General features: G+C 70.9%; 12 protein-coding genes (2 of these 12 running past the window's edge). 4 read left to right on the top strand and 8 right to left on the bottom strand.

Annotation, left to right across the window (positions count from 1 at the left end):
* The 3 genes in view from AC1UE4_RS19330 to ftsE are tightly spaced (at most 36 nt apart) and all read right to left on the bottom strand, a layout consistent with a single transcriptional unit that may run on beyond the window.
* Window positions 1–887: the 5' portion of a S41 family peptidase gene (locus AC1UE4_RS19330; RefSeq protein ID WP_482918943.1), read on the bottom strand. It extends 277 nt beyond the left edge of the window; the window shows 887 of its 1,164 coding nt (coding positions 1–887); its start codon is at window positions 885–887; its stop codon lies off the left edge, out of view.
* A gap of 36 nt (window positions 888–923) precedes the next feature.
* Window positions 924–1,820, bottom strand: coding sequence for a permease-like cell division protein FtsX (gene ftsX / locus AC1UE4_RS19325; protein WP_482918942.1), 897 nt, complete (start codon window positions 1,818–1,820; stop codon window positions 924–926).
* Window positions 1,820–2,608 (bottom strand): cell division ATP-binding protein FtsE, encoded by a 789-nt coding sequence (gene ftsE / locus AC1UE4_RS19320; RefSeq protein WP_482918941.1) that lies wholly within the window; start codon window positions 2,606–2,608, stop codon window positions 1,820–1,822. The genes ftsX and ftsE overlap by 1 nt, the downstream gene beginning before the upstream one ends.
* An 81-nt stretch (window positions 2,609–2,689) precedes the next feature.
* On the opposite strand from ftsE, the gene AC1UE4_RS19315 reads away from it, so the two are divergent.
* Genes AC1UE4_RS19315 through AC1UE4_RS19305 form a run of 3 tightly spaced genes read left to right on the top strand, consistent with a single transcriptional unit; the run spans window position 2,690 to window position 4,622 of the window.
* Window positions 2,690–3,943, top strand: a complete 1,254-nt coding sequence (locus tag AC1UE4_RS19315; RefSeq protein ID WP_482918940.1) for a M16 family metallopeptidase — start codon at window positions 2,690–2,692, stop codon at window positions 3,941–3,943.
* A gap of 28 nt (window positions 3,944–3,971) precedes the next feature.
* Window positions 3,972–4,325, top strand: coding sequence for a hypothetical protein (locus tag AC1UE4_RS19310; RefSeq protein WP_482918939.1), 354 nt, complete (start codon window positions 3,972–3,974; stop codon window positions 4,323–4,325).
* A 48-nt stretch (window positions 4,326–4,373) separates the two neighbouring features.
* Window positions 4,374–4,622, top strand: a complete 249-nt coding sequence (locus AC1UE4_RS19305; protein ID WP_482918938.1) for a hypothetical protein — start codon at window positions 4,374–4,376, stop codon at window positions 4,620–4,622.
* Here the strand turns inward: AC1UE4_RS19305 and nadA are convergent.
* The gene (gene nadA, locus AC1UE4_RS19300; protein WP_482918937.1) at window positions 4,619–5,593 is read right to left on the bottom strand and encodes a quinolinate synthase NadA; all 975 of its coding nucleotides are present in this window, start codon (window positions 5,591–5,593) and stop codon (window positions 4,619–4,621) included. The two genes, AC1UE4_RS19305 and nadA, sit on opposite strands and share 4 nt — an antisense overlap.
* Before the next feature lie 30 nt (window positions 5,594–5,623).
* On the opposite strand from nadA, the gene AC1UE4_RS19295 reads away from it, so the two are divergent.
* Window positions 5,624–6,361: an NUDIX hydrolase gene (locus AC1UE4_RS19295; protein ID WP_482918936.1), complete on the top strand. Its 738-nt coding sequence runs from the start codon at window positions 5,624–5,626 to the stop codon at window positions 6,359–6,361.
* A gap of 745 nt (window positions 6,362–7,106) precedes the next feature.
* Here AC1UE4_RS19295 and nadC read toward each other — a convergent pair.
* The 4 genes in view from nadC to AC1UE4_RS19275 are tightly spaced (at most 56 nt apart) and all read right to left on the bottom strand, a layout consistent with a single transcriptional unit that may run on beyond the window.
* Entirely contained in the window at window positions 7,107–7,940 is an 834-nt protein-coding gene (gene nadC / locus AC1UE4_RS19290) for a carboxylating nicotinate-nucleotide diphosphorylase (RefSeq protein ID WP_482918935.1), read from the bottom strand.
* A 10-nt stretch (window positions 7,941–7,950) separates the two neighbouring features.
* Window positions 7,951–8,748, bottom strand: coding sequence for a hypothetical protein (locus tag AC1UE4_RS19285; RefSeq protein WP_482918934.1), 798 nt, complete (start codon window positions 8,746–8,748; stop codon window positions 7,951–7,953).
* A gap of 2 nt (window positions 8,749–8,750) precedes the next feature.
* Window positions 8,751–10,133 (bottom strand): hypothetical protein, encoded by a 1,383-nt coding sequence (locus AC1UE4_RS19280; protein WP_482918933.1) that lies wholly within the window; start codon window positions 10,131–10,133, stop codon window positions 8,751–8,753.
* Between the two features lie 56 nt (window positions 10,134–10,189).
* Window positions 10,190–57,671, bottom strand: partial view of an FG-GAP-like repeat-containing protein gene (locus tag AC1UE4_RS19275; protein ID WP_482918932.1) — the 3' portion only. It continues 2,708 nt past the right edge of the window; only the last 47,482 of its 50,190 coding nucleotides appear in the window; the start codon falls outside the window, past its right edge; it ends in the stop codon at window positions 10,190–10,192.

The following is a 57,671-nucleotide window of genomic DNA, read 5'->3' as shown; positions in this document are numbered from 1 at the left end:
GACGCCGACGCCGTCCCGTTGTCGACGAGCACCACCAGCGGCACCTTCGCCGCGATCGGGTTGCCGGTCGCCATGTACACGCGCTCGGGCACCGCGCGCCCGCGCGTGGTGACGATCTTGCCCTCGGGCAGGAAGGCGCTCGCCACCAGGCGCGCCTCCTCGACCAGGCCGCCGCCGTTGCCGCGGAGGTCGAGCACGAGCCCCTTCGCGCCCTCCTTCAGCTCCTTGCGCACCGCGGCGTAGACCTCGCCGTGCGCGCCCGACGAGAACGTGTCGAGCCGGACCACGCCGTACTTCGTCCCGTCGCGCGTGACCATCTTGTCCTGCACGACGTCTACGCGGATCTCGCGCCGCGTCAACGTGCGGTCGAACGTCTCCTTGCCGCGCGTGACGGTCAGCCGCACCTTCGTCCCCGACGGCCCCTTGATGAGCCCCGTCGCGGTCTCGTCGGGCTTGCCGGCGATCTTCGTCCCGTTGACCGCGACGATCACGTCGTCCTTGCGCAGCCCCGCCTCCTGCGCCGGCGAGTCGGCGTAGACCTGCACGATCCGCAGCCCCTCGTCGACCTGCAGGACCGAGGTGCCCACGCCGCTGAAGCGAGCGTCCGTCTGCTCGCGGAACTGGCCGTACTGCTTGGGGTCGAAGTAGTTCGAGAAGCGGTCGTCGAGCCCCTTGACGAGTCCCGAGATCGCCTGGTCGCCGAGCGTCGACTTCGGCACGTCCCGGTAGTAGTCGTCGTGGACGCGCTCGATCGCGTTGCTGACCACCGCGAGGTCGTCGTCCTGCGCGAAGTCGCGGATCGGACCGGGCAGGCCGGAGCTGTGGCCGCCGATCCAGATCCCGGCCACGAGCGCGATCGGAGCGAGCAGGATGCCTAGGGTGCGCACGTCACCCGAGGGTACGTGGGGGACCTACAACGGGGCCTAAACCCGCAGGAAGCGGCGCAGCGACAGCCCCGAGCCCGCGGCGGCGACGCCGACGCTGGCCAGCAGCAGCACGATCGTCAGCACGCGGAAGTCGATCGTGTCCGGCGCGGCGATGAGCGCGAAGTCTTCCGCCAGCGGATCGATCAGCGCGATCTTGCCCACGAGCAAGAGAAGCACCGCGAGCACGCCGCCGCACGCCCCGAGGATCACGCCCTCGATGACGAACGGCCAGCGGATGAACCAGTTCGTCGCGCCGACGAGCTTCATGACCTCCACCTCGCGCCGGCGCGAGAAGAGCGACAGCCGGATCGTGTTCGCCACGAGCAGGATCGACGCGATGATCAGCAGCACGGTCAGCACGGCGGTCGTCAGCTTCACCGCCCGCGTCGCCGAGAGGATCTTGTCCGTGTCCTCCCGCCGGTTCTTGACCTCGTCGATCGCCGGGTCCGATGGCGCGCGCCCTCCCGCAGCGGCCTGCGGCGCCAGCGCGTCGCGCAGCGCCTCGACGTGCTCCGGCTTGTCCGGCGTCACGCGGAAGGTGTCAGGCAGCGGATTGGAGCCGAGCAGCTCGTAGGCCTCGGGGTTGCGCCGCTTCTCCGACTCGTAGGCCTCCTCCTTGGAGACGTACTGGACCTTGCCGACGTAGGGCGTGTCCTCGGTCAGCGTGCGGCGGACGCGCTCGACGTCGTCGTCCTGCGCGGCGGGCTTGAGGTAGACGTCGACCATGACGCGGCCGCGCACCTCGTTGGCGGCGCCGGTCGTGGCCTGGACGATCGGGATGAAGACGCCGAGCACGAGCACGGTCACGAGCACCGAGGCGAGCGCGGCGAAGCTCGGGACGGCGTTGCGCGAGACCGAGCGCAGCGCCTCGCGGAGGAAGAACCCGACCTTCATCAGAAGTCGAGCTCCTCGCCGCGCAGCAGCGCGCCGAACTCCTGCGTCGACTGCGAGCTGTACATGCCCTGCGGCACGTCGCGGATGATGCGCCCGTTCTGCAGCTCGATCACGCGGCGCTTCATGCGGTCGACCAGGTGGTGGTCGTGCGTCGCGACGACGACGGTCGTGCCGGTCTTGTTGATCCGGTAGAGCAGCTGCATGATCCCGACCGAGGTCTCGGGATCGAGGTTGCCGGTCGGCTCGTCGGCGATCAGCAGCGGCGGGTGGTTGACGAACGCGCGCGCCACCGAGACGCGCTGCTGCTCGCCGCCGGAGAGCTGGTCGGGCCGGTTGTGCAGCTTCGTCGACAGGCCGGTGAGGCGCAGGATGTCCGGCACCTTCGCGCGGACGTCCTTGCGCGAGCCGCCGGTGACCTGCAGCGCGTACGCGACGTTGTCGTACACGGTGCGGCTCGGCAGCAGCTTGAAGTCCTGGAAGACGGCTCCGATGTTGCGGCGGTAGTACGGGACCTTCTTGTCGGTGATGTCGCGCAGGTCGCGGCCGGCGACGCGGATCGTCCCACTCGTCGGCTCGGTCTCCTTGAGCAGGAGCTTCATGATCGTCGACTTGCCGGACCCGGAGTGGCCGACGAGGAAGACGAACTCGCCGCGGCGGACGGAGAACGTCGCGCCGTCGAGGCCGACGTCGCCGCCCTCGTACTTCTTGGACACGTCACGCAGCTCGATGACGTGCGGCTGGAGCGCACCCGGCGTGGACGTGCGCGGACGTTCGACCGTGAGGGCCATGGGCGCCGCAATCTAGGACACGGAGAGCGCGAATCCGCCGCATGCAAGGGGATTTGCAAGCGTGCCGGTAGGCTCGTCGCCGTGCCCGACATCGCCACCACCACGCTGAAGAACGGTCTCCCCCTGCACCGCATCTCGCTGCCCGGCACGCGGGCGGTCACGGTGCTCGTCGCCTTCGACGCCGGCGCCCGCGCGGAGCACGCCGAGGAGAACGGGATGGCCCACTTCCTCGAGCATCTCGTCTTCAAGGGCGGCGAGAAGTACGACGACTACCGCAAGGTCAACGAGACGGCCGAGCGGATGGGCGGCATGCTCAACGCCTACACGTCGCACGACCTCGTCGCGTTCCACATCACCGTGCGCGCCGAGGCGGCGCTGGAGGCGATCGACCTGCTCACCGACTTCGTCGGGCGGCCGCGCATCGACGCCGAGGAGCTCGACCGCGAGCGCGGGGTCGTCATCCAGGAGATCCAGCGCTACAAGGACCAGCCGTCGGCGGTGGCGGAGGAGCTGATCGACCGCGCGGCGTTCGGCGAGCACCCGCTCGGGCGCGCGGTCCTCGGCCCCGAGGAGCACCTGCGGACGTTCACGCGCGACGCGATCGTCGCGTTCCGCAGCCGCCGCTGGGCGGGCAAGCGCGGCGGCGCGTTCATCGTCGGCAACCTCGAGCACGTCCCCGCCAACGGCGCGGTCGACGGGCTCTTCGAGCGCTTCCCCTCCCTCCCCGTCCCGGATCCGTACGAGGCGGCGCCGTCGGACATCGACCCGCGCGTGCTCGTCGAGGAGCGCGACACGAACCAGTCGCACCTGCGGATGCTCTACCGCCCCGGCATCGACCCGCGCAGCCCCGAGCAGCGCGCGGCGCTGACGATCTACGCGACGCTGCTGGGCGGCTCGATGGGGTCGCGGCTGTTCGACGAGATCCGCGAGCAGCGCGGGCTCTGCTACTCGGTCTGGGCGTCGGACCACACGTTCTCCGATCTCCCCGTCTTGTCGCTCGGAGCGGGGCTCGACTCGGGCAAGTGCGTCGAGGCCTACACGCGGATGCGCGAGATCGTGGGCGAGCTGCGCGACGAGGGACCGACCGCCGAGGAGGTCGAGCGTGCCCGCGCGTACGCCGCGGGCCGCCGCGTGCTGGCCTTCGAGAACACGAACGCGGTCGCCCGCTACGCCGCGGCGACGACGATCGTCTACGACGAGCCGATCGACCCCGACGCGTCGATCGCGCGCCTGGACGCCGTCACGTACGAGGAGGTCCGCGCGGTGGCCGCGGACGTCGCGGACCGGCTAGCGGTGGCCGTCGTCGGCCCGCACGAGCCGGGCGAGTTCGACTGAGCGCGGCCGCGGTGGCATCATCGCCACCGTGGATGACTTCCACGAGGCGGAGCTCCAGCGCTACGTCCGGCGCGTCGGTGACCGCTGGCCGATCGAGCGCGCCCTGCTCGGGGGCGCCCAGCTCGAGGACGCGCGGGGCGCGTTCCCGCAGCGCGAGCGCGGCCCGGAGTACGTCGTGATCCTCGTGTCGAGCGCGTTCGACGGCGTGCCGTGGCTCGAGCGCGTCTACGTGGCCGGGTCGCTGTGGGACGCCTCGGAGATGGGCTTCGCGGCCGACGTGCACTGCTACACGCCGGCGGAGTTCGAGCGCAAGGTCGACACGCTGCGCCTCGTCCGCGACACGGCGCGCGACGGGATCGACCTCCTGGCGACGCCCGCCTGAGACCGGTCTGACACTGACTTGGCGCGCACCCCGCGCGAAGGTGCGCCCATGATCGAAGTCATCGGACCAGCCACCGTCGTCACGTTCGACGACCACGTGCTGGAGCTCTTCACGCCCGACGGCTCACGCCGTGTCCACGTCTCCCAGCTCGCGCGGGCCCGGCTGGGCTCGATGGGCGCCCTCCTCCCCGGCCCGACGCTCGAGGTCCACACCGTCGAGGGCGACCACTACACGGTCCCCTTCGACCCCGAGCAGGCGCCGGCGCTGCAGCGCCTGCTCGCGCGGCTCGGCCGCTAGGAGCCGATGGCCACCATGCGCTCGATCGGGATGCGGGCGCGCTCGGCGATGGCCTCGGGCACCTTCACCTCGTAGCGGTTCTCCCGCAGGCTGTCGCGCAGCCCCTCGAGCGTGATCATCTTCATGTAGCGGCAGCTCGCGCGCTCGTTCGCCGCGATGAAGTCGACGTCCGGCGCGGCCAGCTGGAGCGGGTGAAGCATCCCGACCTCGGTGGCCATGATGACCGTCGAGCCCGGCTCGGCCGACTTCGCGAAGTCGAGCATCCCGCCGGTGGAGAGCATGTGCACGCCCTGCGCGTCGACGTCGCCAGCGGCGACGTACTCCATGACCGAGGTCGAGCAGCCGCACTCGGGGTGGATGAGGAAGTCGGCGCCGGGGTGCGCGGCGCGGGTGTCGGCGATGTCCGACGGGCGGATGCCGGCGTGGACGTGGCACTCGCCGTCCCACACGTGCATCTTGATCCCGAGCTCCTTCTCGACGTACGCGCCGAGGAACATGTCCGGCCCGAAGAGGATCTCGGTGTCCGGTCCGTGCGTCTCGAGGATGTGCCTGACGACCGCGACGGCGTTCGCGCTGGTGACGCAGTAGTCGGTGAGCGCCTTGATCTCCGCCGTCGTGTTGACGTACATGACGGTGATCGCGCCGGGGTGCTTGGCCTGCCAGGCGCTGAGCTGCGCCGGCGTGATCGAGTCGGCCAGCGAGCAGCCGGCGTCGAGGTCGGGGATCAGGACCGTCTTCTCCGGCGACAGTATCGACGCGGTCTCGGCCATGAAGTGGACGCCGCAGAAGACGATCGTGCTGCCCTCGGCGGCCGCCGCCTGGCGGCTGAGGCCGAGCGAGTCGCCGACGTAGTGGGCGACGTCCTGCACCTCGGGCACTTGGTAGTTGTGCGCGAGGATCACGGCGTCGCGCTCCTCTGCGAGGGCGCGGACCTCCGCCTGGAGCGCGGGGATGTCGAGGAGCTCGAGCATGGTGCGCATAGGCTAGCATCGTTCTCGACTGTGGATCGAAAACTCGCCGCACCAGTCGTCAACGCCGTCGTCCTGCGCGTCGCCGGCCCCGGCGACGCCCCTTCCCCCCGCGCCTCCTCGTCGCGTGCACGCACGGTGCCTGACCCCGGTGTTGCGCTGGAGACGCTGCTGTGGCGGCGGTCGCGGGAGCCGGCGGCCAACTGCTGGTCGTTGCCGGGCGGGTTCGTCCGCGAGGGCGAGTCGCTGGAGCGGGCGATGCGGCGGCATCTGCTGGAGAAGGTGGGCGTGTCCGACGTCGCGCACCTCGAGCAGCTCGACAGCCGCTCGTCCGCGGATACGCATCCGGAGCTGTGGCTGCTCGACGTCGGGTACCTCGCGCTGATCCAGCGCGGCAGCGAGCCGCACCTGCCTCCCGACACCGAGTGGCATCCCGTCGACGCCCTCCCCCGCATCGCCTTCGGCCACGCCGGCGCGGTCGAGCGCGCCCACGACCGCCTGCGCGGGAAGCTCTCCTACTCGAACGCCGCGTTCGCGCTCGCGCCGCCGCGGTTCACGCTGCGCGAGCTCGCGGACGTCTACGAGGCCGTGCTCGGGTATCCGGTCGACGCGACGAACCTCCGCCGCGTGCTCGAGCGCGACAGCCTCATCGCGTCCGCGGGCCAGCGCCGCGGCGGCGTCGGCCGCCCTGCCGCGGAGTTCCGCTTCACGAACGATGAGCTCGTTGTGTCGCGGCCGCTCGCCGCGTTTCGGCCTCCGGCGAAGACGTAGCTAGGGCTCCTCCCCCGCCGCGGCGGTTTGTTGGTCGGCTCCTTCTTCCGCCTGCTCGCGGGGGCCGGCGAGGATGGGGGTTCTGCGGTTCGTGGTCGGTCGGTCCGTTGTCCGCGCGCCGGTGGGGTTAGCAACGTGCTTCACCGCCCACCCGCGTCCGCGCCTCGTTGTTTCGTGACGCGCCCGGTGCTTTCCGTTGCCCGGGCCGTCCCGGGCCCGGGCGTGTGCTCCCGGGGATGGTTTCGCGGCGCGGGACGGAGAAGGACCGAAGGGAACGTGCACCTGCCGGCGTCCGGCGCGACCGCGGTGCACGAAACCTTCGCTATGCGAACGGAACGTGCACCCCACCTCATCCGGGAGGCAGGTCGTGCACGAAACCTTCGCGCGTAAGGAATGTGCACCGCCGACGCCGCGGGCGATGGCGGTGCACGTTCCTTTCGCTATGCGAAAGGAACGTGCACGGCGCCTGCCGGAACGGACGGTGGTGCACGAAGCTTTCGGCGAAACCGGTGCCCAGCGGCCCACGCCCGGGCCCGGGACGGCCGGGGCGACGGAGCGTAAGAGGCGCGACGCCAGACAACGAGGCGCGGACGCGGGTGGGCGGTGTAGCACGTTGCTAACCCCACTGGCGCGCGGACGACGGACCGACCGACCACGAACCGCAGAACCTCCATCCTCGCCGGCCCCCCGCGAGCACGCGGAAGAAGGTCAAACGGCGAGCCGGCGCGCCGGGACCCGACCCGACCTACGCCTCGATCAACAACGACAAGTCGAGCGCGGGCGCGGAATGCGTCAAAGCACCGAGGGACACGAAGTCCACGCCGCTCTCGGCGACCGCGCGCAAGTTGTCGAGCGTGACGTTGCCGCTCGCCTCGAGCTCGGCACGCCCGGCAACGCGGCCGACGACCGCGCGCATGCGGTCGGGCGTCATGTTGTCGAGCAGAAGTCGCGGCGCGCCGGCGGCGAGTGCCTCGTCGACCTCCGCCTCGTCGCGCACCTCGACCTCGAGCAGCAGGTCGGGCCGCGCATCACGGGCCCGCTCGACCGCAGCGGTGATCCCGCCGGCCGCGGCGATGTGGTTCTCCTTGATGAGGAACGCGTCGAAGAGGCCGACGCGGTGGTTCGTGCCGCCGCCGGCCGCGACCGCGGCCTTCTCGAGCAGCCGCAGCCCCGGCGTGGTCTTGCGCGTGTCGAGGATCCGGCAGCGGGTGCCCTCGACGAGCCGGACGGCGCGCGCCGTCGCGGTCGCGATGCCGGACAACCGCCCGAGGACGTTCAGGGCGGTCCGTTCGGCGGTGAGGATCCCTGCGGCGGTGCCCTCGATCGCCAGCACCTCGCCGCGCTCGCGCCACTCGCCCTCCCCCGCGAGCCGCTCCAGCCGCACGTCCGGATCGAGCGACCGGAACGCCAGCTCGGCGCCCTCCAGGCCGAAGATCACGCCCGGCGCCTTCTGCACGATGCGCGCGCGGGCGCGCGTGCCGGGCGCGACGGTGGCCTGCGTGGTGACGTCCCCGTCGCCGACGTCCTCCGCGAGCGCGCGGGCGACGACGTCGGCGAAGACGGCGGTCAGATCGGGCACGCCGCGCAGCCTAGGCGAACCGCTGCTGAAGCCGGATCTGCTCCTGCTGCATCGCGGTGACCGCGGCGGTGATGTCGCGGTAGCGCTCGTCGTACGCGCGCACCGCGTCGCGGTTCAGCCGGGTGGGCCGCGCGCGAGAGTTGACCTCGCGGAACCGCAGCAGCAGCGCGGCGACCCGCTTGCTGTTGCGGGCCAGCGTCGCCGTGCGGATCCGCCACGCGAGCTTGCTCGAGTCGAACAGCCGCTGCAGCTGGTTGCGGTGGCTGGCGAGCAGCACGGGCGGCGGGTCGAGCTCGCGCATCTGGTTGAGCTGCCCGTAGGCGCCGCGGGCGTAGCGGTCGAGCGCGTCGGCCTGCTGCGCCGGCGTCTTCGCGGCGCGCAGCCGCGCGCGCAGCTTGTCGCCGATCGCCTGCAGCGGGCGCAGCGCGCGCCGCGCCGCCGGCAGGTACCGCGCGAGCTTCGTGCTCTCGTCGGCGAAGTCCGCGTTGAGGTCGTAGACCTCGAGCAGCCGCCGGTGCAGCGCCAAGGCGGCCGCCGGCGGATGCAGCCCCGCGAGCTTCGCTCGCGTCGCCCGGATGGACGCCTCGGCGGAGGTGAGGTCGAGGTCGGCCTGGATCGCCGTCAGCTCGCTCTTGGAGAACTGCGCGTACGTCTGGTTGGCCTCCGCGACGCTCGGCGCCGCCGCCTTCTGGATCGCGTTGGCGTCCTTGATGTACTGCTCGACACCGTCGCGCTCGTCGTTGCCGCCGCCGCAGCCGGCCGCCGCCAGCGCGCCGGCCACGAGGAGGACGAGCAGCGCGCGCGCCATCGCTACTTGAGCCGCTCGACCGTCGAGACGCTGCCGTCGCGGTGGCGGAAGACGAGCTTCACGAGGCCCTTGCCGCTCGCGAACCACATCGTGCGGGTGCCGCTGCCGAACCGGAACGCGTTCTGCGTCAGCGTCGACTGGACGACCGTCGCGTTCACACGGCCGAGCCTCGTCCGAATGGGCTCCACGCCGAGCACCTGGGACGTGCCGAGCACGCCGAACGTGCGGTGGTCGCTCGACCCCGCGATGCCCTTCCAGACCTGGCCCTTCTCCGCGTACGCCGGGAGCACCGGGTTGAAGCCGAAGGCCATGAGGTCGAACGGCGTGAAGAAGTGGCGCCGCTTGTCCTTGGGCTGCGACAGCGGCCCGAGCGCCGGCCACTTCGCCCGCGAGACCGCGCGCGTGAAGCCGGAGATGTTCGTGACGCCGCTCAGCCGGGAGGCGAAGACGTAGGCGCCGCGGACGCGGATCGGGCCCTTGACCTCCTTGACGTCGACGCGCGCGGTGTTGTTGACGACCTGGCTGACCGTGAAGTCCTGCGTCGACCAGCGCTTCATGTGCTTCGAGTTGCGCCAGCGGAAGCGCATCTTGTCGCCCTTGTTGAGCGGCATGAGGTCGGCGTCCGAGGGGAGCGGCTTGGGCGTCAGGTTCGTCGTGACGAGCTCCGACTCGGTGAGCTCCCCGCCGCGATGGCGGAACTGGATCTTCACCGGGCCGACGCCGCGGACCCACCAGACCTTGCGCGTGCCGCTGCCGTACGGGTCGCCGAGCGCGCCGGCCTGCGTCAGCTCGGACTCCACGACGGCGGCCTGCACGGGCGCCGGGAACGCGCGGACCTTCACGGCCTCATGGCCGAGGTACCGGTTCGCGCTGGAGACGTCGCTGTTCGCGCCGCCGACGGTGTTCCAGCGCGCGTCGCGAACCAGCGGCTCGAGCAGGACGGGCGACCGGTTGCCCCAGATGAGCTGGTAGTGCGTGCTCGACAGGCTGTTCGAGCAGTTCGCGCTGGCGGCGCAGAGGATCGGGAACTCGGCGGGCGGCGGCGTGCTCGCCCAGTTGAGGTTGATGAGCCCCGCGTCGGTGCGGCGGTAGTCGATCTCGCCTTCGCTCTCGACCGCGTCCTCGGGGTTGTTCTGGCCCGCGGTCGTCCACGCGAGGCGGAACGCGGTCTGCTCGTTCTGCTTGACGGTGTAGACCTCGCGCGTGTGGCGCGGCGCGTACCCCGTGTCGAACCACTCGTACGTCCAGGTGGCGTCGGGCGTGCTCGGCAGCCATTGGTTGACGGGGTCGGTCAGCGATCCGACGGTCGTGGTCTGGGCGCTTGCGGCAGCGGGCAGCGCCAGGGTGAGCGCCGCGGCAACGGCGACGAGGGAGCTCCGGGGCATCACGCCGACCGTAACCCACCGGCTTGACGGTTGGAGCGCCCGACTAGACGGATGTCCTAACGCTTCGTCTCGTGACGGTGCGCACGAGCGCGCTTGCCGTGAGCGTGGCGCTTCGTCTTCGCGTGGCGGCGGGCGCTGATCTTCTTGCGCGCCTTGACGCCGATGGAGATCGGCAGCAGCCGGACGCCGGGCGCGAGCTCCGCCTCCATGACGCCCTCGTCGCTGTGCTCGAGGCCGAGCACGTGGCCCAGCTCGTGGACGAGCACCGTGAGGAGGTCCACGTCGCCGGACTTCGGCGCCGACTTGCCCGTCCACCAGCCCCACCCGGCGGCGTTCGCGTCGAGGACGATCGTCGTCCCGGTCGTCTCGGCGAGCGCGCGGCCCCCGAGCTCGCCGATCTCGAGCCGCACGCCTGAGAACTGGCCGGGCGCGGCGCCGGCGGCGACCCACAGCGCGACGGCGCGGCGCAGCAGCGTCTTCGCGGCGTCGAGCGACAGCGTCGACGTCGTGCCGGGGCCCTCGCTCGTGGCGGTGAGGCTCTTGGCGTTGCCCGGCTTGTCGTCGTTGACGATCGTCACGGTCCCGGTCTTGCGGGCGATCGTCGCGCCCGTCGCGCCGGTGATCGAGACGGTGAAGGTCTCGTTCGACTCGTTCGTCGTGTCGCCGGTGATCGCGATGGTCAGGGTCGCGCTCGTCGCCCCCGCGGCGATGGTCACCGTCGCCGTCTTGGCCTGGTAGTCGCTGCCGGCCAGCGCGGTGCCGTTCGCCGTGGCGATCGTCACCGTCACCGGCGACGTCGAGGCGGCCGACAGGGTGATCGTCAGCGTGACGTTCGTGGTGCCGCTGTTGCCCTCGGTGATCGTGGCGTCGGCGATCGACACGGACGGCGTCGTGGGCGGAGGCGTCGTCGTCGCGTCGGCGATCGACACCGTCGCCGACGACGGCGACCCGGTGGTGTAGGCGCTGCTCGCACCGATCGCGAGGGTCACCGTCTCGGTGCCCTCCGTGGCCGTGTCGGCGACCGGCGTGATCGTGATGACCGCGCTGGCGGCGCCGTCGGCGAGCGTCAGCGTCAGGCGGTCGGCCGACAGCGTGCCGCCGGTGACCGAGACCGTGTAGTCGCCGCTCGTCGCCGTGCCGCCCCACTGCAGCGCGATCGCGACGGCGCCGGCCGAGGACGAGCGGCTCACGGTGAACTTGCCGGCCACCGGACCCGACTCGCTCGCGGACGGCGTCGTCGCCGCCACCGAGACGGACGGGACGGCCGCCGCGTCGTCGTTCTGGACCGTGACGAGCGCCGTGGTCGCGCCGAGCGTCAGCCCCGTGACGTCGGAGAGCACGATCGCGAACGTCTCGTCGTTCTCCCACGTGGCGTCGCCGTTGACCGTCACGAAGACCGTCGCGCTCGTGGCCCCGGCGGCGAAGGTCACCGTGCCGGAGCCGGCGATGAAGTCGCTCCCGGCCGTCGCAGTGCCGTTCGCCGTCGCCCAGCGAACCGTCTCGCCGCCCAGAGCCGGCTGCGAGAGCGTCAGCAGGATCGCGACCTGCTTCGTGCCGCTGTTGCCCTCGATCACGCCGGTGCTGTTGGCGGAGACCGCGGGCAGCGTCGTCGGCGACGACGGCGGGAACGACGGGTCGTTCGTCCGGATGCGGAAGCTGTCGAAGGACGTCGTGCCCGAGAGGCCGAGCGTGCCGAACGCGCCGTCGGCGAGCGCCGCGTTGAAGCCGAAGCTCACCGCGAAGATGCCGTTCACGCTGACCGAGACGCTCGCGCCCTTGAGCGTCAGCGCGAGGGTCACGTCCGCGCCGGCGGTCAGAGCCCGCGAGACGAGGGCGTCGATGACGAGGCCGCGGCTCGACATGTGGCCGATGACGACGCGCTGGCCGACGACGTCGATGGCCGCGAACTTCCACTCGCCGCGCTTCGGGTACGCGTCGAAGAAGATCCCGCCGGTGCCGGTCGTCCGGATCGTCGCCGAGAGCTCGACGTAGGCCGAGTAGTCCAGCGCGCGCCCGACGTTGCCCGCGCTCATCGACGGGGTCGTGCCGGCCGTCGTCGTGTACCGGCCGCCGGACGTCGTCCACGAGCCGGACGACGGCGCCGGGAAGAGCGGCGGCGGCGAGCTGTCGAAGTTCTCCGTGCGATCGAGCGTGATCTGCGGCGGCAGGACCTGGACCGCGATGTTGTCGAACTGGCCGCGCGCGTTGTTGGAGCCGACGCCGATCATGCCCTTGTTGAGCGCGGACACGACGCCGTTGACGATCTGCGTCGGGAACGTGTACGTGAAGGCCGTCGCCCCGTCGACCACCACGCTGACCGTGGTGCCGTTCACCGCGACGAGGACGTCGTACCAGGTGTCCGGCTTGACCTGGAGGGGCGACTGAGCGAGCACCTTCCACCCGGTCGCGTCGCGCTGGCCCATCACGAACTTGTTCAGCGACACGTCGATGCCGGCGAACTTGAAGTTGGTCGGGCTGAGGTAGTCGAAGATGACGTACGCGTTCGCGTTCCAGCCCGCGAGCGGCTTCTGCGTGCTGATCGACGCGCGGACCTCGTAGTAGATCGGGAGGTAGTCGTCGACGTAGAAGACGCTGACCGCGTCGCCGCCGAGGGCCGTCGCCGAGACGCTCAGCCGGCCGCCCGTCGGGGTGAACGTGCCGCTGTCGACGAAGAAGCCCTGCATCGTGGCGTCGTCGAAGCTCGCCGAGCGCAGCACGTCGCGGCGCCCGCCGGGGACGTTGCCGGGCTGCGGATCGCGCGGGCCCCCGGTCTGCTCCTGCCAGAGCGACGAGTCCTGCTGGGTGATGAGGCCGATCTCGCCGTTCGGCTCGCCGTTGCGGGCCGGGTCGCCGCCGGTGTCGCTCGCGCGGGTGCGATCGGCGCCCTGCGCCTTCGCCAGCACGTAGAGGAAGTCGTAGAGGCCCGGCGGCACCTGGCGGCTCACGGTCGCGATGCCGAACGGCGAGAACGGGACGATGTACGAGTTGAACTCGCCGACCCAGTCGATGAGCCGGTCGCCGCCCGTGTTGCCGATCAGGACGTCGAGGCCGGCGCCGCCGACGGCGCGGTCCTCGTAGTCCGGATGCGTGTCGGGCGTCTGGTTGGCCGGCGACGAGGTCAGGTCGTCGTCCGCCTGCAGGAGGTCGTTGCCCCAGCCGCCCCACAGCGTGTCGCGGCCGGTGCCGCCGACGAGCCAGTCGTTGCCGAGGTCGCCGAAGACGACGTCGTTGCCGTCGGAGTACACGGTCTTCGGCGTGCCGTCGACCGTCGCGGTCTGGGCCGGGCCCTCGTCGATCGCGTTCGTCAGGAAGAACCGGAGCGACCCGCCCGGGCCCTGCAGCCGGATCTCGGCCCGCGGGTCGAACTCGTCGTAGAGCGCGAACTCGCCGTTGGCGAACGCCAGCGCGTTGCCCGGGTTGTACGGGGACAGGAAGTCGCTGCGCCTCGCCGCGCTGCCCGCCATCAGCCAGCCCTGCGTGGCGGTCGAGTCCGCGCGCAGCGCCTCGGCGCCCGAGACCGCGTCGTCGCCGGCGCCGCCGTGCAGGAAGTCGTCGCCGAGGCCGCCGAAGATGATGTCGTCGGCGTAGGCCGGACGCCACAGCGGGTCCTGGATGGTGTTGAGCGGGTTGTAGAGCTGGACGTTGAACGGCGTCAGGTCGACCGTCTTGTTCAGCCGGCCCGCGAGGTTGATGTAGGCGACCTGGATCTCGCCCGGCGTCGTGATGCGCTCGTTCAGGACGTTGCCGTTGGCCGTGCGCGTGTCCGCGTCGCTCGTGAGCAGGCCGGCGATGCCGAACAGCGACTCGGCGGTCGTGCCGTTGCGGCTCGTCAGGATGCGGCCGTCGTCGCCGAGGACGCCGTCCTCGCCGGCGCCGCCGGAGATCCAGTCGTTGCCCCAGCCGCCGATCAGGTCGTCGTCCTCGCTGTCGCCGAAGAGGACGTCGTCGCCCTTGGCGCCGTAGATCGAGTCGACGCCGCTCTCGCCGTGGATCTCGTCGTTGCCGCCGCGGTCGGAGGTCAGGACGCCCGCGCCCTGCCGGTCCGGGCCGCCCGGCGTGTAGTCGAGCAGCTCGATCCCGCGCACGACGATGGCCCGCGCGGCGTACTGGTCGATCGTGAGCGCAACGAGGATCCCGTTGATCGTCGCGTTGATCGTCTGGTCGCCGTCCCAGTTGAAGCGCAGCGTCAGGCCGCCGAGGTCGCCGCCGTTGATGCCGACGATCCGGAAGATGTTCGCGTTGTCGCCGGCGATCGCGTCGGCGTCGCGCGTCGCGCGGTCGGCGTAGATCGTGTCGCCGGAGGCGACGAGGTAGTTCTGGCTGATCCGCGTGCCCGCGCCGCCGAAGATGCGATCGCCCGCGTCGGGCCGCTCGGTCGCCTGATCGAGGCTGTAGAGCCTCGACGAGCCGCCGATCAGGTCGTCCTGGCCGAGGCCGCCGAAGATCGTGTCGGAGCCGCCGCCGCCCTCGATGTAGTCGTCGCCGTCGAGCGCGTTCTCGACCGAGCCGACGACGGTCAGGACGGTGCCGCCGGCGCCGTCGTCGACGCGGACCGCCTTGACGGGCGCGCCCGCGAGCTTGCCGGCGATCGAGCCGTCGCCCTGGATGACGTCGTCGCCGAGCTGGCCGAAGATCGAGTCGTGGCCGGTGCCGCCGGCGAGGTAGTCGTCGCCGAAGCTGTCCGGGCCGGCGGTCGCGTCGGTGCCCGCCTGGATCTGGTCGGTGTGCCACAGCTCCACGATCCGGTACGAGACCCACAGCGGGATCGCGAGGCCGTTGCCGTCCGGATCGCGGTAGGCGCGCCACGTCGACTCCAGCAGCGTGTCGGCCGGGAGGTTCAGGCGGCCGCTCAGGTCGGTGCCGTCGAAGATGTACATCAGGCCGGTCAGCAGCGACTGGAACCGCGGATCGGTCAGGACGCGGTTGCCGTTCGCGTCGAAGCGGACCACGAGGCGCACCGCGTCGCCGAGGACGAGGTCGTCGTCGGCGCCGGCGTCGATCGTGTCGTCGAAGGCGCCGCCGATCGCGACGTCCTCGCCGGTGCCGGTGTTGATGACGTCGTCGCCGCCGGTGTTCAGCGCGGTGCTCTCGAGCACGGCGAAGGTCATCGGGACGTTCGTCGTCGGCGCGGTGTTGAACTGCGACGCGGAGATCCGCGCGTTGTCGCCGAAGACCGTGTCGCGGCCGGCGCCGGTCGTGATCGTGTCGCCCGTGGTGCCGGTCGTGACGGTGGTCGGCGCCTGCGCCGAGTGCGTCGTGATCTGGGCGTCCTCGATCGTCTCGCCGTCCTCGCCGCCGATGACGACGTCGTCGCCGCTGCCGGTGGTGATCGCGTCGCTGCCGCCGTCGTCGGTCGCGGTCGACCAGATGCGGTCGATGTCGGCCGGGTCGAGGTCGTCGCCCTCCAGCTTGCCGCCGGCGATGGTCGGGAACCGCTCCTGCGCCGTCCAGTCGACGTAGCCGTTGTCGCCGAGGACCACGTTCGTGCCGTCGCCGGCGTTGATCGTGTCGCCGTCGATGCCGCCGAGGACGACGTCGTCGCCGCCGTCGGTGGTGATGGCGTCGCCGCCGCCGATCTGCGGGTCGGTCGTCTCGACGATGCCCAGCGTGATCGGCAGCGAGCCGAAGCGCGACGTGTCCGCGACCGCCGAGGTGACCTTGCCGTTGTCGCCGAGGACGACGTTGCGCCCGCCGCCGGCGTTGACCTTGTCGCCCTTGAGCGTCGTGGCGACGACGGTCTGGACGACGTCGTTGCCCGTCCGGGTCTCGACGATCTTCTCGCCGTCCTCGCCCGCGATGACGATGTCGGTGCCGGCGCCGGTGGTGATGTCGTCGCTGCCACCCGTGTTCGGGTCGGTGCTCCAGATGCGGTCGATGTCGGCCGCGTTCTTGTCGACGACGGCCATGTCGACGAAGCCGTTGTCGCCGATGACGACGTTGTTGCCCTCGCCCACGTTGATCGTGTCGGCGTCGGCGCCGCCGACCGCGCGGTCGTCGCCGAGGCCGGTGTTGATCTTGTCGTCGCCGCCGATGAGCGTGTCGACGCTGATCATCAGCCCCATCGGGAGCGGTGTGCCGTAGGAGGTCTTGTCCCCCGGGCCGCCGTGGCCGACGACCGTCTTGGCGGCCGCCTCGAGCGTCGCCAGCGCGGCGCCGTCGATGCCCGGGCCGGCGATGACGGGGACGGTGGCCACGCCGTTGACGGTCTCGAAGAAGAGCACCCGGCCGCGGTCGCCGAAGATGAGGTCGCCGCCCTGGCCGCCCTCGAGGTCGTCGTCGTCCTGGCCGCCGAAGACGATCAGCGGAAGCGTCGAGCTGCCGCCGCGCACCTTGTCCTTGTCGGACGCCGTGACCTGCGGGCCGGTGAAGGTCGCGGTGCCGTCGCGCGTGATGAGGACCCGGACGAGCGCCTTGCCGATCGCGTTGATGGTGATGTCCTGGCCGGCCGGGACGACGGGCTGCGGCGTGAGCACGCCGTTGACCCAGACGGTGAGCACGTCGCCGGCCTGCAGCGCCGTGGTGAGGGTCAGCGTGATCGCGCCGTTGGCGCCGGCCGGCGTCTCGAGGACCTCGGCGAGGTAGCGGCGCGTCGAGATGCCCGTGGTCTGCCACGTCCCGCCGGTCAGGCGCGGGCTCTGCGTCAGGCCGACCTCGTCCAGCGTGGCGTTGCCGAAGAACTGGCCGGCGGTGAGCGCGGCGCCGCCGATGGTGACGCCGAGGACCTGGTCGGCCGGCAGCAGGTCGTCGCCGCCGAAGAGCGAGACGCCCGGCAGGACCTGCTCGTACGCGCCCTGCGTGTTGAGCACGAAGGTGTCGTCGAGCGTCGAGCTCAGCGCGACCTGGACCTCGTCGTCACCGAGGCCGGTGTTGAGGCTCGTGATCGTCTGGACGCCGGCGCGCTTGTGCGTTGCGTCGACGAGCAGCTTGTCGTTGCCGAAGCCGGTCCAGATCGTGACGCCGTCGGCCAGCGTGCCCGCGGCGTCGGTGCGGTACGTGATCGGCCGCGGCGCGAGGCCGACGATGTAGATGTCGGCGTTGGCCATCTCGCCGCCGGCGGTCGGGCGGCCGTCCTTGGCGATCGCCGTCGGCCGCGTGCGCGTGATGACCGCGTCGTCGCCGGCCGTCGACGCCTCGTCGCTGATGAGCAGCTGGTGGCGGCCGGTGCCGAAGTCGAGGTTCAGCGTGCCGAAGATGAAGTCGAGCGTGCCGGGCAGGTAGTCCGGCTTCTCGAGCAGGCCGACGTTCGCGAGCGACGACACGTACGCCCGCTCGTTGCCCTCGCCGAAGGCGATGTTCGTGTTGTAGGTCGCGCCGGTGCCCTGGATGTTGAGGACGTCGTCGCCGGGGCCCAGGCCGAGGTCGAGGACCTCGAGGCCGTAGTACGTGAGGCCGTTGACCCGCAGCTCGGTCGTCGCGTTGTAGGCCGGGTTGCGGTCGAAGGCGAAGACCGGCGGCGAGAGCTCGCCCTGCTGCTCGCCGCGGAGGCCGACGAGGAAGTCGTTGCCGACCTGCCAGACGAAGACGCTCTGCGAGCAGCGGCTCTGCTTCGGAGCGTTCAGGCCGCAGGAGAAGGCCGTCGTGCCCTGGACGGTGCCCGGGTAGATGAGCTGCTGCAGGACGCCGGCGAGGTAGGCGGCCGGGTCGGTCGCGCTGATCAGCGTCGCCACCGGGATGTCGATGAAGCCGATGCCGGCGATCGTGATCGTCAGCGTCTGCGCGTTCTGCATCCGCAGCGCGTAGAGGCGGTCCAGGCCGGCGCGGGAGACCATGTCGAGCCCGGTCAGCGTGGTCGGCGTCAGCGTCCCGAGGTTGCCCTCGAGGTCGAACGTGTCGTCGGCGACGACGCGGTCGAAGCCGGTGCCGCCGTCGACGGCGAGCGCGGCCCGGATCTGGTCGAGCGTGCCGGTGAAGGTCGTCGGGTCGGCCGGCGTGACCGGGACCTGCGTGCCGATGCGGACGAGGTCGTCGCCCTGCTCGCCGAACACCGCGGTGTGGCCGGCGATCGACCGCAGGCCGAGGACGTCGTTGCCGCGGCCGGCCCAGATGGCGGTCGTGCCGAGGTGCGTGCCGGGGACGCCGAAGAAGTCGTTGCCGTAGCCGAGGTGGATGTTCAGCGCCTCGATGCAGTCCTGCGACGAGGTCGTCGCGCAGCTGCCGTCGCGGGCGCCGTAGGTGATGCCGCCCTTCAGCGACCGGCCGCCGATGATCGTGTCCGGGCCCATCCCGAGGCCGCTGAGCCGCGACGGCGTCAGCAGGCCGACGTCGTTCGCCGGGCTGTCGGTGTTGAAGACGTTCAGCGTGTCGACCTGCTTGGTCTCGTCGACGTTGAACGTGCTCGTCGCCGGGATCAGCGGGTTGCCCGAGGACTCGCCGGGCAGCATGACCGGCAGGTAGTTCGTGAGATCGAGGTTGTAGGTGGCGTTCTGGTTCGTGCCGCCGCCGACATAGAGCGGGCCCTGGACGAGGTTCACGCGGTTCGCCCGGTCCGGGAACGCCTGGTAGTCGCCGCCGTCGACGAACGAGTCGTCCTTCGCCCGGACGTAGACCGTCTTCGTGGAGAGGTCGGTGAAGCTGAGCTCGAGATCGGCGGCCCACCCGTCGACGCCGTTGAGGCTGATCTCGAGCTGCACCTCGTTCTTCAGGCTCGTCTCGCCGACGGCCGCGTTGAACGTCTGCGTCGGCAGCGCCTTGATCTTCACCTTGACGGTCTCGCCCGCGCTCGGGGCCTGCGTCAGCCGCACGGTGTACGTGTCCGTCGCGCCGCCCTCGACGACCCGGGTCGCGCCGTCGCTCTCCGTGATGATCACGCCGCGCGTGTCGTCGTCGGCGACGTACGCCGCGACGCGGTCGATGAGCAGCCCGGGCACGCCCTGGACGGCGACGTCGACGCCGTTGGCCACGTCGCCGCTGGCCCACGGCGCGTCGACGGTGATCGTGTCGGCGGTGTTGGCGACGATCGTCCGGTAGAAGCGGTTCCCCGTCCCCGTCGCGAGCCGCAGCGTCGCACCGACGAGCGCGTTGACCGCCGGCGCCACGGAGCCTTCCTTCAGCGTGATCGTGACGGTCTTCCGGTCGCCGCTGACCTGCGTGATCGTCCCGTCGAGCTTCGCGACCGACGGCGAGCTGTAGCCGTAGATCTCGAACGTGCTGTCCGTGCCCGGCTTGACGTCCCAGTCGCCCTGGGTCACGACGAGGTTCACCGGCGCGCCGTTGAGCGTCGTCTGCGCGTTCGTCCAGATCGGGCGGATCTGCCCGGCGCCGGTGCCCGACGTGATGCGCACGTACATGCCGCGCAGGCCGCCGGTCGCGGTGCCGACGTCCGCGAGAGCCGCGTAGAACTCGTCCATGCGCGCCGTCGTGCCGGCGACGGTGCCCGTGTACGTGTCGGTGCTCGCGACGGTGTGATCGATGTAGCCGAAGTGGAAGCCCTCGATGTCGCTGTCGGGCTTGGCCGTGACGGTGATCGTCTTCTCGAACTCGCCGATGGCGAACGTGACGGTGCCGATGCCGTTCGCGACGTTCACGCCGCTGCCGCCGACGACGACCTGGCCGTCGGGCTTGATCGTCACCGTGACCGGCGCGAGCGGGGCCTTCATCAGGCGGACCGTGTACGTCGTCCCGACTGCGTCGCCCTCCATGACGCGCGTGCCGCCGGACTGCTCGGTGATCACGACGCCGACGGCGTCGTCGTCGAGGACGCGCGTGCCGGTGATCGGGATCTGGAGCCCGGCGTAGTTGCCGACGCCGCGGAGCATGTACAGGCTCGTGCCGTCCGGCGTGACGTCCCACGCCTTGTCGACCGTCAGCGAGCTGCCGGTCCCCGACAGCACCTTGCGCACCTGGCCGGAGCCGGTGCCGCCGGTGATGACCAGCTCGGTCCCCGGCAGCGTCAGGCCCGCGAACGGCGTGCCGGATGTCGTCAGCGTCGTCGCGGTGCCGCCCGTCGCGGTGCCGCTGACGCGCCCGATGACCATGCCGAGCAGCGATGCGACGCGGATGCCCTCGGAGGACAGGTCGAAGTCGGCCTTGACGAAGACGTTCTTGACCACCGTCATCGCCGCGCCCTTCGCGAACACGAGCGTCACCGAGCTCTGCCACGTCGTGCCGTCGAGCGACAGGAGCACCGACTTCGACCGGATCGCCTCGTCGGACGGCGAGGGCGGCGGGACCGTCAGCGTGATCTCGACGTCGGTGGTCGGCGGGAACGCGAGCGCGACGGTGTAGAGCTGCGACGAGCCGCCCTCGGAGACCGTCAGCGTGCCGACGAGCGGGGTCATGATCACGCCCGGCGCGTCGCTGTCGACGATCTCGGCGCCGATGCCGTCGACCGGCACCGGGACCCACAGGATGTTCGAGGCCTCGACGTTGCTCGTGACCGTGTGGCCGAGCAGCCCGCTGTGGCCGAGCAGGTCGTTCGCCTGGACGGCGGGCGCGTCGGTGCCGACGTTGACCGTGTCGCTGCCGAGGCCGCCGAAGATGCTCGTCTCGACGTTCGGGTTCGTCGACAGCACGTAGAAGGTGTCGTCGCCCTCCATGCCCTCGATGACGAGGTTCTCGACGTTGAGGTACGAGATGAAGCGGCCGGCGCCGTACACGCCGTTCGACGTGATGACGAACGTGTCGCGCTCCTCGGTGCCGACCACGACGACCGTGTCGTAGCCGTCGCCGCCGTCGATCGAGACCGGCGCGTTCGCCACGTAGGTGATGAAGTCGCGGCCGCCGCCGGAGTCGACCGTCGTCGACTTGTCCTTGTTGATGAACGTCCGGATGATGAACGTGTCGTCGCCGGCCTCGCCGAACAGCTGCAGCGGGCCCTTGTTCCGGAAGATCTGGAAGGTGTCGTCGCCGGTGCCGCCGTTGATGATCGCGCCGACCGACACGCCCGGTGTGAGCAGGCCGCGCGTCGTGTTCTCGAAGTCGGTGGCCGGGAAGTCGGCGTTGGCGACGTAGTTGGTGTAGAGCTGGCCGACCTGGAAGAAGTCGTTGCCCGACCCGCCGTTGACGACGAGCGAGGCGGACGCGTCGTCCAGGTAGAAGCCGTCGTTGCCGTCGAGGCCGTTGACCACGACGCCGCCGTTGATGCCGGTCGAGTAGGTGACCTTCTCGGCGAGCGTGTAGCGGTTGAACTGGTCCTTCGTGTTCAGCAGCGCGATGAGCCCGGTGCGGAACAGGAAGTCGTCGTTGTCGGCCGAGCCGTAGACGAAGAGCCGGTTCGTGCCGCCGTCGTAGACGGTGTCGAGCGCGGCGATCGTCGTGTTGCCCTTGCCGAAGAGCGTGACGACGGTCGTGTCGGAGTTCGCGCCGCCGTCGAGCGTCAGCGTCTGGGTGACGACCTCGTTGTACGGCCGCGGCAGCGCCGCGAGCGCGTTGACGACGAGCCAGTCGTCGCCGGCCTGGCCGTTGATCCGGGTCTCGCTGCCGGTCGTCTCGACGAAGATGCGGTCGGCGCCCGGACCGGCGTTGACGGTCGTCTTGCGGCCGGAGATGCCGTCGCCGAGCGTGCCGTCGACGTTGAGCACGTCGTTGCCGGAGCCGAGGTTGAGCTCCATCTCCTCGAAGCCCGTGTAGTCGAGGCGGCCGTCGGTCATCGTGCCGACGGTCTTGACCAGCGACTGGCCGGGCGCCGCGACGAGCGGGAAGAGCGCCGACTCGGCGAACGTGAACCCGGCGAGCGCGCGGCCGGCGGCGCCGGCGAGCGCGCCGCGGTAGGCGACGACCCAGCGGGTGCCGGCCTTCGTGACCGCGACGTTGCCGGCGCCGATCGACGTCAGCGCCTCGAGCGCGGACTGGACCTTGGCGGCGCTCGCGTCGAAGTCGAGCTCGGTCGTCTCCTCGCTGCCGACGACGAGCTTGAACCGGCCGTCGACCGCGTTGGCGACCGTGATGACCTGGACGAGGCTCGGCATCGCCGGGACGTCGGCGACGAGCGTCGTCACGCTGCTGCCGGTCAGCTGCGACCCGTCGATCGTGATCGGCGCGAGGAGGCGGCCGGCGTCGCCCGCCAGCGCGTTGCGGTAGGTGGCGGTCCAGCGGCCGCCGGTCTTCGTGACGGTGACGTTGCCGGCGCCGAGGATCGTCTCGAGCGCGCTCTGGACGGCCGCCGCCGTCGCGTTGTACGCGATCGCCGCGGTCGTGCCCTTGCCCGTGACGCCGAGCTTGAACGTGCCGCCGGTCGCGTTCTCGAAGCTGATCTCCTGGACGCGCGGCACGCTCGACGCGGTGCCGTTGAGCACCATGCCCAGGCCGGCGAGGAACTCCGGCGTCAGCACGCCGATGTTGTCGCTGGTCGTCGCGGTGTCGTCGAAGTAGATCTTGTCCTCGCCGGCGCCGCCGATGATCTCGAGCGCGGCGGTGATGCCGAGCAGGTTGCCCGGCGACGCGACGGCGTTGCCGGCGGTGCTGCCGACCTTGACCACGTCGTCGCCGGCGCCGGCGTCGATCCGCGTCGGCGCGGAGATCGACTGGACGTAGATCGTGTCGCCGGTGTCGTTGTTGCCGGTGATCTCGGTCGTTCCGGTGTGCGTGCTCTTGATGAGGAACGTGTCGTCGCCGGTGCCGAGCGCGATCGTCAGCGACGAGAACGCGAGGTAGTCGATGACGCCGCTGTTGGGGGCGCCGCCGACGAGCCGCATGTCGAGGCCGCTGATCGTGGTCGAGGTCAGCTCGCCGACGTTGTCGGACGTGTCGGCGCCGTCGTCGACGGAGAGCCCGTTGATGCCGCTGCCGCCGGTCACCTGGAGGCGGGCGAGGATCGCGTCGACGGTGCCGCCGGTGTTGGTGAACGTGGTGCCGGAGCCCTGGGCGTTGCTGCCGACCGCGATGTCGTCGTCGCCGGTGCCCGCGAGGACGCGGAGGTCGACGTCGATCGCCTTCACCGCGACGCGGTCGTCACCCTCGAACGTGGAGACGGTGACGCGCTCGAGGCCGCGGTGGTCGACGACGATCGTGTTCGCGTACGACGCCGGGGCGACCGTGATGACGCCGCGCGCGGGCGAGGTCGCCGTGCCGATCGTGACCAGCTCGCCGACGCTCGTGCCGTTGACGTACAGCTCGTCCTTCGCGCCCGCCGCGCCGGTGTCGTTGACGTGGACGCGCGCGCCAGAGGCGCCCTCGGCGTTGACGACGACGAGGTCGCGCGCGCCGGCGCCGTCGATCGTGACGTCGCCGTCCCACGGCCGGACCGGGACGTCGTTGCCGCCGACGCTGATGAGGCCGTCGCGGTCGCCGATGACGATCGTGTTCGCGGCCGCGCCGCCCGTCAGCTCGGCCAGCTCGAAGATGCCGCCGGTCAGCTCGAGGGTGGAGCTGCCGGTCCACACGCCGGCCATGTGCAGCAGCGTCGACTCGTCGAGGCCGAGCGTCGCGAACACCGCGTCGAGCTGCGCGTCGGTCGGGATCCCGACCGAGCCGGCGATGAACGCGTTGTCGAACAGGCCCATGTCGAGGTCGAACGTCTCGACGAGCTTGTCCGACGCGCCGCCGGCGTCGATGAACGTGTCGAGCCCGAAGCCGCCGGTGTACGTGTCGTTGCCGAGGCCGCCGTTGAGGACGTCGTTCCACTTCGTGCCGATGAGCGTGTCGTTGTCGTCGTCGCCGACCAGCGTCACCGCGATGAGGTCGGCGTTGCCCGCGTTGAGGCCGGAGGCGTCGAGCAGGTCGTTCCCGTTGCCGGCGTCGATGGTGAGCTTGTCGCCCTCGCCGCGCACGCTCGACTTGAGCAGGACGTCGTAGAGCGTCGTGCCGTTCGTCAGGTCGCGGTTGACGGTGATGACGCCGCCCGTCTGGCTCATCGTGAACTTGTCCGCGACGGCGTCGCCGCCGTAGATCGTCACCGAGTCGCCGCTGACGTCGGGCGAGACGACCTCGTTCGGGACCTCGCGCGTGTAGGTGTTCGGCGCGGTGCCCTTCGTCTCGCTGCGCGTGCCGTTGATGACGACGCGCTTGCCGAGGTCGAGCGTCAGCTCGGTCAGTCCGCTGTCCCGGATGTCGCGGATGACGAACGTGTCGGCACCGGCGCGGGCGTCGATCGACAGCTTCTCGATGCCCAGCAGGTCGCGGTCCTTGTTGTTGAGCTTCATCCGCAGCGACGAGGCGCTCAGCTTGCTGAGGTCGATCGTGTCCGCGGTGTCGCCGAGCGTGATCTCGAGGCGGTCGGTCTCGGTGCCGCCGTCGATGACCAGGTCGTCGAGGGTCGTGATGAGGACCTGGATGAGGTCGTCGCCGCCCTCGCCCTTGAAGGTCTTGCCGGGCCCGACGAGCGCGTCGTTGCCGGCCCCGCCCTCGAGGACGTCGCTGGTCGTCCCGCCGAAGATCTGGTCGGCGCCGTCGCCGCCCTTCATCGTCGCGGTGCCCGTGCCCGTGTGGATGAGGACGTCGTTGCCGTCGTTGCCCTCCATGAGGACGTTCGCCGCCCCGCTCGTCTCGAGCAGGTCGTCGTTGTTGCCGCCCTTGAGGACCGACGCGTTGTTGCTGCCGCCGTAGACGATGACGTCGTTGCCGTCCTCGCCGTCGATGTCGACGGCGACCTTGACGGAGTCGGCGATCTTGACGATGTCGTTGCCGCCGCCGAACCGGCCGATCACCTTCGTGACGTTCGGGTAGATCTGCGTGCGGCCGAACGCGACGAGCTTGATCGTGCCCTTGGTCGCGTCGCCGTCGATCTGCTCGATGAGGATCTCCTCGTCGGTGATCTCCTCCGCGATGTCGCGGTTGCTCGTGCGGCCGCCGAAGTTGAGCCACAGGTCCCCGCCGCTCTCCGGCCAGGTCTGCGGCGAGCCCTGCTGGCCGCCCAGGTAGATCGGCGGCGGGCCGAGCTCGATGTAGCCGATCGTGAACGTCGCGGTCTTCGAGACGGTGCCGAGGATCAGGTCGATCTCGACGGTCACGGAGAGCTCGACCTTCACCTTCCCGCCGGAGCCCTCGAGCTTCGCCGAGAAGCTGACGCCGAGCCCGCCGAAGCTGATGCCGAACAGCCGCGCGGACACGCGCGCGCTGCCGGAGATCTCGATGACGTAGTACGGGTTGGCGTTGACGATCGAGACCTGGTTGCGGAACCGGATCGAGAACTCGCCGACGATGCCGAACGACCGCGTGCCGAGGACGATCTCGCCCTTGAGCTGGAAGTCGAAGTTGCCGCGCGAGTCGAGGTAGAGCGAGCCGCTCAGCGACGCGATGCCGAAGAAGTCGAAGCTCGCGGTCGCCAGGAACGACCAGCCGCCGTTCTTGACCTCGACGCGCAGGCCGGCCTCGAACGAGATGACCTTGAGGATCGTGACCTTGCCGTGCAGGTCGAGCAGGAACGTCTTCGGGCTGATTCCCAGCTCGGTGCGGTTCATCGTGTTGAGCTGGAGCGTGCCGCTGGCGTCGATCTCGAAGACCGTGGCGTCGGCGGTCGCGTGGATGTTCAGCAGGAGCGCGAAGCCGGGGTTCGCCCCGCCGCGGACGACGGCGCCGCCGTCGGCGCGGAAGCTGAGGCCGCCGAGGGTGAAGCCGACGCCGAACGTCAGCTCGAAGCCCTCGGGGCCGAGCTTGATCTCGACGAAGCCGCTCGCGCTGGCGAAGCCGAGGAACTCGACCGAGCCGTCGATGCGGATCGTCAGGCCGCGGGCGACCGTGCTCGTCCCGAGCGTCTGCGTGCGCGAGGTCGTGTTGATGGCGACCAGCGCCGACACCGAGAACTTCAGGCCGATCTTCGAGCCGAACTCCGCGCCGAGGCTGACCTGGATGCGGGCGACGAGGCCTTCCTTCGTGATGCGGAAGCCGCTGTCGGTGAGCGTGATGCCGCCGATCGGCTCGAGTGCGAGCTTGCCGTTGACGATCAGCTCGATCCCCGGATCCGCACCGGCCAGCTCCACGCGGAAGTCGACGCGGCCCTGGATGACGAGCGTGTCGAGCACCACGAGCTCGCCCGACATGGTCAGGCGGAAGCCGGCGTGGACGCCCAGCGTCTGCGTCGTCACGACGAGGCCGCCGGCGGCGTTGCGCTCGAAGCCCGCGAAGTTGCCCTGCGCGTCGCGCTTGATCTTGAAGGTCTGGATCGTCGCGTCGGACGCCGAGGTGTTCAGCTCGAGCAGGAACTCGCCGTTGAACTTCACCCCCGGGATGCCGTTGGCGGTCAGCGCCAGGAAGATGCGGCCGGCGACCGACGGGTTCGGCCCGAGCGTGATCTCGAGGTTCAGCGTGCCGCCGAAGGCGCCCAGCGGCTGCAGCTGCATGCCGACCAGGCCGGTCACGGCGAGGCGCAGCCCCGCGGACCCGGCGGCCGCCTGGATCTGGATGAAGCCGTCGAGGACGAGCGGCCCGATCTGGATCGTGGCCTGGATCGTCGCCGAGGCGTAGACCTCGCCCCCCGGAGGCGCGTTCGGGCGCTTGGCGCCGTCGAGGCCCGGCGCGGCCGCGTAGATCGTGATCGAGGTCGGGTCGCCCGGCTTGAGCAGCGGCAGGAACGCGTCCGGGATCTTGAACGTCTGGTCCTGGAGCGTCGTGTTGAACATCACCGAGACGCTGCCGCTGACCTTGAACAGGCTCCCGACGCCCGGCAGGCCGAGACCCGCGGACGCGCCGACCTTGACGTAGCCCGCCACGCCCGGGTTGCGGCCGGCCTCGAGGCCGGTCGAGACCACGATCAGCCCGGTCGCCTCGCCGTAGGTCAGCTGGGCGTCGCCGACGCCGAAGGAGATCTCCGCGGTGGCGTAGATCTGGACCTTCGCCGGGTCGATCGAGATGTAGTAGCCGCCCTGGAGCCGGACGAGGTCGGTGCTGGTGCCGGGCGGGCGGACGCGCAGCTGGCCGACGACCTCGAGCGCGAAGGACAGCGGCCGCAGGGTGAACGTGCGCGTGACGTCCGAGCCGTTCGGGCCGAGCCCCTTGAGCACCAGCGTCTCGGTCTTCGTCGCCGTCGTCGTGTTGATCTGCAGCGTGCCCTTGGCGAACAGGTAGATCCCGTACTGCTCGAGGGCCGAGAAGTTCGTCTCGAGCGTCGCGACGCCCCAGAACTGCGGGGCCGCGCTGAAGCCGCCGCCCATGTCGAGCACGAAGCGGCCGGACGTCGCGCCGACGGTGCCGAGCTTGATGATCTTCAGCTGGCCGCTGAAGGTCAGCGTGAAGACCTTGCGGTTCGTGTCGATCTCGAGCAGGACCTCGGCCTTGAGCTCGAGCAGCGGCTCGCTCGTCAGGCCGGCGGCCTCGAGGATGATCCCGCCGGACAGCTCGATGAAGAACGACTGCGCCTGCGCGATCGTCTTGAACGAGCTCGTCGAGGCGGTGCCGAGGTTGCCGTCGCTGTCGGCCCACTTGCCGGCCACGAACGTCGCGGTGATCGTGCCGGTCGAGACCTTGCCGGTGAAGAAGTAGCGCCAGGTCGTCGCGTCGACCTTGGTCGCGCTCGAGAACACCAGGCTCTCGGACCCTGCGCCGGAGAGCGTGAAGTCGTCGCTGCCGATCGTCGACTCGTTGACCGTCGCGCCCTGCGTCGGGGAGAACACGACGTCGAGCCACAGCCCCGCGACGTTCGGGGTGCCGGCGGTCGCCGTCATGGTCGTGTCGGGCCCGACCGTGGCGCCGGCGATGTCCTTGAACGAGCCGGCGACGACCGACGCGGTCAGGGTGCCGGTGCCCTTGTAGCCGGTGAAGAAGTACCGGAACACCGTGCCGCTGATCTGCAGCGGCTTGGCGTCGACGACGATCGTGTCGCCGGCGCTGCTCGAGATCGTGACCTCGGCGTCGCCATCGAAGAGCGTCTTGGTGTCGACGGTCGTGCCGGCGAACGTCACGTCGACGTAGCCGCGGCCGTTCAGGTCGCCCGCGTTGATGACCTGGCCGGCGATCGGATCGTCGAGCGCGGCGGTCGCGGCGACGACGGTGAGCTCCTCGACCTCGACCTGGTTCGGGATCCCTGCCGTGTCGCCGAAGCTGCCCGCGACGAAGGTGACGGTGTACTTGCCGAGCGCGAGCGGCGCGCCGAGCGTGTAGCGGTAGGTGTCGGTCTGGCCGACGCGGACGGGCGCGCCGGTGAACGGAACGAGCGTGCCGGCGGCGTTGCGGAGCTCGAGCTCGCCGCCGTTGATGGAGCCGTGGTCGACGGCGTTGCCGCTGCTCGGGCGGAACGTGACCTCGAGGTAGCCGAGGCTCGTGATCCGGTCGAGGCCGATCGCCCCGCCGCCCAGCGCGACGATCTTCTCGCCGGCGGTCGCGGTCGCGGGGATCGTCCGCACCAGGTCCGCCGTCGCGCCCGCGACGAGGAAGGTGCGGCTGAAGCCGAGGTTGGAGATCGGGCTGGCCGGCGGTCCGGTCGACGGCGGCTTGGACTGCCACGTGGCCGCGGCGAAGCGGACCTCGACGGCGCCCGGCGCGAAGTCGCCGTCGAGCATGTACCGCCACGTGTCCGAGCTCACCCGGATGACCGGGATGTTGCCCGTCGCGCTGAAGCCGCCGGCGCCGATGCCGAAGAGGTCGAGCTCGTCGCCGCCGATGGTCGCCGGGTCGAGGTCCCAGCCGGTGACCGGCGAGAACTTCACGTCGAGGAAGGTGCGGTTGTTGACGGAGTCGCCGACCTGCGACGCCAGCCAGCTGGTCGTGTCGGACGTCACCGTCGTCGCGCCCTGGGTGCCGCCCGTCGTCGTGCCGGTGAAGCCGATGCCGACCGTCAGGTTGCCGGTCTTGTCGAGCAGCGGGGTGAACGTGACGCTCATCGCCGTCGGCGCCGGGTTGAACGTGACGAGGATCGGCACGTCGTACTGCGTCGTGTTCGGCACGCGCACGAGGTCGCGCGTCTCGTCGATGGTGACGATCCAGCCGTTGCCGACGTAGAGCTGGACGCCCGCGCGGTTCGTGTCCTGGTCCTCGAACTCGGTCCCCGGATCCGTGATGGTGATGTGGTCGAGCGTGAAGCCGCTGGTCGGCTCGGTCGGCGGGAACGTGACGCGGATGGTCGTCGGCAGGCTCTGCGACAGGATCAGCGTCTGGCGGATCGCGGCGTTCGTGTTCGGGTTCTCGAACGCGTCGGAGGCGGCGCCGTTGTCGGTGGACGAGCCCGTCCCCCACTTGCCGTCGTTGAACTTGTACTGGAGCACCAGCGTCGCGGTCGTCGGCGTGCCGCTCGGGGTGATCGTCAGCTTGTAGCGGAAGACGCCGGCCTGGAGCTTGGTCGGCGCGACCGCGGCGAGCGCGACCTGCCAGCCGAAGCGCGTCACCGACGTGCCGAAGGTGAGCGTCCCGTTCGGGTCGTTCGGGTCGACGATCGCGATCTGGATCTCCGAGTCCGCCGCCGACCCCGGGACGTCGGTGACGGACGCGTCGTTGACGTTGGCGGCGTCGGGGAAGACGACCGTCAGGAAGTTCTCGCCGGTGCTGAGGTCGAGCGTCTGCGAGCCGAGCGTGAACGTCTGCTCGAGGTTCCACGACCAGCTGTCCGCCAGGTAGGTCAGAGAGACCGCGCCGCCGTCCGGGTTCCAGCGGCCCGTCAGCCAGAAGCGGAACTTCTTCGACCCGGTCGGCAGGCCCGTCGGGTCCAGCTCGACCGGCGCGCGCGAGTCGTCGACGCGGATCGTGCCGACGCCCGGCCCGTTGAGGATGAACTCCGGCGTCAGGTCGAGGACGGAGCCGGCGTCGATGCCGAGCGCGATCGTCTGGCCCGGGATCGTCGGGACGAGGAACTGGACGTCGATCCAGTTGCGGTCGTTGAGGACGTTGACGTCGATCGTGCCCCCGTTCGTCGGGTCGACGATCTGGGCGGTCGGGCCGTTGACCCTGAAGGTGAGCGAGATGCCGGCGGCGTTCTTGGCGCCCGGCACCGGTCCGGCGTCGGTCGTCACGTCGAGGTTCTTGAACGCCTCCGCGTCGAAGCTGACGGTGACGTCGCCGGGCTGGAAGGCGGCGCCCGCCTGCAGGACGTAGCGGAAGCGGTTCGAGCCGGTCTTGCGCATCGCCGCCGCCAGCAGCTGCGTGTCGTTCATCTCGCCGTTGAGGTCGTCGGAGGTGAGGACGACGTCGGTGCCGCGCATGACCTGCTTCTTCGCGCCCACGGTGACGACGGTCAGCTCGACCGCCTGCAGCAGGCCGTCGCTGGTGGCGACCATCACGATCGGGACGACCTTCTGGATCGTCGCGCCGGTGATGCCGGTGCCGCTGACGTGGACCTTGCTCGCGTTGCTCAGGATCCACGCGTGGTCGAGCGTCGCGCCCGCGGGCGGCGTGTAGACGACGTCGATGTAGCGCTGGGTGCCGTGCAGGCTGTTGTTCGCCGCGTTGACGTCGATGACGCCGGCGGACGACGGGCCCGCCACGGCCGGGGTCGGCGGGCTGGAGCCGCCCGCGGAGCTCGAGCCCGGCAGGACCACGTCGAACGTGACCTCCTGGTTGCTCGAGTTCCGGAAGCCCATCTTGAGCTTGCCGTAGACGGTCAGGATCCGGACCTGGTCGGGCACGTCGGCCAGGAACAGCACGGTGACGTTGCCGCTCGAGACCTTCGAGAGGTCGGCGTAGAGCTTGCCGCTCAGCGAGATGTTGTCGCCCGCGAAGTTGAGCTTGCCGACGATCAGGAACTTGCCGTCGGTCGAGATCTTCACGATCACCTGGCCGTTGAAGACCTGCTGCGACGTGTAGATCGAGTAGATCTTCGCCGAGCCCGTGATCGTCATCGGCGCGGTGAACGCGGCGAGGAAGCCGTTCATCGACGGGTTCTCCGCGATCCGGCGCGCCTGCAGGGCGACCTGCTGCTGCAGCCCGGTCAGCCACTGGTCGGCGGTGAGGTTCGTCGGCAGCCCGAACTCCGGGTTGCGCAGCGCGAACGGATCCTCGATCGACGGCAGCGTCTTGAAGAACTCGACGCCCGCGGCGAAGTTGTTGATCGTCAGGCCGGTGTTCGGCTCGAGCAGGATGCCGCCGGGCACCTCGACGCTGATGAACGCCTGCAGCGGGCCGAGCTCGCTGAGGCCGACGCGGATGGTGAACCCGGCCATGCCGGCGAGCGAGAAGCCGCCCTCGATGCCGATGTAGAAGACCCGCTTCGCGACCGGCGTGTTCGTGTCGAAGACGGGGATGATGTTGTAGTTCGCGTCCAGCTTGAGGATGCCGCCGAGCAGGCCGGCGTCGATCTGGCCGCCGAACATGTTGCCCTTGACGCGGACGGCGATCGCGTCGATCCCGATGATCGGGAACTTGCCCTGGGCCAGCAGCGACGGCTGGATCTTGATGCCCTGGATCGAGCCGGAGATCTCGAGGCCGGGAACGCCCGCGATCGACGTGACGCTGGCCGACAGCGTCAGGACGAAGTCGCCGGGCTTGTTCTCGATGTCGTCCCACTGGATCCCGATCGCGTCGATGCGGACGGGCAGGAACGACGGCCACTGGAAGCTGTCGCCCGTCGCCGAGCCGACGCTGAGGAAGACGCCGAAGCCCTGCTTCGTCTTGAACGACCCGTCGCCCATGAAGGCGAAGTTCCGCGCCTCGCCGGCGATCTCGAGGCCGCCGATCTTCACCTTCGCGCCGATCGCCTGGAAGGAGATGAGCTCCTGGGTGGCGCTGGCGCCGGTGTTGAGCTGGACCTGGCGCGCGGTCAGCGTGACGAAGCTGCCGAGCGTGATCTGCAGCGTGTCGATCTCGAACTGGAAGCTCTGGAACTTGCCGTCGGGACCGAACGTGATCTGCAGCCGGATCGCCTCGGTGTCCTGCTGGCCCAGCGAGTCGACGTCGTCCGCGGTCTGGCGGTCGCTGATCGTCGCCGAGATCGGGCGGCCGGGCAGGAACTTCACGCCGCCGGACGCGACGTAGATCGAGCCGGTGAACTTGACGTCGCTGCCGATCGTCACGTTCAGGTTGTTGACGCCGATGCGGATGTCGTCGAACTCGAGGATGTCGCCGAAGCGGATCTTCGGATCGGCCGTCGCGGCGGTCAGCGCGTTGCCGGGCGTCTGCGGGGCGGCGAGGCCGTACGCGAGCTCGGCGGTGCCGATCTGGAAGCCGTTGCCGCGGATGATCAGGCCGGGGATGACGCCCTGCTGGGTCTGACCCTCCGGCAGGTCCACGTTCTGGCCGGACGCCGTGTTGAACGGCCGGATCTTGCCGGTGATGTTGAACGACGGCATGACGATCGTCGCGCTGTTGATGCGGACGATCTCCTGGTTGACTGGCCCCTTCGGGTCGTAGGTGACCGCGATGCCGTCGGCCTTCAGCTGCATGACGCCCGGGATCTCCGCCTCGAGCGCGGCGATGCGCAGGCCGAACTTGCCGGGGACGTTGACCCGGAAGTTGCCGCTCAGCAGGCCGAAGGCGTCGACCTGGATGTCGAAGGTGCCGAGGACGCCGAGCAGGTCGACCTTCACCCCGCTGGTCGACTGCGCGGTCGGCGGCGGCGGGCCGCCGGCCGGCTGCGGCGTCTGGCCGAAGGCGAGGCTCGCCCGGTCGACGCCGATGGCGATCGTCAGCACGAGCATGCCGTCGGCGAAGCCGATGTCGGCGATGCCGATGCTCGGGCCCTGGAGCGTGAGCGGGCCGATGCTGATCGGCTTCTCGGTCGGGACCGCGCCCGGCGCCGAGGCCGACAGCGTGAACGTCTGCGACAGCCCGACGACGTTCTTCGTCGCCGGCGTCGTGCCGTTGCTCGTCGCCGTCGCGTCGGCCGACGTCGCGAAGAAGGAGTTGTTCGCGCCGACCGTGTCGTCGCGGACGAACTCGACCTTGACGTCGCCCGCCACGAACAGGTCGATCTGGTTCGTGGTCGTCTTGTCCTTGAGGAAGTACCGGTACGTGACCGACGTCGCGTCGGCCTTCGTGCCGGTGATGGGGATCGGCGTGCCGAGCACGTTGAGGATGCCCGCGCTGGTGACGTCGAGGTCGGCGACGCCGGAGCCCGTGACCCGCAGCTTGAGGTTGTTCGTGATCGAGCTCTTGAGGATCGGCTTGCCGTCGTTGCTCGTGAACGTGACGTCGATGTAGCGGCGCGCGTTGAGGTCGAGCGCGGTGATCGCCGTGCCGGCGCCCGGGTTCGCGAGCACCGCGATCGGCGGCGGCGCGGCCGTCGGCGAGGCGACGAGGAAGAACGTCTCGGTCTCGGCGATGTTCGGGACGCCGGTGCCGCCGGGGCCGCTCTGGTCCGAGAACCCGTTCGACTTGAAGATCACGGTGACGACGCCGTCGGTCGGGAACGAGCCCGTGAACTGGTAGCGCCAGGTGTTGAGCTTGCCCTGGACCGCCGTCGGCGTGCCGTTGACCGTGATCGCGGCCAGGTCGCCGTTGACGCGGACCTCGAACTCCTGGTCGGGGTCGATGATCGTCGAGGTCTTGATGCCGGCGCCGCTGCGGTCGTTGAACTGGACGTCGATGTAGTGCTGGACGTTGAAGTCCTGGCGGACGATCTTGCCGCCGTTCAGCGGGCTCGCGAGGTCGGCCGTCGGCGGCAGGCCCGGCGCCGGCAGCGTGCTGCCCGGCGTGACGGGGGTCGGCGCCGGCGCGGCGATGCCGACGTCGCCGAGGACCTTGAAGCCGGAGACCTTGAACGACTGCATCCGGAAGCCGGTCAGCGCGTTGATCTCGAAGAGCGCCGTGCCGCCGATCTCGAAGAGGTCCTGGCCGTTGACGACGATCTTCACGAACGCGTTGATGAGCGCGATGTCGAGCGTGCCGTTCGGCTGGCGGGTGACGACGACGCTGCCGCCGATGTCGAGCAGCGTGCCGACCTTGAAGTGCACGTTCGTGCCGAGGAAGGCGAAGGAGCCGGGCACGACCGTGCGCGTGACGCCGCCGGCGCTGAGGCCGGTGCCGAGCGTCGCGTCGCCCGTGTTCATCGAGAACTCGACGTCGCCGCTGAGCTGCAGGCCGTCGAGCCCGATGAGCGCCAGGTGGCCCTTGACGAGGATCGCGAACTGGCCCGCGCCGGCGGTCTTGACGTGGATCGAGGCGCCGGTGATGAGCACGCCGATCGCCTTCGGGTTCGGCGAGCCGTCCGCCAGGCGCGACGGGCCGCTGCCGACGAAGACCTCGAGCGAGTCGCCGGAGAAGTTCCCGCTCGACAGCTTGAAGTTGCCGCGGATCTCGAAGTAGCCGCCGAAGTCGAAGTCGACGTCCTGCAGCAGGAACTGGAACGTCGGCGACGCCTGGAGGTCGATCTTGATCTCCTGGCCGTTCACGACGACCGTCTCGTTGACGATCGTGCTCGTCGTGTTGATCGAGAGGCCGATGCTGGCGCCGAACGAGAACCCGCCGCCGTCGGCCGAGCCGTTGCTGCCGGCCTTCCCGAGGAAGACGCCCGCGACGCCGACGCCCGGCTTGACCACGAACGCGCCGTAGGCCTCCTGGATGATCCCGTTCGCTCCGTCGTCGAACTTCAGGTGCGCGACGCCGATCTTGAGGATCGGGGTCGTCGTCCCCTTCTTCACCGCGCGCTCGAAGAGGAAGTCGCCGGAGATCGTCTTGCCCGACAGCGTGATCTGCGTCTGGTAGGCGGCGACGCGCACGAACGGTCCAACGGGGACGCTCAGCGTCTTCGTGACGGCCGTGCCGTTGTCGTCGCGGAAGGTGAACTGCTCGTTCACCGCGCTGGTGAGCGTGTTGAACTCGACGATGAGGTTCGCGGAGAAGTTGAACCCGCTCGGGAGGCCGACGAGCTCGAAGCCGGGGCTGCCGGAGGTCGACTTGCCGGCCGTGATCGAGCCCGCGATGCCGAGCGGCGTGATCAGCAGCAGGCCGGTGACATTGGTGAACCGCACGCCCGCGTTGTCCGTGCCGGCGAACCCGTCGTTGTCCGCCCCCGGGTCGCCCAGGAAGAGGTTGACGCCGGTCATGCCGATGCGGATGACCTTGGCGCCGGCCTTCGTCGTCTGCTGCTCGAAGAGGAAGACGCCCTCGAGGCTCTGGCCGAAGACGGCGACCTTGGCCTTCGTCGTCGGCGAGCCGACCTGCACGCGGAGGTACGGGCCCGCCGCGACGTTGAGCGTGAACGAGTCCGCGCCGATCGTGAACGAGCGGTTGACCGCGACGTTCGTCGTGTTGATGACGAGGCTGATCGGGCCGGTGTTGAACGTGAAGTTCGCCGCGAGCGTCGGCCCGAGCGCGAGCGCCGCGGTCATGTCCGCCGCGATGCCGGCGTTCGTCACGAGGATCGCGCCGCGGATGTTCTTGATCGTCAGGAACGTCGTCGTCCCGTCGCCGAGCACGACCTTCGCGCCCGCGGTGCCGTCGCCGTCGTCGTCCGGCCCGCTGATCGCGATGGCGATGACGGACTGGCCGTTCGCCGTCGTCTTCTCGAAGGCGAAGTTGCCGCTCAGCGTCTGGCCGGCGATCGTCAGGAAGACGTTCGTGCCCGCGACCTTCAGGAACGACGTCGCCGTGCGCGTGTCGAAGTCGACCCTGAACGTGCCGCCGGCCGCGACGCCCGGGATGTCGACGGTGATCGTGGCGTTGATCGTCCCCGTGATGCCGCCGGCCCCGATGTTCACGGTGCCGGAGCCGTTGCTCACGACGACGATGTCGCGGTCCGGCGTGCCGAGCCGCAGGCCGACGTTCGCGAACGAGATCGTCTTGTTCACGCCGTTGACGCCCGAGCGGATGAAGGTCACGTCGCCGCTCAGCGACTGGCCGGCGATCGAGAACTGCAGGCCGGTGACGGCGACCTTCAGGTACGGGCCCGCCGGCAGCACGAGCGTCTGCGTCTGGCCGCCGACGCTGAAGGACTCGTTGACCGCGACGCCGGCGCCGCCCGCGCCCGTCAGCTGGTTGAGCTCGAGCGTGACGTTGGCCGTGATGCCCGCGCCCGGCAGGAAGCGGATGGTCGCGTCCGCGCTGACGCGGCCGGCGATGCCGTTCGGCGTGACGAGGAAGAGCGCGGTGCCGTTGCTGACCGTGACGCCGATGTCGTCGTTCGTGCCGGCCACGCCCGCGTCGCCGAGGAAGAGGCCGACGTTCGCCGCGGCGATCCGCATGACCTGCGTGTCGTCGGCGGTGCCCACGACCTTGTCGGGCCCGGCGCTCGTGATGCGCTCGAACGCGAAGTCGCCGGTGAGCGTCTGGCCGAAGATCGTCAGCCCGGGCGCCGGGAGGTTCAGCTCGGCGCGCAGGTACGGACCCTTGGGCAGGACCAGGTGGAGGTCCGGCGAGCCGGTGATCTTGAAGGTCTCGTCGACGGCGGCGGTCGTCGTGTTGATCTTCAGCGAGAACGTCGCGCCGGCGGGCAGCGTGACGAAGTCGTCGATGCCGCGCAGCTCGAACTGCACGGTGAACGAGCCGGCGATGCCCTGCGGCGTGATCAGCAGCTGCGCGCTGCCGTTGTAGAGGCGGATGCCGAGGTCGTCGTCGATGTCGGCCGGCAGGTTGCCGGGCGTCCCGCCGTCGTCGCCGAGGAAGATCTCGACGTTCGTCGCCGCGAGCTTCGTGACGCGCGCGGTGAACGTGCCGTCGGCCGCCTTGCGGGTCGTCTGCTCGAAGAAGAAGTCGCCCTTCAGCGTCTGGCCGGCGACGCTCAGCGAGATCCCAGTCGCGCCGACGCGCAGGTAGTTGCCCGCCGTCATGCCGTTCTGCGCGATGCCGGTGGTGTTCAGCTCGAGGGCGAGCGTGCCGCTGAGCGTGACGCCCGGGATGTTGAGCGCGACGGTCGCGCTCAGCTTGCCGGCGAGGCCCGGGTGCGCCACGGTCCGGTCGATCAGGAACGAGCCGGAGCCGTTGGTCACCTTGACGATCTCGGTGGTCCCGTCGCCGAGGCTCAGCGAGACGTTCTTGGCGGTCAGCAGCGTCGAGGTCGTGGTGAGCTCGATGGCGAAGTCGCCGGTCAGCGTCTGCCCCGCGACGGCGAGCCGGACGCCGGTGCCGGAGACCCGCGTGAAGTTGCCGCTCGTCAGCTTGAGCGAGAGCGTCTGGCCGCCGACCGTGACCGTCTCGTCGACCGCGATCCCCGTGCGGTTGATCGCGAAGCCGAACGTGCCCTGCAGCGAGAAGGGCAGGCTCGCCGGCAGGTTGACCGTGCCGGAGAGCTGGCCGGCGAGACCCGCGGTCTGGATGACGAAGATGCCCGAGGCGTTCTGCAGGACGTTCTGGAAGTCCGGCCCCAGCGAGACGGTGACGCCGCTGAAGGCGAGGATCGTCTTCGCCTGGCCGGTGCCGTTCGTCGTCTGCTGCACGAGCAGGCTGCCCGACAGGACGATGTCGTCCGTCGTCCCCGGACCGCTGACGTCGATGCGGATCTCGACGGTCTGGCCCTCGATGCGCAGGTACTTGCCGGACGGCAGCTGCGTCCCGTCCTTCAGCACGATCGGCGTCGTCGCGGTGTTGATCCGGATCTCGAGGCCGCCGCTGACGGTGATGCCGGTGCCGAGCGCCAGTGAGGTGCCGACCGTGAACTTCGCGCCCAGCCCGGCCTTCGTGACCGTCAGGTCGCCGTTGACCGTGATGTCGCCGATCCCGGTCAGCGCGAGCTTCGCGTTCTCGACGTGGACGGTGACGATCCGTGAGCCGTCGTTCGTCGTGAACTGCGTCAGCTCGAAGGTGTCGATCGTGAGCGTCTGCTCGAGGATCGTGAGCGAGACGTTCGAGGCGCTGATCGCGAGCAGCGGGCCCTTGGCGACGCTGAGCGTCACGGCGCCGAGCGTGCCGCTGCGGGTCAGGGCGCCCTCGCCGTCGCCGAGGAGGACCTGGCTGCCGGGCGCGCCGGTGTTGGCGACCACCAGGTCGGCCTTGCCGTCGCCGTCGAAGTCGCCGAGCGCGAGCGCGACGGTCGAGTCGGCGGCGCCGCCGTCGATGTCGACGGGGTTCTCGAAGCCGCCCCACGTGCCGCTGACGCCCTTGTTCTCGTAGAGCTTGTTCGCGGCCGACGGGCCGTTCCCCTCGACGACGTCGAGGTCGCCATCGCCGTCGATGTCGAGGATCGCCAGCGACGACGTCTTCGTCGCGGTCGACCCGGCGAGCGCCGTGCCGGCGAGGAAGCTCGTGCCGTTCGCACCCGCGAGGAAGATCTGGTCGTCCTGCGCGTCGTTGCCCTGGACGAGGTCGAGGAAGCCGTCGCCGTTGACGTCGCCGACCGCGAGCGCCTTCGTCGCGGCGGTCGCCGCACCGAGCTCCGTCGGCGGCGTGGTGAACGGCGTCGCCGCGTCCTTCGCGTTGCGGTAGACCTGCGTCGCGCCGCCGGCGTTGCCGACGATGAGGTCGTTCCAGCCGTCCTCGTTGAGGTCGGCGAGCACGAGCGCGGTCGTCTTCGCGCCGGCGGCGATCGCGCCGAGGTCGGCGCCGGCGGCGTAGCCCTGCCACGTCGTGCCGCTGACGCCCGCGTTCTTGAAGAGCTTCGGCGCCGCGTTGTCGTTGCCGATGACGATGTCGGCGAAGCCGTCGTGCGTGACGTCGCCGACCGCGACGGCGGTGCCGCCGGAGCCGAGGCTCACGCTCGTGTTGCGCGTGAAGACGCCGGTGCCGTCGTTGAGGTAGAGGGCGTTCGCGCCGACGTTCGCGACGACGAGGTCGAGGTCGCCGTCGTTGTCGACGTCGGCCAGCGCGACGGCGTTGCTGTCGGCCGCGTCGCCCGCGGTGGCGCCGATCTCGATCGCGTTCAGCAGGTCGTACGGGTCGCCGTCGCCGTCGTTGAGGTACAGCAGGTTCTTCTGGTCGGTCGCGCCCGCGGTCGCCGTCGCGACGACGAGGTCGGGCCGGCCGTCGCCGTTGACGTCGCCGACCGCGACGCCCCGGGTCTGCTCGGCCTGCGGGCCGAACGTCATCGTCGACGTCACGGCGACGGTGAGCGTGTTGATCGTCAGCGAGAAGTCGCCGCTGAGGTCGACGCCGGGGATGGTCACCGCGACGGAGCCGCCGATCTTGCCCGCGACGCCGGCCGCCAGCGGGTTGCTCGGGCCATCGGGATCGCCGAGGACGAAGAAGCCCGAGCCGTTGGACAGCGTGGCGAAGGTGTTCGTCCCGTCGCCGAAGGAGGCGCTGACGTTGCGCGCGACGATGCGCGTGACGACGTCGGTCGCGGTGGTGCCGGTGCGGGCCTGCTCGAAGGCGAAGTCGCCGCTGATCTTCTGGCCGGCGAAGCCGAGCTGGACGCCGGTGCCCTCGATGCGCAGGTACGGGCCGGCGGGCAGCGTCAGCGAGATCTGGTCGCCGTCGACCGTCAGCGTCTCACTGACCGCCTTGCTGCCGGTGTTCACCGCGATGCCGAACGTGCCGGTGAAGGTGAACGGATCGCCCGGGATCCGGACCTCGAGCGTCCCGCCCAGGCGCCCGGCGAGGCCGGCCGGCGAGACGACGAAGAAGCCCTCGGCGTTCTTCAGGTAGACGCCGGTGTCGTCGGTGTGGACGGCGGGGTCGGGATCGCTGCCCTTGACGCCGACGAAGAGCTCGGCGTTGAGGACCGCCACGCGGACGACCTTCGGCGGCGCGCCCGGCGAGCCCGGCGCCTGCGCGCCCTGGACCTGGTCGAAGACGAAGATGCCGCTGAGCTTCTGGCCCGCGATCTCGAGGTTCAGCGGCGAGCCGGCCGAGCCGATCTGGACGCGCACCGAGTTGGCCGGCAGCACGAACGGGCCGGTGACCGTCTGCGGGTTCGGCGTCGTGTTGAACTCGAGCGTCCCGGCCCCGCTGTCGAAGATGACGCCCGGCACCGAGGTGACGACGCCGACGCCGGTGAAGCGGCCGAACACGCCCGTCGAGGCGATCGTCAGCTCGCCCGACGCGATGGTGACCTTGACCGGCGGCTGGCCGCCCGCCGGGGCGTCGCCGAGCTTGAGCTCGACGCCCGAGAGCCCGATCTTCGTGGCGAGCGTGACCGCGTCCTTGCTGAACGAGAAGGTCCCGTTCAGCTCCATCCCGGCGACCGCGAGCTTCACCGTGCCGGAGGCGGAGCGTGCGTTGTTGAGGACCTCCTCGGACGTGCCGGTGAACTGCGTCGCGCCGGTGTCGTTGAACTTCACGACGAAGTCGGTGCCCTCGAACGTGACGCCCGGGATGCCCTGGAGGCTGACCGAGCCCTTCGCGTAGATCGCGCGACCCGTGCCCGCCTCGATGACCTTGCCGGTCGTGACGGCGACGTAGAGCCCCTTGGCGTCGGGGTTCTTCAGGAAGACGCCGGGCGCCGGGGACGCGACGTCGAGGAAGCCGGGGCCGTTCCCGATGAAGATCGTGACGTTCGAGAGCGACGTCGCCGTCGACCCGATCGTGATGTTGCCGGCGGCGATCTCGACGAAGTTGCCGAACCGGATGATCCCGGAGCCGGAGATCTCGACGAACGCGCTCGGGGAGCCGGTCTCGGTCGACGTGAACCTGACCGGCACGGTCACGCCGCCGACCTCGATGACCTCGTCCCAGGACCGGCCGGTGTTGTTGAAGCGGACGCCGGCGACGATGTTCGCGCTGAACGGCCCGACGGTGCTGTCGACCTTCGCGGAGAACGATCCGGCGACGCCGCCGTTGGCGAGGATGAACGCACCCTGGCCCTGCGACAGCGACAGCGGGCTCGCGCCGCTGCCCGACCCGGCGCCGGTGCTCGGCGTCAGCGAGACGGTGATGTTCGAGAGCCCGATGCGCGTGAGCGGCTCGGGGACGTTGCGCACGAGGCGCGTGCCGTTCGCCGAGGAGGTGAGGAGCAGATCGCCGTCGCTGTCGGTGTCGACGTTGGCGATGACGACGGCGGCGTTGTCGGTGGCGACGCTGCCGGCGGGCGCCGGGTTCGGGGCCACGTCGATGCCGTCCTTGAAGCCGAGCCAGGCGCCGGAGGCGTCGACGCCGCGGTTGAAGTAGGCGAGCGGCCCGTTCGCGCCCGAGCGCGACACGACGACGTCGAGCCGGCCGTCGCCGTCGAGGTCGCCGAGCGCGAGGCCGGTCGAGGTCGAGGTGGCCGGCAGCGTCGCCAGCGCCGCGGCGGCGGCGAAGCCGTCCCACGTCGTGTCGGCGCCGTAGCCCTGGTTCTTCAGCAGCTCTGTGGCGGCCCCGCTGCGGATGACCACGATGTCGAGGTCGTCGTCGCCGTCGACGTCGCCGAGCGCGGCCGCGACCGCGTTGTTGCCGCCGTTGACGGTGGTGCCCGTCGCGAAGCCGAGCCAGCTGCTCGTCACCGAGGCGTTCGCGTCATGCGCGACCTTGGCCGTCTGGTTGGCGCCGCGGGTGACGCCGGTGAACTTGTTGGCGTCGGCGGTCGTGTCGACGCCGGTGTAGGTGACCTGCTCGGTGCCGATCGTCAGCGTGCCGTTCGTCGTCGCGAAGCCGGCGACGGTGGCGACCGGGAGGTCGCTCGCGTTCTCGTCGACCGCCGTGCGCAGCGTCGTCGTCGCCCGCGCGTTGTTGCGCAGCAGCTGGTGGTTGCCGTTGGCGACGGTCGCGAGGAGGTCGAGGTCGCCGTCCGTGTCGACGTCGCCGAGCGCGACCCCGATCACCGTGCCGGTGACGGCCGGGCTCTCGCCGGCGAGGAAGCCCTGCCAGCCGGACACGATCGTCTCGCCAGCGGTGTGGGCGACGCCGTTCGTGCGCGTCGCCGTGGTGATCGACGGCGGCGTCCCGGGCGCCGTGGCCGTGTAGGCGACGGTCTCGGTGCCGCCGATGGTGATCGTGCCCGTGCTCAGGAAGCCGGCGAGCTGCTGCACCTTGACCGACGTCGCCGTCGCGTCGAGGTCCAGGGCGAGCGTCGTCGTGGCCACGCCGCGGTTGCGGAAGAGCTTGATGCCCGAGGCGCCGACGCCGACGACGATGTCGACGCGGCCGTCGCCGTCGACGTCGCCGGTGGCGACCGAGTTCGCGCCAGCGGTCGACAGGTCGATCGGCGACGCGGTGGCGAAGCCCTGCCACTGGCGGACCGGCGTGCCGATCGGCAGCGCCTTCGTGACGCCGGTGACGCCGGTGAGCTGCGAGAGGCCGGCGTTGACGCCCGTGTACGTGACCGTGATGTCGCCCACGCGGGCGGTGTTGGTGCCGGTCGTCTTGAGGCCGGTGAGCGAGCCGACGGTCAGCGTCGTGGCGCTCTGCGCGGCCGCTGCGCTCAGCGACGTCGCGGCCGTGCCGCCGTTGAGCAGGACCTTCGTCGTCTCGTTGACGAGGATCGCGTCTTGGTCGCCGTCGCCGTCGACGTCGGCGAACGCGATCGCCTTCGCCCCCGACGCCAGCAGCGTCGAGCTCGTGAAGGTGCCCGTCCCGTCGTTGAGGAGCAGCTGGGTGGAGCTCGCGCCGCCGACGATCGCGTCGAGGTCGCCGTCGCCGTCCACGTCGGCGGTCCCGAGCGAGACGCCGTTCTGCCCGAAGGACGCGGACACGGCACCGAAGCCCGGCTTGCTGCTCTGGTCGAGGACGAAGTTGCCGCCGAACTTGATGACCGCGCTGCCGCACGGGCCGATGCAGACCTGCGCGCCCGTGAGGGCGACCTGCAGCAGCGGGCCGGCGGCGACGTCGAGCGTGATCGAGCTCGTCGTCCCGTTCGGCAGCTCGACGCTGAACGTCCGCTTCACCGCGGCGGGCCCGGTGTTGATCTTCAGATCGATCGTGCTGACCGTGACGCCGAGGCCCGGCAGGTTGAACGTCGGCGACGACGCGGTGAACTGCGCCGCGATCCCGAGCGGCGTGATGAGCAGCGCGCCGGTGATGCCGGTGACGCTGACCAGCTCCGTCGCGCCGGCCATCAGCTTGAAGCCGACGCCGGAGACGGCGACGCTGACGATCGCCTGGCCGGGCGACGGCTCGGTGCGCTCGATCGCGAAGTTGCCCTCGAGGACCTGGCCGGCGACCGTGAGCTTGACGCCGATGCCGCTGATCCGCAGCGACTTGGCCTTCGCGGTGGTTCCGTCGACGGTCTGGTCGGACGCCGACGTGTTGATCCGCACCTTCAGCGTGGCGTTGAACGCGACGTTCGGGACCTGGATCTGGACGGTGCCGTTGAAGAAGCCGTAGACGACGCCGACGCCGCCGATGGTCTCGAGCGTCAGGTCGCCGGCGCCGCCGGTGACCTTGACGAGGTCCGCGCCGCCGACGCTCAGCGCGAGCTCGACGTTCGCGAGCGTCAGCTGGACCTTGTTCGTCGTCCGCTTGAAGGTGAAGTCGCCGCTCAGCGTGATCGTGTTGAAGAGCGTCAGCGAGACGTCGGTGCCCTGGACGCCGAGCGTGTTCTTCGCGACCGTCAGCCGGCGCGGCAGGCCGCCGACGACGAACTCCTCGTCGACGTCGGTCGTCGTGCTCGTGTTGAGGTCGAAGGCGAGGGTCCCGGAGAGCGCGACGCCCGGGACGTTCTGCAGCACCGCGGTCGCGGAGACGTGCGCGGCGACGATCGTGCCGCTGAGGAGGAAGAGGCCCTCGCCGTCCTTCAGCTCGACGAACGTCTTCGTGCCGTCGCCGAGGCTGAGCGAGACGTTGGTCGCGGCGATCCGGACGCGCGACAGGCCGCTCGTCGTCGTGACCTTCTCGATGGAGAAGTCGCCGCTGAGCGACTGGCCCGCGACGTTGAGCGTGACGCCGGTGCCCGCGACGCGCACGTACGGGCCGGCCGGGACCGACAGGCTGACCGTGCCGTTGCCGACCTGCATCGTCTGGTTCACCGCAGCGGCGGTGGTGTTGAGCAGCAGCTCGAAGGTGCCGCCGAGCGTGACGCCGGGGACGTTCAGCGCGACGCCAACCTGCAGGCGGCCGGCGATGCCGTCGGGCGCGACGACGAAGAGGCCGGTGCCGTTGCTCAGCTGGACCGCGCCCGCGAGGTCGACCGCGACGTTCGCCGCGCCGACCCGAACGACCTGGCCGGTCGCGCTCGTCAGCTGCTCGAACGCGAAGTCGCCCTTGATCGACTGGCCGAGGATCGTGAGCTCGGCCTTCGTCGCGTTGACGCGCAGGTACGGGCCGGCCGGAAGCGTGGTCCCGGCGACCGTCTGCGCCGTCGTGGTGGTGTTGATCGCGATGCTCAGCGACCCGCCGTTCTGCAGCGCGAGCGTGATGCCGGGCAGGTTCACCGCGAGCGTGATGCTGATCGCGCCGGCGACGCCCGCCGGGGTGATGACGAACTCGGCCGGCGTGCTCGTCTGATCGACCGACACGATCGGCGAGGCCTGCGTGCCGCCGAGGCGCAGCTTGACGTTCGCGAGCTTGATCTTCGTGGTGACGACGCCCGCCGGGCTGGTCGACCGGGTGAAGATGACGTCGCCCGCGAGGCTCTGGCCGGCGATCGTCAGCGTGATGCCGGTGCCCGCGACCTGGAGGTACGGGCCGGCGACGAGGTCGAGGACGACGCTGGTCGTCCCGACCTTCAGCGTCTCCTTGACCGCGCTGCCGGTCGTGTTGATCTGGATGGCCAGCGTGCCCGCGAGCGCGACGCTCGGGATGTTCACCGCGATCGTGCCGGCGAACGAGCCGGCGATGCCCGTGCCGTCGAGCAGCAGCGCGCCGCTGCCGTTGGTGACGGTGAGGATCGGCGTCGCGCCGCCGAAGGCGAGCGAGACGTTGGCGAGCGCGACGCGAACGACCGTGCGGTCCTCGGCCGGCGTGCCCGCGGCCCCGCCCGGCACGCCGTCGCTGCCGAGTGCGGTCGCCTTCTCGATCGCGATGTCGCCGGACAGCGACTGGCCGAGCACGCTGATCTGCAGGCCGGTGCCCTCGAAGCGGACGTACGGGCCGGCGGGCACGTTGACGCGGACCGTCCCCGCCCCCACCTCGAGCGTCTGGTCGACGGCGGCGAAGGTCGTGTTGATCGCGACGGAGACGTTGCCGGTGAAGGACACGCCGGCCGGCAGCGTCAGCGAGACCTGGCCGCTCAGGCGCCCGGCGACGCCGGTCGCGCCGAGGACGAGCGCGCCCTCGCCGCCCGTCAGCTTCGCGATGTCGGTCGACCCGGCGGTGAGCTTCAGCTCGACGTTGGCGAGCGCGATCGTCGTGACGGTCGTGCCGCCGGTCGTCGTCCGCCGCTCGACCGCGATGTCGGCCTTGAGCGACTGGCCGGCGAAGTTGAGCGAGAGCTGCGTGCCCTCGATGCGCAGGTACGGGCCGGCCGGCAGGTCGAGCGCGATCGTGGTGCCGCCGACGCCGACGGTGCGGTTGACCGGCGCCGCGGTGGTGTTGATCGCGAGCGCGAGCGTGCCCTCGAAGATGTCGTTCGGCAGCTCGACGTGCGCCGAGATCGTGGCCGCGGCGCCGGCGGCGGTGAGGACGAAGGCGCCCTCGCCGTCGGAGACCGTGACGCCGCCGAGCGAGAGGCCGAAGTTCGCGACCCCGACGGTGACGTCGCCGGAGGCCGTGCGCTCGAAGCTGAGGTCCGCCGTGATGCTCTGGCCGGCGACCGAGATCTGCGCGCCCGTGACCTCGAAGCGCTTGACGGTGAGGCCGTCCGTGAACTTGACCTCGACGCCGGACCCGTTGCTGCCGGGGATCGTCAGCGTCTGGTCGATCGCGGTGCCGAGCGTGTTGATCCGGACGCTGACCGTGCCGCCGATCGTGATGCCGGGGATGCCGACGAGGCTGACCGTGCCCTCGGCGACCAGCGCGTAGGTCCCGGCCGCCACGTTCTTGACGAGGCCGATGCGACCGCCGGTCAGGGCGACGCCGGTGGCGAGCGGGTTCGTCGTGCCGTCGTCGAGCTTCAGCGGGCCGCGGCCGAGGAAGATCGTCAGGTTCTCGCCGGCGAAGACCTTCGTGCCGGGGACGGCGCCGTCGGTGTACGAGACGCTGCCCTCGATCGAGACGAAGTCGGCGATCGTGATCCGCGCGTTCGAGACGGCGACCTCGATGACGTTGCCGGTGGCGAACTTCACGACGAGCGTGCGCGTCCCGACGGTGACCGTCTGGTCGACCGCGCCGGCCGTCGTGTTCAGCCGCAGCAGGACCTCGCCGCTGACGCCGACCGCGCCACCCGCGCCGACCGACACGGTGCCGGAGACGAAGCCGGCGACGCCGGTCGGCAGCACGATGAACGCGCCCTCGCCGTTGGTGAGCTCGGGGTTGTTGTCGCCGTCGAGGTCGGCCTTCAGGCCGGTGACGCCGACGATCGTCGTGGTGCCGGACCGCTCGACCAGGAGCGTGCCGCTGAGCTTGGCCGTGCTGAGCACCGTGAACGGGGCGCTGTCCGGGATGACGATCTGGATCCGCAGGAACGGGCCGGCCGGCAGCTGCAGCGTCGCCGTCGTGCCGCCGATCTCGAACGTCTCGTTGACCGGGCCCGGCCGCGTGTTGACCTGGACGGCGACCGCTGCCGTCGCGGTCATCAGGCCGGGGATGTTGACGCTCGCGTTGGCGTTGATCTGGCCCGCGACGCCGTCGGGCGCGATCACGAACTGGCCGGAGGCGCCGCTGATGGTGACGAGGCCGCTGCCGAGGTTCAGGTTCGCGTTGGAGATCGCGATCTTCACGACGGCCGCGGTCCCGACGACGGAGCGCTCCAGGACGAAGTTGCCGTTGATCGTCTGGCCGGCGATCGTGAGGTTGATCCCGGTCGCCTCGAGGCGGAGCTTCTGCGTCGCCGGCCGCGTGTCGATCGAGACGTTGAGCGCGGCGCCGAACGAGACGCCGGGGACACCGATCGAGACGGTGCCGGAGAAGGTGCCGAACGTGCCGGTCGGGGCGATCGTCAGGTTCGCCGCGACGTTCGCCATCGAGACGAGGCCGCCGCCGATCGACAGCGCGCCGTTGGCGATCGTGATCGTCGTCGTGGCGCCGTCGCGCGTGAAGGACACGTCGCCGGAGAGCTGCTGGCCGAGGACGTCGAGGCTGAGCCCCGTGCCGGTGAGGCGCAGGTACGGCGTCGTCGGGCTCGCCGGCGCCGGGACGGCGAGCAGGAGGTCGGCGGTCCCGACCTTGATGACCTCGTTGACCGCCGCGCCGGTCGTGTTGAGCTGCAGGCGCAGCGTGCCGGTGAGGCCGACGCCCGGGATCGAGACGGCGATCGTGCCGCCGATGTCGGCGGCGACGCCGGTGCCGTTCAGCAGCAGCAGGCCGCTGCCGTTCGTCAGCGTCACGACCGGCTGGCCGCCCGCCGTCAGCGCGAACGAGACGTTCGTCGCGCCGACCCGGACCACCGGGACGGCGCCCGTCGCCGTCGTGCGCGTCGTGCGCTCGAACGCGAAGTCGCCGGAGAACGTCTGGCCGAGGAAGGACGCCGACACGCCGATCGCCTCGACGCGCAGGTACGGCCCCGCGGGCAGGTCGCCCACCGCCGCGCCGGTGCTGTTGACCGCGATCGAGAGGCGGCCGCTGAGCGCGAAGCCGGGGACGTTGCTGACGGAGACGTCGGCGCTGATCCGGCCCGCGACGCCGGCCGGCGTCAGGAGCAGGCTGCCCTCGCCCTTGGTGAGGCTCAGGAAGGTGGTGGTGCCGTCGCCGAGGGTGAGCGTGACGTTCGACGCCGTGACGCTGGTGGTCGTCGCGCCGCCGACCGTCGTGCGCTCGATCGTGAAGTCGCCCGACAGCGTCTGGCCCGCGACCTTGAGCGACGCGCCGATGCCGGTGATCCGCACGTACGGGCCGGCGGGGATCGTCGTGATGCTCCGCGTGCCGGCGGCGTTGAGCACGAACGGCCCGGGCACCGCGCTCGGCGTCGTGTTCAGCAGGACGTCGAACGTGCCGGTCAGCTCGACGCTCGGCAGGTTCACGGCGATCGTGCCGCCGAAGCCGCCGGCGATGCCGGCCGGCGTGACGAGCAGCTCGCCGACGCCGCCGGTGAGCGAGACCGCCGGGTTGGCCGGGTCGCCGAAGGAGAAGGCGCCGTTCTTGACGCCGATGCGCAGGCCCTCGGCGTTGCGGACGAAGGAGAAGTCGCCCGAGACGCTCTGGCCGAGGATCGACAGCTGGAGGCCGAGGCCGCTGACCGACGCGAACGGCTGACCGGCCGCGGTCTTCTTCTCGCTGTCGAGGAACTTCACGACGACGTCGCCGCCGTCGCCGGGGATCGTCAGCGTCTGCTCGATCGCGAACCCGAAGCTGTTGACCCGGACGCGGATCTCGCCGGAGAGCGTCAGGCCGGGGAAGCCGAGGACCTGGATCGTGCCGCGCGCGTCGAAGGCGTAGGCGCTGCCGTCGGCCTTGCGGATCATCCCGACGGTGGCGTCCGAGATGAGGATGCCGCGGGCGAGCGGGTTCGGCGAGCCGTCGTCCATCGTCGCCGGGCCGTCGCCGAAGAACACCTTCAGGCCGGTGCCCGCGAAGACCTCGACGCTGCCGAGCGACCCGCCGAGGTTCTTCGTCTCGAACGAGACGTTGCCGTCGACGGTGACGACGTTGGCGATGTTGATCGAGGCGCCGGTGACGGAGAACGCGAAGACGTCCGTCGCGCTCGGGCCGAACGAGACGACGAGGTCGCGGCCACCGAAGGACACCGTCTGGTCGATGCCCTCGTCGATCGTGTTGACGCGCAGCAGGACGTTGCCGCTGACGCCGACGGCGCCGGTGTTCACCGCGACCTTGCCGCTGACGTAGCCCGCGAAGCCGGTCTCGGCGGCGGTGCCCGTCTTGAGGATGAAGACGCCTTCGCCGTCCTTGAGGATCGGCTCGCCCGTGCCGCCGACCCAGGCCTTCAGGCCCGCGACGGCGACGATCGTCGTCGCGGTCTGCTGCTGGAAGAAGAAGGCGCCCGCGATCTTGCCCGCGCCGCCCGCGATGGTCAGCGGCGTCGCCTCGGGGATGAGGACCTCGACGCGCAGGAACGGCCCGGCCGGCAGCGACAGCGTCTTCTGGGTGCCGCCGACGAGGAACGTCTCGTTGACCGCGGTCGGCCGCGTGTTGACCTCGATGCCGACGGTGATGCCCGTCGCGGTGATGAGGCCCGCGGCGTCGATGTCCGCCGTGGCGGAGAGGCGGCCGGCGATGCCGTCGGGCGCGAGCACGAGCTCGCCGGACGCGTCCTCGATCGTGACGAAGTCGCCGAACGAGAGGTGGCCGCCGGAGAGCGCGGCCTTCACGACCGGGACGCCGTTGACGAGCGAGCGCTCGAAGCTGATGGTGGCCTGGCTGAGCTCGATCCCCGCGACGGTCAGCGAGAGGTTCGAGGCCTCGACGCGGAGGTGCTGGGTCGCGGGCCGCGTGTCGATCGAGACGTCCATGTCCGCCTCGAACTGGACCGCGGGCAGGTTCACCGCGACCGTGCCCTGGAACGTCCCCTCGATCCCGGCGGGCGTGACCGTCAGCGAGGCGTTCGCGTCGCTGAGCGAGACGATGCCGCCGGCGAGCGAGAGCGACGCGTTGGCGACCGTGAGGGTGGTCGTCGTGCCCGCGCGCTCGATCGTGACGTCGCCCGCGAGCTCCTGGCCGAGGACGTGGAGGACGATGCCGGTCCCGGCGAGCCGCAGGTAGGGCGTCGAAGCGTTGACCGGCGCCGGCAGAACGAGCGTCTGGTCGACGCCCGCCACGCTGAAGGTCTCGTTGACGTTCGCCGGCGTCGAGTTGAGCTGCACGCGGAGGCTGCCCTCGAGCGTGACGCCGGGGATCGAGACGCTGACCGTGCCGGCCAGGTCCGCCGCGAGGCCGGTGGAGAGCACGAGCACGGTGCCCGTGCCACCGGTCAGCGCGGCGACTTGCTGCCCGCCGGCGGTGACGATGAAGGACGCGTTGGCGACCGCGATCTTGAGCTTGCCGCCCGCGAGCTGCTCGATCGACGCGTCGAAGCTGAGGACCTGGCCGGCGACCGCGATGGTCGCGCCGGTGACGTCGATGCGCAGGTACGGCCCGGCCGGGAGGCCATCGACCGCGGCGCTCGTCGTGTTGATCGCGACGGCGGCGGTCGCGGCGAGCGAGAAGCCGGGGATGCCGGTGACGGCGACCGTGCCGGAGACGGTGCCGGCGATGCCGCCCGCGCTGACGCGGAGGCTGCCGCTGCCGTTCGAGATCTCGACCGGGCCGAGGTCGATCGCGACGTTCGAGAGCGTGAGGCGCGTGACCTCGACGCCTCCCTCGACGCGCTGCTCGAAGCCGAGGTCGGCGGCGACGCTGACGCCCGCGATCGAGAAGTTGATCGACGTGCCGTTCAGCCGCAGGTACGGCCCGGCGGGGATGCCGGCGATGGTGCGGCTGCCGACCGTGAACGGGCCGACCGCCGCCTGCGGGGTCGTGTTGACGAGGACGTCGATGGTCGCGCCGTTGAGGCCCGTGACGCCCGGCAAGGTGACCGAGACGGTGCCGCCGAAGCCGCCGACGATGCCCGCCGCGGAGACGCGCAGGTCGCCGGCGCCGTTGGTGAGCGTGAAGAACGGAGGACCGCGCGCGCCGTTGGCGCCGGTCGCCGGGCCGACCGCGATCGTCACGTTCGACACGCCGATGCGCAGCTCGCCGCCCGAGCGCCCGAAGCTGAAGTTGCCCTGGATCGTCTGCCCGAAGACGTCGAGGCGGAGGCCCGTGCCGGTGACCTGCGTGAAGGCCGTCGTGCCGGTCATGACCTCGCCGCCGGTGAACTGGACGAGGACCTCGTCGTCGGTGCCCGGCAGCGCGATCGCGTGGTCGACCGCCGAGGTGAACGTGTTCACGCGGACCTCGACCTCGCCCTCGAAGGACGCCTCGGAGAAGCCGACGAGCTTGATCGTGCCCTTGGCGTAGAACGCGTACTTCGGAGTCACGCCGTCGACCTTGATGACGCCGATCGTCGCGTTCTCGAGCATGACGCCGCGCGCGAGCGGGTTCGGCGCGCCGCCGTCGATCGTCGGCGGGCCGTCGCCGAAGAAGACGGTCAGGCCGGTGCCGGCGAAGACCTGCGCGGTCCCGAGCCCGGCGATCGTGTCGGTCGTGTACGTCACGTTGCCGGTGACGAAGACCACGCCGGCGATGCTGATCGAACCGCCGGTGATCGACGGCGAGAAGTAGTTGCCCGACTGGGCGGCGGTGAACTCGATGACGAGGTCGCGGCCGCCGACGTTCACGGTCTGGCTCACCGCGCCGGCCGTCGTGTTGACCCGAAGCAGGATCGTCCCGCCGAGCTGGACGCTCTCGTTCGCGAACGCCGCCTTGCCGGAGAAGAAGCCGGCGACGCCGTCCGGGGCGACGAGGAAGGCGCCCTCGCCGTCGGTCAGCGTCGGGTCGGTCGCGGTGCCGACCCACGCCTTGATGCCGCTCAGCGCGATGATCGTCACCGCGGCGCTGCCGGGCAGCTGCTGGCGCTGGAAGAGGAACGCGCCGGCGAGCTTGCCGATCGTGGTGCCGCCCGGCGCGAGGACGAGCGGGCTCGCCTCGGGGATGACGACCTCGACGCGGACGAACGAGCCCTCCGGCAGCACGAGCCGCGCGGACGACGTGCCGACCGTGAACGTCTCGTCGACCGCGCCCGGCCGCGTGTTGACGAGCACGCGCACGCTGATGTTCGTCAGCGTCATGAGATCGGGCACCGTGCCGTTGACCGTCGCCGAGAAGCCGCCCGCGACGCCGTCCGGCGCGATGATGAGCTGGCCCTGGCCGGCCGAGACCGTGAGCGGCCCGAGCGACAGGGTCACCGCGGAGGCGGCGATCGCGACGACGGCCGCGCCGTTGACCGTCTTCTTCTCGAGCGTGAACGTGCCGCTCAGCGACTGGCCCGCGATGGTGAGGCCGCCGCTGGCGGTGATCCGGACGTAGCCGGTGGTCGTGTTGATGTCGCCGGTGACGTTCGTCGCGAAGGAGACGCCGGGGACGGCGAGCGAGGCGGCGCCGGAGAACGTGCCGCTGATGCCGGTGGCGCTGACGGTGAACGACGCCGAGGCGCCCGAGACGGCGGCGAGGCCGCCGGCGAGCTTCAGCGACGCGTTCGCGATGCCGATCGTCGTGCCGCTGTTCGTCCGCTGGAAGACGACGTCGCCGGCGAGCTCCTGGCCGAGGACCGAGATCACGAGGCCGGTCCCGGTGAAGCGCAGGAAGGACGTGCCGGCGGGGCTGCCGTCCGGCAGGACGAGCGGCGTGTCGATGCCGCCGGCCTTGAACGACTCGTTCACGGGGGCGCCGGTCGTGTTCAGCTGCAGCGTGATCGCGCCGCTGATGGAGACGCCCGGCAGGACCGAGGCGACCGTGCCCGACAGCTCCATCGCGCGCTTCGTCGCGTCGAGCAGCAGCACGTTGCCGGCGCCGTTGGTGAGCGTGAGGGCCGGCTGGCCGCCCGCGAGCAGCGAGAACGCCACGTTGCGCGCGGCGACCCGGACGACCGGGGAGGTGCTGTTGCCGACCTTGCGCACCGTGCGCTCGAAGGAGAAGTCGCCGGTGAGCGACTGGGTGACGCCGCTGATCGTCACCGACAGCGTCAGCGCGGTCGCGTCGATCCGCAGGTACGGCCCGGCGGGCAGGTCGCCGGCGGCCGCCGACGTGGTGTTCACCGCGACCGCGAGCTTGACGCCGGCGGAGAGGCCGAACTCGCTCAGCGCGGTCCCGGCCGTGACGGTGACCTCGATGCGGCCCGCGACGCCGTCGGGGCTGATGGTCAGCGCGCCGTTGCCGTTGTTGAGGCTGAGGAAGGTGGTGGTCCCGTCGCCGATCGAGACCTGGAGGCTGGCGACGGCGAGCTTGGTGATCGTGCCGGCGCCGCTCGGCTGCTGCTCGAAGCTGAACGTGCCGGAGACGGACTGGCCGGCGATCGAGATCGAACCCGAGAGCGCCTTGAGCTTGAAGTACGGGCCGCCGGGGACGGTCACCGCGGTGCCGCTGTCGGCCGGGTCGGTCCGCAGCGAGAGCGCGTCGGTGGCGGTCGTGTTGAGGAACAGCTGGAAGCTCTGCGACGCCGGCGTGATGCCCGGGACGTTGATCGTCACGGTGCCGCCGAAGGCGCCGGCCGCGCCCGCGCTGGAGACGCGCAGCTGGCCCTTGCCGTTGGTGAGGCTGAGCAGCGGGGGACCGCGGGCGCCCGTGGTCGGGTCGGCGTCGCGGAACTGCAGCCCGACGTTCGTCGCGGAGATGAGCATGCCGGCCGCGGAGCGCGTGACCTCGACGTCGCCGCTGAGGACCTGGCCGAGGACCTGCAGCTCGATGCCCGTGCCGGTGACCGACACGAACGGCACGCCGCCGCTGCTCTTCTCGCTGCCGGTGAACGCCATCGCGACGTCGACGGTCGTGTCGCCATCGACGTCGACGTTCGCGGTGAAGGTGTTGCTGTAGCCGTTCGCGCGGACCTGGATGTGGCCGCTGACGGTCACCGACGGCAGCCCGAGCAGCTGGACGTCGCCGACCGCCTCGATCGCGTACACGTCGTCGGCCGTGAAGTGGATGAGCTCGACGCTCGCGTTCGTCAGCAGGAAGCCGCGGGCGAGCGGGTTGGGCGTGTCGTCGGCGAGCGTCGGCGGCCCGTCGCCGAAGAAGATCCGCAGGCCGCTGCCGACGCTGACGGTGGCGGCCTTGGTGTCGATCGTGGCGTTCGCCGGAGTGCCGAACGAGCCCTCGATCGTGAGGAAGCCGCCGATCTGGATCGCGGCGTTGCTGAAGCTCAGCGCGAACACGTCGCCGTCCGCCGCGGTGAACGCGATCGTGATCGTCTTGCCGCCGACCACGACGGTCGCGTTGACCGCGTCGCCGGTCGTGTTGACGCGCAGCAGGCCCGTGCCGCCGGCCTTCACGCCGTCGGTGAGGATCTGCACGGTCCCGGACAGGTACCCCGCGATGCCGGCGTCGGTGACGAGGAACGCGCCCTCGCCGTTGTCGACGTTCGGGCTGACGCTGCTGCCGACGTAGATGCTCACGCCGGTCATCGCGATGACCGTGCGCTCGAGGCCCTCGGAGGTCGACTGCTCGAACAGGAACGCGCCGGTCAACTTGCCGACCACGTTGCCGTCGCTGTCCTCGACGGTGAGCGCGTGCGCGGCGTCGAGGACCAGCTCGACCCGCACGAACGGGCCGGCCGGCAGCCCGAGCACCGGCGCCGGGCGGGTGTTGACCTGCACCTTCACGGTGCCGCCGTTGAAGTTCAGCGTCGGGACGTCGAGCGTCGTGATCGTCGCGTTGAGCGAGCCCGCGATCCCGTCGGCGCCGACGAGCAGCTGGCCGCTCGCCACGTCGACGGTGACGACGTCGCCGATCGACACCGAGAAGCCGGTGGTCCCGATCTTCAGGTCGTCGCCGGCGGCCTCGAAGGTGAACCCGCCGGTCAGCGTCCGGCCGGCGATCGTCAGCTCGAAGGCGTTGCCCGTCGACAGCGTGACCTTGTCGTTCGTCTGGTTGAGGTCGTCGGGCGTGAACGCCACGCCGATCGTCACCGTGCCGGACACGCCGACGCCGGGGAGGTTCACGGCGACCGACGCGTTGGCCGCCGACAGCGTGACGCTCTTCGGGTTGAACCCGATCGTCGCCGTGGCGGTCGGGACGTGAGCGGTGACGACGCCGTCGAGGAGGCTGACGTCGGTGTTGGCGATGGTCACGGTGAGGTCGTCCGTGCTGACCTCGACGGTGATGTTGCCGAGCAGCTTCTGACCGAGGACCTCGAGTGCGACGCCGTCGCCGCCGAAGCGCTGGCGCGGCGTGCTCGAGTTGGTCGCGCCCTCGACGTCGATCGTGCGGGTCTCGTCCGCGACGACGACCTCGCGGGTGATGCGGTCGGTGCTCGTGTTGCGCTTGAAGCTCACCGGGCCGGCGAGGGTCACGCCCTGGATCCCGAGGATCTCGGCGGTGCCGCCCGCCTGGAGAGCGTACTCGCCCTTCGTCGCTCCGAGGACCAGCACCAGCGAGCCGTCGCGCAGCCGGGCGCGGATGCCCGTGGCGCTGCCGATCGTCGCGGTCGCGTTCGTCGCCGCCAGGACGACCTCGCCGTCCGGCGTGCGCTGAACGAGCAGGTCGGCGGTGAGCGTCGCGACGTTCGCGATGGTCAGCGTCAGCCCGGTGGCGGTGAGCTGCTTCGTCCCGGGCGCGATCGTCGCGGTCGCGAGCGTCACCGCGTCGGCGGTCGTGTTGATCGCGAGGACGAACGGCGCCGAGAACGTCACGCCGCTCACGCCGAGGATGCCCGCCGTGCCGGAGAGGCGCAGCGCGAAGGCGCCGCCGCCGAGGATCCGCGCGTCGAGGCTCGCGCTCGTGATCGACAGGCCGGCGTCGTCGGTCGCGTCGCCCGGCGTGCCGCGGTCGCCGACGAAGAGCGTCAGGCCGCTGCCCGTCGCGGTCGTCACGCCGGTCGCGAGGTCGCGGGCGAGCTGGAAGCCGCCGCTGATCTCGCCGAACTGCGTCGACAGCGTCGCGTTCGTCGCGGTGGCGCGGAAGAGGTTCGTCTCCCCCGCTCCGAAGCCGACCGTCGCGCCGCCGGGCACCGTCGTGTCGGCGATCTCCGTGCCGGTCGTGTTGATCTCGAGCGTGAGCGTGCCGCTCAGCGTCAGCCCGTTGACGAGCGGCGGCAGCGTGCCGCTGATCGTGCCCTCGGCGGCGAACGTGCCGTCGGAGAAGAGCAGCAGGCCGGTGCTGACGGCGGGGCTCGTCTTGCTGAAGCCGAGCTTGACGACCTTGCGCGACGTGCCCTGCTCGGTGCCCGCGCCGATCGCGAAGTCGCCGGAGAGGTCGAGGAAGCCGCCGATCGCCAGCGAGCCGGTGCCGGAGAGCAAGAACGACGGGGTCGCCGTGTTGAACGTCGCGTCGAACGTCCCGGTGAGCGTCAGGCCGGGGACCCCCTCGAGCGACACGGCCCCGTCGTCGATCGTCCCGGACGCGCCGCCCGAGGTGATCGAGATCTCGACGAGCGCCGCGCTCACCTTCGCCGATGCGCCGCCGGCCGCTACCCGTGCGGCGGCGGAGGTGATGTCGACGTCGAGGTTCGACCCGTTCAGCGCCAGCGCGTACGTCCCCTCGAGCGTCCCGAGGTCGCCGACCTGGAGCACGCCGCTGCCCGAGAACGAGGGGCCGGCGCTCGCCGCGAGGTCGATGACGATCGCGCCCGTGCCGCCGGTCGGGACGCTGATCGCGTTCGCGCCGGAGAAGTCGGTCGTCAGCGTGTTGCGCGAGACGTGCCACCCGGTGCCGCCGAGCGTGACGCCGGTCGCGCCGGTGACGGAAACGGCGCCGTCGACGACGACCGCGTAGGCCGTCGAGCCGCCGGTCGGCTTGCGGGCGACGAGGCCGAGGTCGCCGGTGACCTTGGCGACCGGGCCGGTGCCGACCGTGATCTGCGCGCCGGTTGCACCGAGGCGCAGCTCGGTGTAGCTCGCGGTGTCGGTGACGCGCAGGGCGACGGTCGCTGCCGACAGCGACGCGAAGTCGCCGGTCAGCGAGAGGTTCGTCGCGGTGAGGATCCAGGTGCCGCGGTCGGCCGCCTCGTCCGTCAGGGTGTAGCTGCCGCTGATCGTGCCGATCGTGCCGGTGAGCCCGCCGGCGGAGATCGACCCGGTGCCAGTGCTGGCGACGGCGATCGATCCGCTGAACTTGGCCGACGCGCCGGTGCCCTTGATCACGACGTCGCTGTAGGTCAGCGTCACGCCGCCCCACGTGAACGAGCCGCCGCCGAGGTCGAGGGAGTCGGGAGCCGCCGGAGCGGAGACGTGGATCTTGATGCGGTCGCCGTCGAGCCGGCTGATCGCGACGGTCCCGGAGATCTCGTCGAAGGACCCGAGCTTCAGCGTCGCGGTGCCGGTCAGCGACATCCCGTTCGCGTTCATCGCCAGCTGCAGCGTCGGCGTCGTCGCGTCGCCGGTGTTCACCGTGATCGCGTTGCCGCCCGAGAGGTCGCCGAGCTCGTTGAGCTCGCCCGTCCAGGACGAGTTGCCGCCGATCGTGAGACCGGCGATGTCGGCACCCGCGATCGCGACCTTGGCGGTGATCCGCAGCGCGGTCTTCGCGCCGCTCTCACCCGTCGCGCGGCGGAGCGCCAGCGCGAGCGTGCCGTCGGTGAGCGTCGCGTGCGGACCGGTCTGGCTGCCGATCCGGCCGGTGACGCCGACCGCGCCGACGCGAACCTCGGTCGTCGTCGACGTCGTGTGCAGCTCCAGCCGGGCGGACGTCGCGCCGAGGTGGGCGAAGTCGGACGGGTCGAGGACGAGGTTCGCGACGGTGAGGGTCAGCGTGCCGGCGTCGGCCGCGCTGCCGCTCAGCGTGTAGGTGCCGGTGATCGCTCCGGTGGAGCCGCTCGACGCGCCGCCGCCGAACGTCGCGCCGGCCGAGCTGATCGTGACGGTGCCCGTGAACGTGCGCGAGTTGCCCGTGCCGCTCCAGCTGATCGAGCTGAACGTGAGCGACGGCGCCGAGATCGACACCACGCCGCCGAGGTTCACGTCGGAAAGCGTCACCGGCGGCGGGGTGACCGGGCCGGCGCCGCTCGTGCCAAGGAGGATCTCGGCGATCTTCTGGACGAGCGAGTCGTTTATCGGCGAGCCGCCGAACGTCCGGCCGGAGAGCCCGGTGCCGTTGGCGCCGAAGTCGAGCGCGACGGTCTCGGTGCCGGTGTCGACGCTGATCGCGTTCGCGCCGGAGAGGTTGCCGAGCTCGTTGACGAAGGCGCCCCAGCCGTTGCCGGCGAGCGGGAGGGCGGTGAGCCCGCCGACCGCGACGTCGCCGCTGACCTTCAGCGCGACCTTCGGGTCGGTGTCGCTCGAGGTCTTGCGCGAGGCCAGGCCGATGCGGCCGTTCGTGATCGTGATCGTCGGGCCGGCCGCCGGGCCGAGGACCGCGGTGATCCCCGAGGCGCCGATGAGGACCTCGGAGGTCGTGCCGTCGTCGTGGGCGCTGAGCCGGACGAGCGCGGCGCTCACGGTGACCAGGTCCGTGACGGTCAGGTCG

The organism is Parviterribacter kavangonensis, from assembly GCF_056863335.1.
Note: the sequence above shows the minus strand (reverse complement) of the source record. Positions and strands in the feature narration are given on the sequence as shown.

What these genes read in the sequence shown, in the direction of transcription:
- ftsX (WP_482918942.1), bottom strand. Translation starts at nt 1,820, where the DNA reads ATGAAGGTCGGGTTCTTCCTCCGCGAGGCGCTGCGCTCGGTCTCGCGC.
- ftsE (WP_482918941.1), bottom strand. Translation starts at nt 2,608, where the DNA reads ATGGCCCTCACGGTCGAACGTCCGCGCACGTCCACGCCGGGTGCGCTC.
- AC1UE4_RS19305 (WP_482918938.1), top strand. Translation starts at nt 4,374, where the DNA reads ATGATCGAAGTCATCGGACCAGCCACCGTCGTCACGTTCGACGACCAC.
- nadA (WP_482918937.1), bottom strand. Translation starts at nt 5,593, where the DNA reads ATGCTCGAGCTCCTCGACATCCCCGCGCTCCAGGCGGAGGTCCGCGCC.
- AC1UE4_RS19285 (WP_482918934.1), bottom strand. Translation starts at nt 8,748, where the DNA reads ATGGCGCGCGCGCTGCTCGTCCTCCTCGTGGCCGGCGCGCTGGCGGCG.
- AC1UE4_RS19280 (WP_482918933.1), bottom strand. Translation starts at nt 10,133, where the DNA reads ATGCCCCGGAGCTCCCTCGTCGCCGTTGCCGCGGCGCTCACCCTGGCG.